This is a genomic window from Pseudomonas sp. TE12234 (assembly GCF_054061835.1).
Genome location: NZ_JBSSEP010000028.1, coordinates 1 through 45575, shown reverse-complemented (window position 1 = coordinate 45575; position 45575 = coordinate 1). Strand labels below are relative to the sequence as shown.

34 protein-coding genes are annotated in these 45575 nt (G+C 59.2%); 14 read left to right on the top strand and 20 right to left on the bottom strand.

Annotated elements, in window-relative coordinates; translation table 11 throughout:
* Positions 1–36: 36 nt before the first annotated feature.
* On the bottom strand, positions 37–585 hold the full coding sequence (locus tag ACVWYU_RS28960; RefSeq protein WP_457374328.1) for an LLM class flavin-dependent oxidoreductase: 549 nt from the start codon (positions 583–585) through the stop codon (positions 37–39).
* A gap of 273 nt (positions 586–858) precedes the next feature.
* Between ACVWYU_RS28960 and mrdA the strand changes: the two genes are divergently transcribed.
* The 5 genes from mrdA to qhpG all read left to right on the top strand — a co-directional run bounded on the left by mrdA (position 859) and on the right by qhpG (position 8542).
* Positions 859–2751: a penicillin-binding protein 2 gene (gene mrdA / locus ACVWYU_RS28955; RefSeq protein ID WP_247258166.1), complete on the top strand. Its 1893-nt coding sequence runs from the start codon at positions 859–861 to the stop codon at positions 2749–2751.
* 206 nt (positions 2752–2957) lie between these two features.
* Positions 2958–4862 (top strand): sigma-54-dependent Fis family transcriptional regulator, encoded by a 1905-nt coding sequence (locus ACVWYU_RS28950; RefSeq protein WP_457374327.1) that lies wholly within the window; start codon positions 2958–2960, stop codon positions 4860–4862.
* Positions 4862–6580 carry an ABC transporter ATP-binding protein gene (locus tag ACVWYU_RS28945; protein WP_457374326.1) on the top strand — a complete coding sequence of 573 codons (1719 nt, stop codon included), beginning with the start codon at positions 4862–4864 and terminating at the stop codon, positions 6578–6580. Before ACVWYU_RS28950 ends, ACVWYU_RS28945 begins: the two co-directional genes overlap by 1 nt.
* Complete coding sequence (qhpE, locus tag ACVWYU_RS28940) at positions 6570–7247, top strand: subtilisin-like serine protease QhpE (protein WP_457374325.1); 678 nt, start codon at positions 6570–6572, stop codon at positions 7245–7247. Before ACVWYU_RS28945 ends, qhpE begins: the two co-directional genes overlap by 11 nt.
* Positions 7244–8542 (top strand): flavin-dependent monooxygenase QhpG, encoded by a 1299-nt coding sequence (qhpG, locus tag ACVWYU_RS28935; RefSeq protein WP_457374324.1) that lies wholly within the window; start codon positions 7244–7246, stop codon positions 8540–8542. Before qhpE ends, qhpG begins: the two co-directional genes overlap by 4 nt.
* A gap of 134 nt (positions 8543–8676) precedes the next feature.
* Here qhpG and ACVWYU_RS28930 read toward each other — a convergent pair whose 3' ends face one another.
* Together ACVWYU_RS28930 and ACVWYU_RS28925 are read right to left on the bottom strand one after the other, a co-directional pair.
* The gene (locus ACVWYU_RS28930) at positions 8677–10167 is read right to left on the bottom strand and encodes an aldehyde dehydrogenase family protein (protein WP_090318424.1); all 1491 of its coding nucleotides are present in this window, start codon (positions 10165–10167) and stop codon (positions 8677–8679) included.
* A gap of 320 nt (positions 10168–10487) precedes the next feature.
* The gene (locus ACVWYU_RS28925; protein ID WP_457374323.1) at positions 10488–12188 is read right to left on the bottom strand and encodes an acid phosphatase; all 1701 of its coding nucleotides are present in this window, start codon (positions 12186–12188) and stop codon (positions 10488–10490) included.
* 577 nt (positions 12189–12765) lie between these two features.
* On the opposite strand from ACVWYU_RS28925, the gene peaA reads away from it, so the two are divergent.
* The 4 genes from peaA (at position 12766) to peaD (ending at position 17340) form a co-directional block, all read left to right on the top strand.
* Positions 12766–14346 carry a quinohemoprotein amine dehydrogenase subunit alpha gene (gene peaA / locus ACVWYU_RS28920; RefSeq protein ID WP_457374322.1) on the top strand — a complete coding sequence of 527 codons (1581 nt, stop codon included), beginning with the start codon at positions 12766–12768 and terminating at the stop codon, positions 14344–14346.
* 95 nt (positions 14347–14441) lie between these two features.
* The gene (gene peaB / locus ACVWYU_RS28915) at positions 14442–15872 is read left to right on the top strand and encodes a quinohemoprotein amine dehydrogenase maturation protein (RefSeq protein ID WP_090318434.1); all 1431 of its coding nucleotides are present in this window, start codon (positions 14442–14444) and stop codon (positions 15870–15872) included.
* A gap of 1 nt (position 15873) precedes the next feature.
* Entirely contained in the window at positions 15874–16197 is a 324-nt protein-coding gene (qhpC, locus tag ACVWYU_RS28910; RefSeq protein ID WP_007971075.1) for a quinohemoprotein amine dehydrogenase subunit gamma, read from the top strand.
* Between the two features lie 24 nt (positions 16198–16221).
* The gene (peaD, locus tag ACVWYU_RS28905; RefSeq protein WP_457374321.1) at positions 16222–17340 is read left to right on the top strand and encodes a quinohemoprotein amine dehydrogenase subunit beta; all 1119 of its coding nucleotides are present in this window, start codon (positions 16222–16224) and stop codon (positions 17338–17340) included.
* A gap of 140 nt (positions 17341–17480) precedes the next feature.
* On the opposite strand, the gene ACVWYU_RS28900 is transcribed toward peaD, so the two are convergent.
* Both ACVWYU_RS28900 and ACVWYU_RS28895 read right to left on the bottom strand, forming a co-directional pair.
* Positions 17481–17882, bottom strand: a complete 402-nt coding sequence (locus tag ACVWYU_RS28900; RefSeq protein WP_457374320.1) for a lysozyme inhibitor LprI family protein — start codon at positions 17880–17882, stop codon at positions 17481–17483.
* Positions 17883–17946: 64 nt separating this feature from the next.
* Positions 17947–18345, bottom strand: a complete 399-nt coding sequence (locus ACVWYU_RS28895) for a GFA family protein (protein ID WP_457374319.1) — start codon at positions 18343–18345, stop codon at positions 17947–17949.
* A gap of 202 nt (positions 18346–18547) precedes the next feature.
* Here ACVWYU_RS28895 and ACVWYU_RS28890 point away from each other — a divergent pair, with 202 nt between their 5' ends.
* Positions 18548–19030 carry an SRPBCC family protein gene (locus ACVWYU_RS28890; protein ID WP_090318446.1) on the top strand — a complete coding sequence of 161 codons (483 nt, stop codon included), beginning with the start codon at positions 18548–18550 and terminating at the stop codon, positions 19028–19030.
* A gap of 333 nt (positions 19031–19363) precedes the next feature.
* On the opposite strand, the gene inhA is transcribed toward ACVWYU_RS28890, so the two are convergent.
* Positions 19364–20050, bottom strand: a complete 687-nt coding sequence (gene inhA / locus ACVWYU_RS28885; protein WP_457374318.1) for an isonitrile hydratase — start codon at positions 20048–20050, stop codon at positions 19364–19366.
* Between the two features lie 90 nt (positions 20051–20140).
* Here inhA and ACVWYU_RS28880 point away from each other — a divergent pair, with 90 nt between their 5' ends.
* The gene (locus ACVWYU_RS28880; protein WP_457374317.1) at positions 20141–21121 is read left to right on the top strand and encodes a GlxA family transcriptional regulator; all 981 of its coding nucleotides are present in this window, start codon (positions 20141–20143) and stop codon (positions 21119–21121) included.
* Positions 21122–21153: 32 nt separating this feature from the next.
* Here the strand turns inward: ACVWYU_RS28880 and ACVWYU_RS28875 are convergent, their stop codons facing one another.
* Positions 21154–21549, bottom strand: a complete 396-nt coding sequence (locus tag ACVWYU_RS28875) for a hypothetical protein (protein WP_457374316.1) — start codon at positions 21547–21549, stop codon at positions 21154–21156.
* A 159-nt stretch (positions 21550–21708) separates the two neighbouring features.
* The gene (locus tag ACVWYU_RS28870) at positions 21709–23535 is read right to left on the bottom strand and encodes a glycoside hydrolase family 15 protein (protein ID WP_457374315.1); all 1827 of its coding nucleotides are present in this window, start codon (positions 23533–23535) and stop codon (positions 21709–21711) included.
* 163 nt (positions 23536–23698) lie between these two features.
* Between ACVWYU_RS28870 and ACVWYU_RS28865 the strand changes: the two genes are divergently transcribed.
* Complete coding sequence (locus ACVWYU_RS28865; protein WP_457374314.1) at positions 23699–24874, top strand: MFS transporter; 1176 nt, start codon at positions 23699–23701, stop codon at positions 24872–24874.
* A gap of 94 nt (positions 24875–24968) precedes the next feature.
* Here the strand turns inward: ACVWYU_RS28865 and ACVWYU_RS28860 are convergent, their stop codons facing one another.
* From ACVWYU_RS28860 to ACVWYU_RS28835, 6 genes are read right to left on the bottom strand one after another with little or no spacing between them, the layout of a single operon-like run.
* On the bottom strand, positions 24969–26420 hold the full coding sequence (locus ACVWYU_RS28860; protein WP_457374313.1) for a capsular polysaccharide export protein, LipB/KpsS family: 1452 nt from the start codon (positions 26418–26420) through the stop codon (positions 24969–24971).
* Between the two features lie 11 nt (positions 26421–26431).
* Entirely contained in the window at positions 26432–27043 is a 612-nt protein-coding gene (locus ACVWYU_RS28855; RefSeq protein ID WP_457374312.1) for a GNAT family N-acetyltransferase, read from the bottom strand.
* A complete protein-coding gene (locus tag ACVWYU_RS28850; protein WP_457374311.1) occupies positions 27036–28598 on the bottom strand; it encodes an LTA synthase family protein in 1563 nt (520 codons plus the stop codon). The genes ACVWYU_RS28855 and ACVWYU_RS28850 overlap by 8 nt, the downstream gene beginning before the upstream one ends.
* Positions 28591–29367: an SDR family NAD(P)-dependent oxidoreductase gene (locus ACVWYU_RS28845; protein ID WP_457374310.1), complete on the bottom strand. Its 777-nt coding sequence runs from the start codon at positions 29365–29367 to the stop codon at positions 28591–28593. The genes ACVWYU_RS28850 and ACVWYU_RS28845 overlap by 8 nt, the downstream gene beginning before the upstream one ends.
* The gene (locus ACVWYU_RS28840; protein WP_457374309.1) at positions 29364–30686 is read right to left on the bottom strand and encodes a capsule biosynthesis protein; all 1323 of its coding nucleotides are present in this window, start codon (positions 30684–30686) and stop codon (positions 29364–29366) included. Before ACVWYU_RS28840 ends, ACVWYU_RS28845 begins: the two co-directional genes overlap by 4 nt.
* Positions 30623–32653 (bottom strand): capsular polysaccharide biosynthesis protein, encoded by a 2031-nt coding sequence (locus ACVWYU_RS28835; protein WP_457374308.1) that lies wholly within the window; start codon positions 32651–32653, stop codon positions 30623–30625. The genes ACVWYU_RS28840 and ACVWYU_RS28835 overlap by 64 nt, the downstream gene beginning before the upstream one ends.
* A gap of 471 nt (positions 32654–33124) precedes the next feature.
* Here ACVWYU_RS28835 and ACVWYU_RS28830 point away from each other — a divergent pair, with 471 nt between their 5' ends.
* Both ACVWYU_RS28830 and ACVWYU_RS28825 read left to right on the top strand, forming a co-directional pair.
* Entirely contained in the window at positions 33125–34060 is a 936-nt protein-coding gene (locus tag ACVWYU_RS28830; RefSeq protein ID WP_282482100.1) for a KpsF/GutQ family sugar-phosphate isomerase, read from the top strand.
* A 323-nt stretch (positions 34061–34383) separates the two neighbouring features.
* Entirely contained in the window at positions 34384–36603 is a 2220-nt protein-coding gene (locus ACVWYU_RS28825) for a tetratricopeptide repeat protein (RefSeq protein WP_457374307.1), read from the top strand.
* A 66-nt stretch (positions 36604–36669) separates the two neighbouring features.
* Here the strand turns inward: ACVWYU_RS28825 and ACVWYU_RS28820 are convergent, their stop codons facing one another.
* The 6 genes from ACVWYU_RS28820 to ACVWYU_RS28795 all read right to left on the bottom strand — a co-directional run bounded on the left by ACVWYU_RS28820 (position 36670) and on the right by ACVWYU_RS28795 (position 45134).
* Entirely contained in the window at positions 36670–40146 is a 3477-nt protein-coding gene (locus ACVWYU_RS28820; protein ID WP_457374306.1) for an HAD family hydrolase, read from the bottom strand.
* A 217-nt stretch (positions 40147–40363) separates the two neighbouring features.
* Positions 40364–41446 carry a polysaccharide biosynthesis/export family protein gene (locus ACVWYU_RS28815; protein WP_457374305.1) on the bottom strand — a complete coding sequence of 361 codons (1083 nt, stop codon included), beginning with the start codon at positions 41444–41446 and terminating at the stop codon, positions 40364–40366.
* Positions 41447–41486: 40 nt separating this feature from the next.
* The gene (locus tag ACVWYU_RS28810; RefSeq protein ID WP_090318491.1) at positions 41487–42593 is read right to left on the bottom strand and encodes an ABC transporter permease; all 1107 of its coding nucleotides are present in this window, start codon (positions 42591–42593) and stop codon (positions 41487–41489) included.
* A gap of 48 nt (positions 42594–42641) precedes the next feature.
* The gene (locus tag ACVWYU_RS28805; protein WP_457374304.1) at positions 42642–43295 is read right to left on the bottom strand and encodes an ABC transporter ATP-binding protein; all 654 of its coding nucleotides are present in this window, start codon (positions 43293–43295) and stop codon (positions 42642–42644) included.
* 13 nt (positions 43296–43308) lie between these two features.
* On the bottom strand, positions 43309–44103 hold the full coding sequence (locus ACVWYU_RS28800) for an ABC transporter permease (protein WP_457374303.1): 795 nt from the start codon (positions 44101–44103) through the stop codon (positions 43309–43311).
* A gap of 239 nt (positions 44104–44342) precedes the next feature.
* Complete coding sequence (locus ACVWYU_RS28795; protein ID WP_457374302.1) at positions 44343–45134, bottom strand: CPBP family intramembrane glutamic endopeptidase; 792 nt, start codon at positions 45132–45134, stop codon at positions 44343–44345.
* Between the last annotated feature and the right edge of the window lie 441 nt (positions 45135–45575).

Sequence of the window (45575 nt, the reverse complement as noted above, 5' to 3'; positions counted from 1 at the left end):
AGAGTAGGTCATCGTCAAGATTAAATTCCGAAACCCCTATCTGCGTATGCAGGTAGGGGTTTTGTTTTTGCGCGCAGGAAAGTGCCGTGATGGGCGGAGAGCGCCTGACGGTTGTGCCAGATTCCCGAGGCATTGCATTAGAAGCCTGTTTCGTAACTCCATCGGGCGGTCACCACTGGCCACGCCCAGCAGCAGGCGCCCATCACTCAGCTCATCGACACTGTTAGCTGACTTCAACGTCAACCAAGGCTGACGCATTGGCAGTACAACCGCCGCCGTACCCAACATGATATTTTCGGTAATACCGGCCAGGTACCCGAGATAGGAAAAGGTTTCGAAAACCTGTGCCGCATCACCGAAATTCGGGTCATAAATCGGAACATCACGAACCCACAGTGCGTGAAAACCCGACTTGTCAGCCAGGCGTGCCATAGCTGCGTGCTGCTTCAGGTCCGGTACACCAAAAGGTCGACCTTCGGTCATCCGCAGCCCCTGACCGGCACTGGACCAGTCATTGTCGAGTGGCAACTCCAGTCCGATGGAGAACCCATTCGAACCCAATAGTCGTTGAAATCGTGGATGCATGGAAAAAACTCCCAAAAACCAGAATGGAATGACATGCACCCAGTATTCACGGGCTAATGAGCAAGAAAAATGCATGAATGGGATTATCAATCTTGTATGAAAAGCACGAATCCACCATCCCACCGAAAACCCTTTGCGACGCTCAAGGACCGTCCTTATAGGAAATCGCACTAAAGTGACCGGGTAGTTTTTGGTATGGTGCAGCTCGTTTTTTTAACGGACTGATTTCAAGCCCACGGATCGGCACTTCCTCTTCACAGAGTTGCTACAGAAATGCCCGAACCGATACCGATCAAGGATCACGAAAATGAGAAGCGCCTGGTCAACAAAAGACTGATCGCCTGCGCCTTGTTTGTCGTCGCCATTACCTGCGCGCTGGTGGTGCGCATGTATGTCCTGCAGGTAGTCGAATTCGACTATCACTCCACGATCTCCGAAAACAACCGTGTCCATGTCCTGCCAATCACACCTACTCGCGGGTTGATCTATGACCGCAATGGCGTGGTTCTGGCCGACAACCGGCCCAGCTACAACCTGACGATCACTCGCGAACGCGCTTCGGATGTCAAACAAGAGCTGGACGAAGTAGTCAACCTGCTGCACCTGCCTGCCGAAGACCGTGCGCTGTTCGACAAAGCGATGAAGCAGGCGCGGCATCCGTTCGTTCCGGTCACGCTGTTCTATGAGCTCAGCGAAGAACAGATCGCGGTGCTCGCGGTCAATGAGTTCCGTTTGCCGGGCATCGATGTCGAGCCGCAGTTCGTGCGCCACTATCCGTTCGCTGAACACTTCGCTCATTCAATCGGCTACGTCGGTCGTATCAACGAGAAAGAATCCAAGGCCCTGGACTCGGTCGAATACCGGGGCACCCAATCCATTGGCAAAACCGGGATCGAGAAATTCTACGAGTCGGAACTGCATGGCCATGTCGGATACGAAGAAGTCGAAACCAACGCTCAGGGGCGTGTGCTGCGTGTGCTCAAGCACACCGACCCGATTCCGGGTAAAAACATCGTCCTGAGTCTCGACGTCAAACTTCAGGAAGCCGCCGAGCAGGCCCTGGGTGACCGTCGCGGTTCGGTGGTTGCGCTCGATCCGTCGACGGGTGAAGTCCTGGCCATGGTCAGCAAACCCAGCTTCGACCCGAATCTGTTCGTGACCGGCATCAGCTTCAAGGAGTACGCGGCGCTGCACGATTCGATCGACCGGCCACTGTTCAACCGCGTGCTGCGCGGCCTCTATGCGCCGGGCTCGACCATTAAGCCGGAAGTCGCGATTGCCGGCCTCGACGCCGGTGTGGTCACGCCGCAGACCCGAGTCTTCGACCCTGGCTACTACCAGTTGCCGGACTTCGATCACAAGTACCGTAACTGGAACCATAGCGGTGATGGATGGGTAGACATGGACGCGGCGATCATGCGTTCCAACGACACCTATTTCTACGATCTGGCACACAAGCTGGGCATCGACCGCCTGCACGACTACATGGCGATGTTCGGTCTCGGTGAAAAGGTCTCGCTGGACATGTACGAAGAGTCTCCGGGACTGATGCCGTCCCAGGCCTGGAAGCGCGCCACGCGCCGCCAGCCGTGGTTCCCGGGTGAGACGGTAATCCTCGGCATTGGCCAGGGCTACATGCAAGTCACGCCGCTGCAACTGGCCCAGGCCACTGCGTTGATTGCCAACAAAGGGGTGTGGAACCGTCCGCACCTGGCCAAGACCGTGGACGGTGTCGCGCCAGTGGATGAGCACCCGATGCCGAATATCCTGCTCAAGGATCCCCGTGACTGGGAGCAGGTCAACCACGGCATGCAGATGGTGATGCACGATGCCCGCGGGATTGCCCGCGCGGCAGCGGTGGGCGCTCAGTACCGCATCGCCGGCAAGAGTGGTACCGCGCAAGTGGTGGCGATCAAGCAGGGTGAGCGCTACAACCGCGAAAAGACCCTTGAGCGCAACCGTGACAACGCCTTGTTTGTCGGTTTCGCACCGGCGGAACATCCCAAGATTGCCATTTCGGTGATGATCGAAAACGGCGAGGCCGGTGGCCGTGTTGCCGGTCCCGTGGTACGGCAGATCATGGACGCCTGGCTGCTCGATCAGGAAGGCCACCTGAAACCGCAATACGCCGCGCCGAGCAAACCGCCGGGTGATCCTCACGTCTGAAGGCCATCGCTGGCAAGCCAGGCTCCTGCGATCTATCGAGTTGAAGCTCACTGTAGGGCCAGGCTTGCCGACAATGAACGGGGTCACCATCCACCTGGCGAAACACAAACGCTCTACGGCTCTTGCCATAGCCCTTACGTTAACGTAAAGATTGCGGCAGGGCGCCGTTGTACAAAGGCGCAGGGCGGACCGACCCGGAGCGCTTGATGACACTTATAAAAACAAATTCCCCCAAATTGCACCGCGAAGCCCGGCTGGCTCGGGAAAAGCTGCATCTGGAAGGCGAAGTACCGGATGGCGTCCTGCGCGCCGAAATCGATGCCTCGTGGCGGCGCAGTCTCAGCCATGGCGTGCATTTCAATGCCCAGCATGAACTGGCGCTGGAATCGACGGCGAGCCTCGATGTATTGCTGGCAAGCAACCGTCTGCTGATTGACGCAGCCTTGCCGGCGATCGATTACCTGGCCGAACGCCAGGGCAAGGAAGGGCTGATCATTCTCGCCAACTCCGAGGCGACCATTCTGGCGGTCGAAGGACGCGCCGACCGACTCAAGGGCAGTGGCCTGCAAGACATCACCCTCGGTGCCTGCTGGAGCGAAGCCGTACGTGGCACCAACGCCCTCGGCACGGCACTGGTGGAAGCCCGGCCGACCCTGATCGATTGCGGCGAACATTATCTGGATCGCCTCAGTGATTTTTCCTGCACCTCGGTGCCGATCCATTGTCCCCAGGGCAATATTCTCGGCGTCCTGGACCTGACCCGCGAAGGTCCGCTCGGCCGCGCCCACGACAGCACCGCGTTGCTGGCCATGGCCGTCAGCCAGATCGAAAGCCGCGTCTTCAACACAAGCTATCCGGATGAAATTGTCCTGGCCTTCCACAGCCGTCGCCAGTACCTCGAATCCCCCTGGCAGGGCTTGTTGGCCGTAAGCCTCGGCGGGCAGATCCTCGCCGTCAGCGCCCAGGCCTGCCAGTTGCTGCATGCCGAGCGTTCGGCGCTGGTCGGTCGGCGGTGCGAAGAGTTTCTCGGCGTCGATGGCCTGCAACTGTTGGCGCGACTGCATCATGGCGGCGTTGGCAGCCTGCAGACCGCCAAAGGTGAATTTTTCTACAAAACCCTGCGTGCGCCGCAGCGTTCGATCAACGTCAGCAATCCGCCGCGCAGCGTTGCAAAACCCGCCAAGTCCCAGCCGGACCTCGAATCCCTGGCCGGCAGCAATGTGCGTTATGCCCGGGCCCTGCGCATGGCCCGCCAAGGCCTGGCCAACCAACTGCCGGTGTTGCTGTTGGGCGAAACCGGTACCGGCAAGGAAGTCATCGCCCGTGCCCTGCACATGGCGGGCAGCCGCGCTGACAAACCTTTCGTCGCGGTGAACTGTGCGGCCATTCCTGAAGGCCTGATCGAGTCCGAACTGTTCGGCTACCGCGAAGGCGCATTCACCGGTTCGCGGCGTGGCGGCATGATCGGTCGCTTGCAACAGGCCCATGGCGGCACGCTGTTCCTCGACGAAATCGGCGACATGCCGCTGGCACTGCAGGCGCGGTTGTTGCGCGTGTTGCAGGATCGCAAGGTCGCTCCGTTGGGCGCTGGCGAAGAGCAGGACATCGACGTCGCATTGATCTGTGCCACCCATCGCGACCTCAAGCGGCTGGTGGAAGAAAAACACTTTCGCGAAGACCTGTTCTACCGGGTCAACGGCATCAGCGTGATGCTCCCGGCCCTGCGCGAGCGTGAAGACTTCAGCGCGCTGGTCAGCCGTTTGCTGGCCAGACTCGATGCACCAACGGTGGTGCTGCATGACGACTTGAGCCGTTTGCTCGGCGGCTATCACTGGCCGGGCAACATCCGCCAACTGGAGATGGTCCTGCGCACTGCACTGGCCATGCGCGAGCCGGGGGAAACCGTCCTCACCCTCGATCACTTACCCGACAGCATGCTCGACGACCTGAGCTCAAGCGAACGTCCGCAGTCCGGGAGCATCCGCGAAAACGAACTGGAGATGATTCGTCAGTCCCTGGATAGCCATCAGGGCAACGTCTCGGCCGCCGCCGACGCCCTGGGCATCAGCCGCGCGACTCTGTATCGCAAGCTCAAACAGTTGCGCTCGTGATGCAGCGCCTGATCGTTCGGCTGATCGACAGCCAGAACCCCGAAGCCCTGCAATCGTCGTTGCGCTGGCTCTACAGTTTCGTGCGGCCTCATCGACTGGCGATCGCCGGGCTGCTGGGTTTGTCGGTCTGTGCTTCGGCATTGGTGCTGGTGCAACCGTGGCTGACCAAGCTGTTGATCGACGACGGGTTGCTCGCGCGCAATTTCCCGATGCTGGTGCTGATCGCCGGGCTGATGATCGTTGCCGGCTTGCTCGGCACGGCGTTGTCCGGGATTAACCGTTATCTGCACACGCGGCTGTCCGGGCGCATGCTGTTTGCCCTGCGCGATGACCTCTATCGGCATTTGCAGACCCTGTCCCCCAGCTTCTACGGTCAGCGGCGCATCGGTGACCTGATGTCGCGCCTCGATGGCGACGTGGCGGAGATCCAGCGTTTTGCCGTGGACTCGCTGTTTTCGGCGGTGTCCAGCGTGATTGGCCTGGTGGTTGCGCTGGCGATGCTGCTGACCCTGTCCTGGAAACTGTCGCTGCTGGCACTGGTGCTGATTCCCCTCGACGTGCTCTGGCTGCGCTGGATGCGGCGAAAGGTCGAGCGTGATGTGCGGCAGTTGCGCGAGCGCTCGGCAGACATGTCCTCGTTCATGGTCGAAACGCTGCCGGTGATGAAGTTCATCCAGTCCGCCGGCCAGCAGCAGCGCGAAGCGCGGCGCCTGGAAAACCTGGGGCAGGGCTACATGAGCCAGTTACTGCGCCTGCAAGTCACCGAGTTTTTCACCCAGGCCGTGCCGGGCACGCTGACCTCCCTGTCCCGCGCCTGCGCCTTTCTGATCGGTGGATACTGGGTGGTGCAGGGCACTTGGCAACTGGGCGCGCTGATCGCGTTTTCGACCTACCTGGGCATGGCCGTCGGGCCGGTGCAGAGCCTGCTCGGGCTCTATGTCGCCATTCAACGAATGACCGTCAGCCTCGGGCGTGTGATGGAACTGCGCGGCGAACAACCGACCGTACTCACACCCGCGACGCCACAGCCGCTGCCGGCCTCTGGCGATCTGCGTTTCGATGACGTGCACTTCAGCCATCCCGGCCGAACCACAACCCTGCGCGGCATCCAGGTATCCATACCCTACGGTTTGAAAGTCGCGTTGAGCGGCGGCTCCGGGGTTGGCAAATCGACCTTGATCGACCTGCTGCAACGCCACCACGACCCGCAATCCGGGCGGGTGTTGCTCGGTGAAGTGGACCTGCGCGAACTCGACCTGTTCCAGTTGCGTCGGCGCATCGCCGTGGTCAGTCAGGACATCGTGCTGTTTCGCGGCAGCCTGGCCGACAACCTGGCCTATGCGGTGCCAGATGCCAGCCGCGAAGCGGTAGCCGAAGTGGCACGGCTGGCCCAACTCGACAGCCTGATCGCCTCCTTGCCCGAAGGCCTCGACAGCCCGCTGGGTGAGCGTGGGCAGCAGTTGTCCGGCGGGCAAAAACAACGCATCGCGATCGCCCGTGCGCTGTTGCAAGACCCCTTGATTCTGGTGCTCGACGAAGCCACCTCGGCGGTGGACGAAGCCACCGAGCGCGAAGTGATCGAGGCCATCGACCGTCTGTTTGCCGGGCGTACGCGGATATTGATCAGCCATCGTCCTTCGACCCTGGCCGATGCCGATCTGCGTTTTGAATTGCTCGACGGCGTATTGATTTCCAAAGCGGTGCTGCATGAAGCCTGAATTGCGTATCGGCGTGGTGGACAGCGGTCACTCGGCGGCGCAACGGGTGCAAGTCATCGCCGGACGGCGCTTTGCGTTGGTGGAGGACGGACTCACCGAGAGCGATTTGCATGGCGATCCCCTGGGCCACGGCAGCGCGGTCATCGAAGCCATAGGTCGCCGTGCGCCATCGGCACTGTTCTGCGTGGCCCAGGTGTTCGACCAGCGCGGGGTGACCAGTGCCTTGCAGATAGCCACGGCGATCGACTGGCTGGTGGCTCAGGATGTGCGGCTGATCAATTTGAGTCTCGGCCTGCGTCAGGATCGCAGTCTGTTGCGTGACGCTTGCGCGGCGGCGGTGGCGAAGGGCGTATTACTGTGCGCGTCGAGCCCTGCCCAGGGCGAGGGTGTATACCCGGCGAATTATCCACAGGTGCTGCGGGTAACGGGCGATGCGCGCTGCGCCGAACTCGAATGGTCGTGGCTCGACACCACCCAGGCGGACTTTGCCGCGTGCGTGCACGGCACTTATCCAGGCCAGTCGGGCGCCAGTCTCGGCTGCGCCGCGTTGAGCGGACATATCGCGGCGTTCCTGGTGGCACACCCCGAGGCGAGCAACGAACAGGTGATCGACTATCTGCAGCACAACGCCCGCTATCGCGGTCCTGAACGGCGCCTCGGGCCATGACTGCGATTGTGGTGCTGGGGGCCGGCCCGGCAGGTGCGGCGGTGGCACTCGGGCTGCGGCGACTGGGGTATGCCGTCACGCTGGTCAGCGAGTGGCGCCGGTTTGCCGCGCTCGAAGGCGTATCCGTGCGCGTGCTGGAGGCCTTGCGCGGTGCAGGGCTGCATCACGCTTTGGAGGAGGCGGCGTTGCCATCGCAACGGCAGGTCAACTGGAACGGCCAGCAACACGCACAAAACATCGAATTCCTGCTGGATCGCCCGACTTTCGATCGCGGCCTGCGCCAAGACTTGCGCGCGGCTGGCGTGCTGTTGATCGAAGGCCGGGTGCTGGGCGTGCAGTCATTTTCCGATGGCCATCGCATCGACATCGAAGGACGCGAAAGCCTGAGCGCAGACTTTCTGGTCGAAGCCCGCGGGCGTCAGGCACCGGCGCTCGGCAAGGGCCTGCGCGGGCCGGAGACGGTCAGCCTGCTCAATCGCTGGCAAGGCAAGCCGGGCGACACCGCCAGCGCCGTGGAAAGCCTTGAGGACGGCTGGGCGTGGATGGCGCGGCGGGCCGACGGCCAGTGCTACTGGCAATGGACGGTGGACGTGGCCAGCGCCGGGTTACCGGGCAAGGCGCAGTTGCTGGAGTACTGTCGCCAGCGACGTCAGGATTCGGCCGTGGCTCGGGCATTCTTTGCCGGCGAAGCGGAGGTTGATCTGAACCTGCACGCCCGCAGCAGCACCGCCATCCTCAGCCCGCAGGTGTGTGGCGAACACTGGATACGGGTCGGCGATGCGGCGATGGCGGTCGACCCGCTGTCGGGCAATGGCATCTTTCAATCATTGTCGTCGGCATTACAGGCACCGACGGTGATCAACACCCTGTTGCGCAAACCCGAACGGGCGGCGCTGGCCCAGCGTTTTCACCAGCAACGGGTGGAACAGCTGTTTCTGCGGTTCGCGCGGATCGGTCGGGATTTCTATGCCGATGAACAACGCTGGTTGAACCAGCCTTTCTGGCAAGCGCGGCGACAGTGGCCGGATGCTGAGGTCGCCCATGCAGAAGCGGACTTCATTGGCCTGAGGATCGAGCGGGCTCCAGTGCTGAAGGATGGTTTTGTCGACGAGGCCGAGGTGGTGATCACCGCGGATCAGCCGTTGGGGATCTGGCATGTGCAGGGGGTTGAATTGGCGCCGTTGGTGCAGAGGTTAAAGCAGGGCGAGCCGGCGGGTTCGGTGTTGGCCGGGCTGACGGTGGAGCAGGGAAGGATAGTTCGCGGCTGGTTGTTGACTCAGGGATTCAAGCCCTGAGATTTGAGCTGTCTGAATCGGCCTCATCGCGGGCAAGCCCGCACAGTGATTTGTGTGAGGCCGAAGAATTCAGCAACACCACAAAACCTGTGGGAGCGGGCTTGCCCGCGATGGCGGCCGAAAGGGGCCCGCTATTACAGCTTGATCAACACCGACTTCAGCTCCGTGTAATGCTCAATCGCCGCATAGCCCATCTCGCGCCCGACCCCCGACATCTTGTACCCCCCGAACGGCAGCGCCGGGTCCAGCGCGCTGTGGCAGTTGACCCACACCGAACCGGACTTGATCCGCGGAATCATCCGGTGCACCGCTGCCAGGTCATTCGACCAGATACTCGCGCCTAACCCGTAAGGGCTGTCATTGGCCATGCGCAGCGCATCGGCTTCGTCATCGAACGGAATCGCCACCAGCACCGGGCCGAAGATTTCTTCCTGCACCAGTGAGTGCTTCTGATCGACGTCAACGATCACCGTCGGCTTGACGAAAAAGCCCGGCCCGAATTGCTCGCCGCCGCAGGCAATGGTCGCACCGCTTTCCCGGCCTTTTTCGATATAGCCATACACCCGCGCCTGCTGACGCGCAGAGATCAGCGGCCCCATCTCGACGCTCGGGTCCAGGCCGTTGCCGAGTTTCATGGCATTGGCGATGCCGGCGATGTCCGCCACCACATTGTCGAAATGCTTGCGTTGCACATACAGGCGCGAGCCGGCGCAGCACACCTGACCCTGATTGAAGAAAATCGCGCTGGCGGCCCCGGCGGCAGCGCTCGGCAGGTCGGCATCGGCCATGACGATGGTTGGCGATTTGCCGCCCAGTTCCAGGGTGACCCGGGTCATCGAGTCCATGGCGATCTTGCCGATCTGCTGGCCCACGGCGGTGGAGCCGGTAAAGGTCAGCTTGTCCACCAGGGGGTTGTGGGTCAGTGCGGAGCCGGCGGTGATGCCCGTGCCGGTCACCACGTTGAACACGCCTTCGGGATAACCGGCTTCCAGTACCAGCTCCGCCAGTTTCAGTGCGGTCAGTGGTGTTTCATCGGCGGGTTTGAGCACCACGGTGCAACCGGTAGCCAGGGCCGGGCCGAGTTTCCAGCAGGCCAGCAGCAACGGGAAGTTCCAGGCGACGATGGCGCCAACCACGCCCACCGCTTCGCGGCGGATGAAGCTGTGGAACTGATCATTGGGCATCAGCGGCAACGACACCTCGACACTGGAGCCTTCGATCTTGGTTGCCCAACCGGCCATGTAGCGCAGGAAGTCGATGGCCAGCTGCACGTCCATCACCTGTGCGACGGCGGCACTCTTGCCATTGTTCAGGCACTCCAGCTGCGCCAGCAGCTCGGCGTCGCGCTGCATCAGGTCGGCGAGTTTCCACAACAGGTTCTGCCGCTCCCGGGGGCGGGTACGGCTCCAGGCCGAGTCATCGAACGCCTGACGCGCGGCGAGCACCGCGCGGTCGACATCTTCCGGCGTGGCCCGTGGCACCACACAAAGCACTTCGCCGGTGGCCGGGTTGTGCAGGGGCATGGTCTGGCCGTCGGCGGCCTCGACCCAGTCTCCGCCGATAAGCATGCGCGGCGCGCGTTGGATAAAGGCCGAAGTGGCGGGAAGCAGATCAGGAAGCGACATGTTGAAACCTCGTCTTGTTCGTGTGCCGAGGTCTTTCGCAACGGTTGTGCCAGTTTGCCCAAAGGCCGTATTTAGCCGGGTTCGGTGCGGAGGGAGGGGCGCTGGAGGAGGCGGATTTGTCGCAACTTGAGACGCCAAATGAGACAAACATCACGCCCGCTGATCTGTAGAAGCTGGCTTGTCGGGTCGCCGCATCGCAGCGAAGGTCGTCAACGATGACGCGTACCGTCTGGATAACTACGTCGCTCCTGCAATCATCGTCGGCAACCTGGCTCCTTGTTTTCCCCGGGATTACGTGAAGAACCTTTTTTAAGGTTTATTCAGACCGGAAACTGCAAGGCGTTGGTCAGGTCGCCCATCGGCGCCTGGCCTCGGGCGATCATCGCTTCATCGCGCTGCTTCAGACCCTCGAGTTTTTCCAATTGGAACACCCGGGTAATCAGCCGCAGGATCGACGCGGTGTCATACACCGTGTGATCGACCGCGCCTTTGCGTGAAAACGGCGACACCACCAGGGCCGGCACCCGCGAGCCCGGGCCCCAGCGATCCCCCTTGGGTGGGGCGACGTGGTCCCACCAGCCACCGTTCTCGTCGATGGTCACCACCACCACCATGTTTTTCCACTGTGGGCTTTGTTGCAGCACTTTAAGCGCGCGAACGATATGTCGGTCACCCGACGCCACGTCGGCATAACCGGCGTGCATGTTCAGGTTGCCTTGGGGTTTGTAGAAAGTCACCGCCGGCAGCTTGCCCGCCTCGGCGTCGGCAAAGAACTTGTTCGTGCTGGATTCGTCCCCCAGGCCGCCATCGCGCAGGCGTTTTTTACGTTCCTCCGGGTTTTCCGGGCCTTGGCGTTTGAAATAGTTGAACGGCTGGTGGTGGTACTGAAAGTTCGGGATTTTCGGAATGCCTCCCGAATCCTTGTATTGCTCCAGCGTCGCCTGCCAGGCCCCCGCGTACCAGGCCCAGTCGATGTTCTTCTTCGACAGCTTGTCGCCGATGTGCTCGTGGGTCTGCGGAACCAGGACGTTCGGCAGATCAGGTTTGGAGTAGTCCGGATGGTCCGGGTCGCGGATCCACGTCGGCCAGTAGGGCGGGGCGAGGGTATTGACCCCGTAACCATCGGGCGTCAGCGCGCTGGGGCCGAACTGCGGCGGACCGGTCATGGCGCTGGCCGGCGAGGACTCCAGCGGTTTGAGGCGTGGGTCAGCCGGATCGTTGCTTTGCAGCACGGCTATTTGTGATTTGGCAACCGAATTGGCCGCGTCCGGATAAAACGGTGCGGTGGCGCTGATCAGGTATTGGTGGTTAAGAAATGAACCACCGAAGGCGCCCTGGAAGAAGTTGTCGCAGAGCACGAAATCCCGGGCAATGTCCCATAGGCGCAGGGAATATTGGCTCTGGGCATAGTGGCCCATGGTCAAGCCTCCGGAATCGGCCCAGGCGACAAAGCCGTCGTTCTTGCCGCCGTTGATCTGCATCTGGTTCTGGTAGAACACGTGCCACAGATCGCGGGTCACCAGACCGAACGGCAAGTCCTCCGCGTTCGGGCCTTTGAGGGCGAAGGGCGCGTTGGGCAGGTTTTCCTGAAACTGGACGGCGTTGGGATAAGTCACGCCGTCGAGGGTTTGCGGTCCGATCTGCAAGACACCGCCCCACACCGGCGGCAAGGTTTGCAACAGGCTTCCATCGCGGTCGCGCTGCTGATAATCGGCAGGCTGGAGCGCTGATAGCGGTTTCTCGACCCCGGGAAAATCGCCAAAGAGGTTATTGAAGCTGCGGTTTTCGGCGTAGATCACCACCACGGTTTTCACCTGGTCGTGCAGGGCTTTGTCGAGTTCTTCGGCCGATAGCGGACGATCAGGCGTCTCACCTGGCACATTGCCCTGATTGCCGTAAGCAGTGAGGGCTGCGCCGGCGCCGAGTACCGCGACGCCACCGAGAAAACGGCGGCGACTGGTGTCGATGGGGTGGTCGGATTCGGCTGAGGATGGGTTTATACCGTCTGTTTCGTCGCTCATATCGAATCCCCTGGCCTGGTCGAGTTGTTTCTACATGTTTCGGCCGGACGCTAGCAAGGGATTGTGACAGATGGGTGACGACTCACCGTTCAAAGGTGGGGACGAGCCTGCTCGCGAAAGCGGTACGTCAGCCACATTCATGGCGGATGTGCTGCCGTTTTCGCGGGCAAGCCCGCTCCCACAGGTTTGGTGTGATCTCTGTACATAGGCGCTGGCTTGTCGGGTCGCCGCATCGTAGCGAAGGTCGGCAACGATAACGCGAGCCCCCTGGATAACCACATCGTCCCTGCCCAAACGATCATTGGTCATCGCCCATCGACGTGGCTCACCTATGCTCGTCTCAGAGTGAAACAGTTGTCGCGAAATTAAACGTGTTGCCAGGTCGGTATCCTGGGAGAAACGCCCGACGATGTTGGCAAATCATTGATTCAACGAGGTTTTAACAAGCTGGCACGCTCCGTGTATTGCTCATCGCAGACGTTTCTACTGCCTCCGTCAGCGGCTTGCCGCCGGCGGCAGAAACCCAAAAAACGATAAGCCACAAAAATAAGAAAGCACCGTGCGAGGTTCGACGTTGATGAAGAGAAAACTCCGATCAGGCATGAGCGCCAGCCTGCTGGCCGTAGCCGCTTGTATAGCGCTGCATTCGCCTCACAGCCTGGCAGCCCGCGACGCCCAGACCATCCTCAAGGAAACCTGTCAGGGCTGTCATACCCCCGAAGCCGATAACGCTCTGAGCCGCATCAGCCACCAGCGCAAAACGCCGGAAGGCTGGTTGATGAGCATTGCCCGAATGCAGACCATGCACGGTTTGCAGATCAGCGATGAAGACCGCCGGACGCTGGTCAAGTACCTGGCCGACACCCAGGGCCTGGCGCCCAGCGAGACCGACGGCGTGCGCTATGCGCTGGAGCGCCGGCTCAACACCGTCGAAAAGTTCGACGAGCAGACCAGCCAGATGTGCGGTCGCTGCCACTCCGGTGCGCGGGTCGCCTTGCAACGGCGTCCGGCTCAGGAGTGGGAGCGCCTGGTGAATTTCCACCTCGGTCAGTGGCCGTCCCTGGAATACCAGGCCCTGGCCCGCGATCGCGACTGGTTCGATATCGCTCGCAAAGACATGGTGCCGCTGTTGGCCAAGCGCTATCCGCTGGACAACCCGGCCTGGAAGAAATGGCAGAGCGTGGCGCCGAAGTCCGACGCATTGGTAGGCGACTGGAGCTTCAGCGGCCACTTGCCGGGCAAGGGTGAGCTGTCGGGGGTGATGAGCGTCAGCGCTGACGGCAGCGACACCTTCAAGGTCAGCGTCAAAGGCCAATACGCCGACGGTACCCCGTTCAACGGCGACGGCAGCGCGATCCTTTACACCGGCTACGAATGGCGTGGCAACGTCACCATCGACGGCGTGACCATGCGTCAAGTGTTCGCCGCCCAGGGCAATGCGATGCAGGGCCGGATGTTTGAGGCCGAGCACGATGAGCGTGGCCTGGACTTCGTCGCCGCCAAACAGGGTTCCGCCCGTTTGCTGGCGGTGCAGCCGGGTTACCTGAAGGCCGGCAGCGAAAGCGAAGTCACCCTGATCGGCAGCGGTCTGAGTGGCAAGCCGAATTTCGGCAAAGGCGTGGAAGTGCTCGAAATCGTCGAGCAGAGCCCGCAGCAAATCAAGGTCAAACTCAAGGCCGCCGCCAATGCCCAGCCGGGTCTGCGTGCAGTCTCCGTCGGTACGCTGAAAGGCCCGAGCCTGTCGGTGTACAGCCAGATCGCCGAAGTCAAAGTCGTGCCTGAGTTCTCGGTGGCGCGGATCGGCGAGGGCGGCGGTTCGACGCCGAAAGTCCAGGGCCGTTTCGACGCCGAAGCCTGGGGCAAGGGCGCTGATGGCAAGCCGTATCGCATCGGCGTGTTCCCGGCGCAGTGGAAGGTCGAGGCCTTTGACGAGCGCGCCAAGGAAGACGAAGACGTCAAGTTCGCCGGCACCATGCAGGCTGACGCGGGCGTGTTCACACCGGGCGATGCAGGACCGAACCCGGCGCGCAAGATGTCCACCAACAATGCCGGCAACCTCAAGGTGATCGCCGCCGTCGACGACGCAGGGAAATCCCTGACCGGCGAAGGCCACATGATCGTGACCGTGCAACGCTGGAACAATCCACCCATTCCGTGAGGTTGAAACGTGAGCCTGGCTGCAGGCAAAGGCTTCAGACACTTTTCGGAATGACCGCAAGCCCCGCATAACGGGGCTTGCACAGGAGGTTTGCAATGGGCGCTATCTTGAATCTGGTCGAACGCAACCTGCACGAAGTGCACGTTGATGCCGACCGCATGCTGTTCCATATCCCCAGCAGTTCGCTGTTCGCCAGCGATGAACTGACGGGCACCATCATCGATACCTTGCGCGGTCCCGGCTGCTCGTCGGACGACCTGATCCAGCGGCTGTCCGCGCGTTTCAACGGTGAAGAAGTCACTGAAACCCTGCGCGAGCTGATGGCCCTGGAACTGGTCAGCGACGGTTCGCCGCTGACCCCGGACATCGCCACCAAGCGGGTCGAACGCACGGCGATCAACACCGTGGTGCTCAACGTCAACACCGGCTGCAACCTGAGCTGCACCTACTGCTACAAGGAAGACCTCGACAAGCCTTCGGCCGGCAAGAAAATGGACGTCGAGACGGCCATCGCTTCGGTGGAAATGCTGCTGCGGGAATCCCCGGATGAAGAGCGTTTCACCGTGGTGTTCTTCGGCGGAGAGCCGCTGAGCAATCGCAAGCTGATCGAGTACATGGTCGATTACTGTGAAAAGCGTTTTCGCGAAGCCGGCAAGTTCGTCGAGTTCGTGATGACCACCAACGCCACGCTGCTGACCGAAGAAACCGTGGACTACCTCAACGCCCACCGTTTCGGGCTTTCGGTAAGTATCGACGGGCCGAAAACCGTGCACGACCGCAACCGCATCACCGTGGGCGGGCAGGGCACCTACGACGTGGTGCGGCGCAAGGCTGAAATGCTGCTGTCGCGCTACAACAGTCGTCCGGTCGGCGCGCGGGTGACCCTGACCACCGGCGTCACCGACGTCGAAACGATCTGGGATCACCTGTTCAACGAACTGGGGTTTGCCGAAGTCGGGTTTGCCCCGGTCACCTCAGGCGACATCAGTACGTTCAACCTGACCAGCGATGAACTGATCGAAGTCTTCGCCAACATGAAGAAGCTCGGTCGACGTTACCTGGAAGCGGCGCTGGAGCACCGCAACATCGGTTTCTCCAACCTGCATCAGTTGATCACCGACATCCACGAAGGCCACAAAAAAGCCCTGCCTTGCGGCGCGGGCCTGAAGATGCTGGCGGTCGATCACAAGGGTGAATTGAACCTGTGCCACCGCTTTACCGGTTCGAGTCTGCCAACCTTCGGCAATGTGCACAGCGGCGTAAAACAGGTTGAGCTGAACGACTTCCTGTCCCAGCGCCTCGACCGTACCAACACCGGCTGCGAAGACTGCCAGATCCGCAACCTGTGCTCCGGCGGTTGCTACCACGAAAGCTACGCCCGCTACGGCGACCCGACCCATCCGACCTATCACTACTGCGAACTGATGCGTGACTGGGTCGACTTCGGCATCGAGGTCTACACCCGGATCATGGCTCACAACCCTGCGTTCATCAGCAGCTACATCACTCCGCGCAAGGCTCACTGATATGAAACATCTCAAGGCAATCAATAACAAAGCGTTGAAGCTGGATCAGGCCGCGGACGAAAACCGCATCGAAGAAGTGGTGGCGATGAGCTCCGTGGCGGGCTGCGCCTCGACCACCGACCCGGGTTGGGAGATCGACGCGTTTGGCGGTGTGTCGTCGCTGTGCCAGCCGATGGAAGCCGACCTGTATGGCTGCTCCGATCCGTGCTGGTGGCCGGCCCAGGTGCCCGACATGATGAGCACCTATCCGGACTGGAACAAGGATGCCCAGGCGTCCAACGAAAACTGGCGCAACCTCGGCACTGTCTTCCCCAAAGACAAGTGATCAGATAAGAAGAAGGATTCCAGCATGCACAGCATCAACGCCTGCGGCCTGGCCGCTTTCGCCCTTCTGAGCACCTGTTCGCTCAACGTGATGGCCGATGAAAACACCGCACTGCAAGACGGTCACGAGTACATGTTGACCACCAATTACCCGAACAACCTGAACGTGATCGACCTGGCCACCGACAGCCTGTACAAGACCTGCAAGATGCCCGACGCCTTTGGTCCCGGCACCGTGCAACTGTCGCCGGACCGCAAGACCGCCTATGTGCTGAACAACCACTATGCCGATGTCTACGGCGTCGAACTGGACAGCTGCAAGCAGGTGTTCCACGCCAGCATCACCCAGAAGCCGGGGGAGAAAGCGCGGTCGATGTTCGCCTTTACCCTCAGCCACGACGGTAAGGAACTGTTCACCGTCGCCAACCCGACGCTGATGCTCAACGACCGCTACGAAGTGCAGCAGCCACGGCTCGATGTGTACAAGACTGACGCCGGCATGGACGCCAAACCCGTGCGCAGCTTCCCGGCACCGCGACAGCTGACCATCATGCAGAGCGGTGACGACGGCACGCTGTACGTGGCGGGCGCGGACGTCTACAAGGTCAACGTGCAGACCGGCAAATTCGACGTGCTGATCCCGAGCCGCCACTGGAAGCGCCCGAACTACAGCGCCCCGGACGTGCTGTACGTGTGGAACCAGCAGACCTATCGCCATGACTTCTCGCTGCTCTACACCGCCGCGAAGTTCAAGGACAAGAAACAGGACCCGGCCACCGCCGAATACCTGTACGGCCTGTTCAGCGTCGACCTGAAAACCGGCAAGACCGAAACCACCGACTTCGGTCCCCTGACGGAAATCTACTTCAGTGGCATGCGCTCGCCCAAAGACCCGAACCTGATGTTTGGCGTGCTCAACCGCCTGGCCAAGTACGACATCAAGCAGAAGAAACTGCTCCAGTCCGCCACTTTGGATCATTCCTACTACTGCATTTCCTTCAACAAGGACGGCAGCAAAATCTACCTGGCCGGGACCTTCAACGATGTGGCGATCTTCGATGCTGACAGCCTGAAGCAGATCGGCAGCATCAAGATGCCGGGCGGGGATATGGCGATTACTACGGCGCAGGTGTTTGTGCGCTGATTCGCGGCGCCTGAGCTGCCTTCGCTGGCCAGCTCCTACAAGGATTTCAGTGGATCACACATTTGTGTACGCCGCTGAACCTTGTGGGAGCGAGCTTGCTCGCGATGGGGCCCCCACAAGCACAGCAAAAATAGCCAGAATCAAACCCCCGGCACCGGGCAGCTCAAATCACCTTCCTGACACTTCAGATAAGTCTTGAACGTCTCGACCCGCGCCTTGGTCAACGCTGTGATGCAATTGCCGTAGACCAGCGGATAGACACTCCCGCCTTCCACCCCTGACGCCGAAAACTTGCACTCGGCATCCCGAAACGCAATCCACGAACGCTGTGCGCTCACCAACAGTTTCTTGCTGTCGGGATTGGCCTTCAGCCGTGTGGTGATTTGCTGATAGAGCGCATTCAGCTCCTTGTCAGCCGCCGCGTGCTGTTGCGCCGCGCACTGGTTCATTGTCGCCTGGTCGGCCGCGTTGTCGCAGCCCACGGCATGGGCCAGGGTGGTGAACATCAAGGGTGTCAACGCCAGAAGAAAGCGTGAATGCATGTCAGAAGCTCGCTGTGACAGGGAAAAGAGCGGTGCAGTTTAGCGCAGTGCAATCTTCGGCCCTCTACGTCTGCCATTCAGGGTGTTTCTTGACCGCGTCACAGGCAAGCCAAGGCGCGTCGTGGGACGTCCAGATATGCGCCTGAGGCGTCATTTTCGGATCGTCATCCAGTGTGGCGACACGAACGATCACGTGGGGCTGGGCCAAACGTTCCGCCATCAGATGCGAGCCGCACACCGAACAGAAATGCCGCCACTTGCCCGGCGAGGACTCAAAGCTGCTGAGCCGGTCCTGGCCCTTGATCCAGCGAAAATGCTCGCGCATCACGCCGGCAGTCGACGCAAAAGCCGCCGCGTGCGCCTTGCGGCAGGTATGGCAGTGACAGTGGCTGATGGGCATGTCGAGGCCGTCCACTTGGTAATGGATGGTTTTGCATAGGCAGCTTCCCTGCAGTTTGTTCATGTTGCCTCCCGGTGGCATGGCTGGATTCTGCGTTGTGGTGGCCAACGTTAGCAGGTTCGATCGACGCCAACCGCCACCGTCAAAGCAGAACTTATCGTCACGAATACAGCCGAATACTTCGGGCAACGTTGATCGCCACACAACTTTAGGGTTGGACAAGTGGTCTTACAGGCCTACTGTTGTTCAGTACAGGAGGTGACTTATGAACCCAGCATCAGATCGCATCGAAAGGAAGATCCTGCTCAAGGCGCCGCGTTCACAGGTCTGGCGCGTCATAGCCCATGCCGAGGAGTTCGGGAAATGGTTTGGCGTGGCGCTGGACGGAAGGCGTTTTGTCGCCGGCGAGTGGACCCAGGGGCAGGTTACGTACCCAGGTTATGAACATGTGTTGTGGAACGTGTTGGTCGAACGGGTCGAGCCGGAGCGACTGTTTTCGTTTCGCTGGCATCCGTACGCCGTGGAATCGGGCTTCGATTACTCCCAGGAACCCACCACCCTGGTGAAATTCGAGCTCGAAGACATGGACAAGGGCACGTTGCTGAAGGTGTCCGAGTCGGGATTCGACCACATTCCCCAAACTCGCCGGCTCAAAGCGTTCCGCATGGACAGCCGTGGTTGGGATGAGCAAATGAGCAACATCGAGCAGTTTCTTATTGCCAAGGCTCACGAACGCCAGGTGGAATGATCACACCCGCAAAGCTGCAAGTCAGCCGCAGGTCGCGTCATTCGCGGCCTTCGCGCTCGAAGTCCGACATGTCCAAGGGACTTCGGAAGGGCAGCTATAGCGAATGTCCTACAAGTGTTAGTAGATATGTCCTCTATTGCAGATTGGATCCCATGCGTATTCTGGCCCCATCCACTGAAGCACAGGGAGTGCTCAGGATCATGGATGATCGGCCTGCATGGAATGCTGACGACAGGGAGTCGTACTGGTCTGGGAAGAACCCGCTTCGGCGGGTTTTTTTATGGGCGCAAGAAAAGTATTGGCTGCGGGAGCCGGGTTCCCGCAGCCGCTCTTTTAGCGTCGATCCAGTTTCGCTGCGGCACGTTCGGTGATTTCTGCACGCAGCTTCAATGAACCGGCAGCGCGCTTGCGGGCTTCTTCCAATACGCTGGCTGGCGCCGTTTCCGGGCTGCCCGCGGTGAACGGCGGCGCCGGGGCGTATTCGAGCTGCAATTGCACCAACTGCGCGGTGTCCTTATCGAACAGTTCGGCGGCCAGGGTCAGGGCGAAATCGATGCCCGCGGTGATCCCGCCACCGGTCAGCAGGTTACCGTCGCGCACCACCCGGTCTTTCACCGCAATCGCCCCCAGCGGTGCCAGCAGTTCGTGATAGGCCCAGTGGGTGGTCGCACGCTTGCCCTTGAGCAGGCCCGCGGCGCCGAGTACCAGAGCACCGGTGCAGACCGAGGTGACATAACGCGCGTTGGCGGCTTGAGACTTGATAAAGGCCAGGGTCCGGTCATCTTCCATCAACGCACCGACGCCGCTGCCGCCCGGAATACAGATCACATCCAGTGCAGGGCAGTCGTCAAAAGTGACGGTCGGTTTCAACATCAGGCCGGTGCTGGCGGTGATGGGCATCAGGTCCTTCCAGATCAAATGCACCTTCACATCCGGCAGCGAGGCCAACAGGTCGTAAGGGCCGGTCAGGTCGAGTTGCTGAACCTGTGGAAACAACAGAAAACCGATCTGCAAGGTCATGGTGTTTTTCTCATGAAGTGGGTGGACGGCTTTACTGTAGGCTCGTAGGATTTGGCGTATACGCCAATAACCCCACGAATTACGCCAATCATGCCCAAGACCATTCACGTGCTTGCGTTTCCCAACGTGCAACTGCTCGATGTCACCGGGCCGTTGCAGGTGTTTGCTTCGGCCAACGACATCGCCCGCCATCAAGGTTTGCCGCCGCCCTACGCGCCGTCGGTGATCGCCAGCGGCGGCGGGGCGGTGCTGTCATCGGCGGGACTGGCGTTATTGGCCGAACCGTTGCCGAAGCAGGGCAGCGACACCTTGATCATCGCCGGCGGCTGGGGTGTGTACGCGGCGGCTGAAGACCTGCCGTTGGTGGCGTGGGTGCGCGAGCATGCAGCAGGGTGCCGGCGGGTTTCATCGGTGTGCACCGGGGCGTTTTTGCTCGCGGCCAGTGGCTGGCTCGATGGTCGGCGCGTGGTGACCCACTGGACCCGTTGCGAGCAATTGGCGCAGCAGCACCCGCAATTGCGGGTCGAGCCGAATCCGATCTTCATCAACGATGGCCCGGTCTGGACCTCGGCCGGAGTCACCGCCGGCATCGATCTCGCGCTGGCCATGGTCGAGCAAGACCTCGGCCGCGCCATGGCCCTGGAAGTGGCGCGGCAGCTGGTGGTGTTCCTCAAGCGGCCCGGCGGTCAGTCGCAATTCAGCGTGACCCTGTCCTTGCAGAAAGAAGGCAACCGGTTCGACGAACTTCATGCCTGGATCAGCGAAAACCTTACCAAGGACCTCGGCGTTCCCACCCTGGCCCTGCAGGCCGGCATGAGCGAACGCAGCTTCGTGCGCCACTACCGCGCCGACACCGGCCAGACCCCGGCCCGTGCCATCGAACAGATCCGCGTCGAAACCGCGCGACGGTTGCTCAGCGACACCGGCGTGCCGATCAAACGGGTCGCCGTGCAATGCGGATTCGGCAGCGAGGAAACCCTGCGCCGCAGCTTTCTGCGCGCCATGGGCGTGACGCCACAAGCCTATCGTGAGCGGTTTTCTGTCAGCGCCGCAGATCCCGTGCTGCCTTGAACGCGGGGGACGTCAGTCGATGCGCAGCGCTTTTACTCAGCCGCCTCGACTTCCGTCACCTGATTGAAGTACTTCGCCCGATCCGGTGTAAACGTCACCACCATCCGCGTGCGTGAACAGGTCAATGCCCGCTCTTCACTCAAATCCACATCCAGGTCCTCGCCGCGCAAGCCCTGCCACTGGGCGAGGTATTTGAGGGAACCGTATTTTTCGAGTTTTTTCAGGCTGCGGCTGACACCACCCTTCCAGCCCAGCACCGGCAGTTCACCGGCCAGGCACCGTTGCGCGAGGTCCGGGAAGCGGATGGCACGCTGGCGGCCGATCTCCCAGCATTTGATCAGGCCCCTGTCGTGGGCCTCCCACAGTTCGTCGCGGGTCAGGCCCGAGCGTAAGGGCGATTTGATGCTGCGATGGATGCGTTGGGTCATTCTGGTTCCTTGAATTCGGGGTGGTTGGACAGCTCCGCTGTGCCCGTTGATCGGGGATGTTAGGTGGGGATGTAACGGCTGGCAACAGAGTATTTCTGCATGTTTTGTTTAAGAAATGTAGGACATCCACCTGGGGTGAACAGGTGACAGGCGCTGGCTTCAAGGCTGCCAGACACTCTTCTCCCCACTCAACTTCCGATCCAGAAAACACGCCGCACTGATCAACGCCAGGTGCGTCAGCGCTTGCGGCGTGTTGCCCATGTGCCGCGCGTGACTGTCGAATTCTTCCGCGTACAACCCCAAGGGGTTGGCATAGCGCAGCAGTTGTTCGAACTCCAGATGAGCCTTTTCCAGGCGACCGGCCCGGGCCAGGCATTCGACGTACCAGAACGAGCACGCGGCGAACGCGCCTTCGGTGCCGGGCAGGCCGTCGATGTGTTTGTCGTCATTGTGGTAGCGATACACCATGCCATCGCGCACCAGATTCTTTGCGATGGCGTCGAGGGTCGCCAGCCAGCGTGGGTCCTTGGCGCTGACGAAACGCACCAGCGGCATCAGCAGCATCGAGCCGTCGAGGGCAGTGCCGCCGATGTGCTGGACGAAATGCCCGTGTTCCTCGTTCCAGAAGTTTTCCCAGATGTCCGAGTAGATGGCCTGACGGGTCTGGTCCCAACGGGCGAACGGGGCGGGCAGGGAGCGTTTCGAGGCGAGGCGGATCGCCCGGTCCAGCGCCACCCAGCACATCAGGCGCGAGTGCAGGAAATGGTGCTGCTCGCCGCGCATTTCCCAGATACCGACATCTTCCTGCTGCCAGGTTTCGCAGACCTGATCGACCACTTCCACCGTGTGCTTCCAGCCCTCGTGGGAAATGGCTTCGCCGTACTTGTTGACCAGGTACACCGCGTCCATCAGCTCGCCGAAGATATCCAGCTGGACCTGCGTATACGCCAGATTGCCGATGCGCACCGGGGTCGCACCACCATGGCCGGACAGGTGCGTGAGTTCGACTTCCGGCAGTTCCTGGCGACCGTCGATGCCGTACAGGATATTGATTTTCATCGCGTGGCCCCGACAGTCGCTGACCCGTCCGCGCAACCAGCGCATGTAGGCGTTGGCCTCGTCGACGAACCCCAGGCGCATGAAGGCATAGACCGTGAAGGAGGCGTCGCGGATCCAGGTATAGCGGTAGTCCCAGTTGCGTTCGCCGCCAACGCTTTCCGGCAGGCCGAAGGTCGCGGCGGCGAGGATGGCGCCGTGTTTACGCGAGGTCAGCAACTTCATCGCCAGTGCCGAGCGGTTGACCATTTCCCGCCAGCGCCCACGGTAGCTGGACTGCCTGATCCAGTCGCGCCAGAACTTCAGGGTGCGTTCCAGGCACAAGTCGGCGGCACCTTCCTTGAAGCGGGGATCGTCGACGGCGCCGAGCAGGCATTGCGCGGTCTGGTCCTGTTCGAGGGAGAATTCGGCCACCGCCGCGTTGCCGTCGATCCTTAGGGGCTGATCCGTGGACAGCCGCAACGACGGTTGACCGGCGGCAGCGAACATCACGTCCTTGCCGTCCAGGCGGGCGAGGGTGGTGGCACGGGCGTAGTCATGGCGCACCGCGCAGCGCAGGCGAAAGGTCGCCCGGCCACTGACCACGCGCACCCGACGCATCAGCATCGGCAGGTCATCTTCGGTGTCGCCGATGGGCAGCAGGTCGGTGATTTCGACCACGGCGCGATCACTGAGCCAACGGGTTTGCAGCACGTTGGTGTCGGGCAGGTAAATCTGCTCGCGACGCGCATCGGGCAAGTCCGGGGACAGCTGGAAAATGCCGGCCTCGGGGGTGTCCAGCAGCGAACAGAAAATCGACGGGCTATCGAACTCCGGCCAGCAGAAAAAATCCACGCTGCCCTTGTCATTGACCAGCGCCGCGCTGCGCATGTCGCCGATGATGCCGTGGGCGTCGATGGGGCTTTGTCGTTCCGGGTGATGATCAGGCATTACCGTGACGCTCCGGGAATTAAGGTCCTATGCAGCTGACTGATTGGGGTGGCCTGGAGTTCATTTGCCCGCGATGGGGCCTTCACATTCAACCAACAAATTGCCGCTTCCCCCTCATTCCAGCGTTGTGGCAACGTGCAGGCCCTGATCGAGGCCGGCCCCCATGGCAAACCCCTACCGCGAACTGTTCAACGCCCCTGGCAGCCGTGCCTTCGTGCTCGCGGGAATGATCGCGCGCATGCCGATCTCCATGACCGGTATCGGTCTGATCACCATGCTCTCGCAGTTGCAGGGCGGCTATGGGTTGGCCGGGGCGGTGGCGGCGACATTTGCCCTGGCCACGGCGTTTTGTGCGCCCCAGGTGTCGCGGCTGGTGGACCGTTTTGGCCAGCGGCGGGTCCTGCCGGTATCGGCGCTGATCGGAGGCGGGGCGCTGCTGATGGTGTTGCTCTGCACCCGTTTGCAGGCGCCGCACTGGACATTGTTCGTGTTCGCCGCGCTCGCCGGCTGCATGCCGAGCATGTCGGCGATGGTGCGGGCGCGCTGGACCGAGGTCTACCGTGGTCAGCCGCAACTGCAAACGGCCTATGCCCTGGAGTCGGTGCTGGACGAAGTCTGCTTCATTGTCGGGCCACCCTTGTCGGTGGGCTTGTGCGTGGTGGCGTTCCCCGAGGCCGGGCCATTGGCGGCAGCGTTGATGCTGGCGATCGGCGTGACCGCGTTTGTGTTGCAGCGCGACACCGAGCCGGCGGTGCATCCCCATGAAGAACACCACCAGGGTTCGATCATTCGTTCGGTGGACATCCAGTTGCTGATGCTGTTGATGGTCGCCATGGGCACCATCGTCGGCGTCGTGGACGTGGTCAGCGTGGCCTTCGCCCAGCAGCAGGGGCAACCGGCGGCGGCGAGCATCGTGTTGTCGGTGTATGCCATCGGTTCTTGCCTGGCCGGGCTGGCGTTCGGCGCATTGCGCTCGAAAGTGCCGCTGCCGCGCCTGTTCCTGTACGGCGGGGTGGCGACGGCGGTGACCACCTTGCCGCTGCTGCTGGCGGTGAACATTCTCGGGTTATCCCTGGCAGTGTTCGTCGCCGGGCTGTTTTTTGCGCCGACGCTGATCGTCGCCATGGCCCTGGTGGAGAAGATCGTGCCACCGGCCAAACTCACCGAAGGCCTGACCTGGCTGGTCACCGGGTTGAGCATCGGCGTGGCGATGGGGGCCGCCAGTTCAGGCTGGCTGGTGGACGCGTTCGGTGCGCGCAGCGGATTCTGGGTGGCGATTGCGGCGGGGGCGGTGGTGCTGGGGGCGGCGGTGCAAAGCCATCGTCATTTGAAAGGATGATTCACCCGTGGCAGCGAGCCTGCTCGAGATGACGATGCATCAGGCGCTTTGATGCCGACATCCTTCATCGCAAGCGAGCTCGCTCCTACAGAGGCTAGAGCGCGAGCATGCCTTTGAGGTAGCGGCGAACCTGTCGATAGCGCGGGCACTGTTCGAGCAGGCCCGGGGTGTTTCGTGTGCGATGTTCCAGTGCCTGCTGTGGGCTGCAGGGCATGCCCCGGACCTGTACCAGTTGTTGCTCTTCGCCGTCGTTACGCTTGAGGATCAAGCTGGCGGTTGCATTGCCTGGGCTGAGGCGCCATAGCGGAAGGTCCTGCGCTGCAGCCTGTGCCGACTGGTCATGGGGTTCGTCGGCACTCCACACCAGCAGCTTGTCGTTTTCCCGCGCCAGGGTGCTCATCAGGTCGGCCTTGTATTGGCTGAACTGCACACGACCCCAACGGCTGTCGAGCAAGCTGCGGATCGTCGATTGCTGGCGCCGGGGCGCGCCGAGTACGGTCAATGTACCGGCGAACTGGCTGTCCTGTTGTTTCTGCCGGGCCAGTTGCCGGGCCACGGTCATCACATCACAGCGCTGGTCGGTCAATGGGTCCACGTAGCGGCAGTAACGAATGTAGGCGGCAGCCACCAATTGCTCCAGCGTTGGCCGGGCCTGGCGGCGCGGGATCGGCAAGCGATCATCGGTCAAGCCCCAGCCGGCATAGAAGGGCAGGCCGAAACACGTCACCGGTGTTCCCTGGATCAAGGCTTCCAGCCCGGCCTGGCTGGTGCCGACATACACCCGTCGGGCCCGGCACGCCAGGGAGGCCCAGGACACGTGACGGTTCTCCAGCGTTACCCCGCGTGCCTGGGCAGCATTGAGCAGGCAGCTTTTCTTGTGGCCGTTGATGCAGTCGGGGTGAATCCGCACCCGCACATCCGCATCGGGGTTTTCCGCGAGCGCCGCATCGAGCATGCGGATGAAGTCTGCTTCGCACAGGCCGCCGCCCGGAATGGAGAAGTCGCCGTAAGTCTGGTCCACCACCAGAACCAGTGGCTTGTCGCGCCCCAGGGGGTCGTCCTCGCTCAAGTCCGGGGCGTTGTTGTATTTGCCGATGCCACTGCTGCGCATCAATGCAATCAATGCCTTTGCGGTTGCCAGTTCCGCAGCGGTCAGGGTGTGCGGGGTTTGCAGCATGTTTTCCAGCAGTGATGGGCGATCAGCCAGATAGTGGATACCAATGGGATCGACCACCATCGACATCGGCGTATCGCCCTCGACCCCCAGTGAAGAAGAACGCAGAAAGCCGTCCTCCAGCGCCACGTAGGGAATGCCCCAGCGTTTGCATAACACGCGGGCATGGTCGGAGGAGCTTTTGTAGCCGATCCCGGAAATGGCCTTCAAACCTGCGGGGCGTTTCTGGCCGCGCCGCCACAGCCAGTGGGGCGGTCCTTCAGGGTCGAGGAACTCACTCAGGTGAAAGACTTTCCACATCACCCACTGCGACATGATGCCCACCCAGCCGGGGCCTTCCACCAGTGATTCAAGGGGGACTGATCGACTCATCTCTTCGCGGCTCATGGGTTGGATTTCAGCGTGCGGCGCATATTGATGACCGAGGGAAAGGGCAGAAAGCGGCCAAGCCAGTTCAGCGGCGTGGTTCGCACCCGGATGAATCCCAACTGCTCGTAGAGCCGCCGGGCCCGCTGATTCTTCACCTGGACTTCCAGTTCGACCCGGTCATAACCGGCCCGACCGGCCTGATCGAACGTTGCGCTCAATAGCGCACGGGCGATGCCTTGGTGACGGGCGTGCTTGATCACATGCAGCCCATAGAGATAGAAACCGTAGTACCACTCCCGACCTTCAGTCAGCGCAAACAACAGGTAACGCGCTGCGCCGCGCAAGCGACCGAATTCCCGCAGAAAAGGCCCGGCGCCGGGCGAGAAAGGCCCGCGCCAGTGGTGCTTGAAGGCGGCGTAGCCCAGGGGCGTGCAGTCACGGTAGGCGATCAGAATCCGGTCCCAGTTGATTGACGCGGCCAGCAGCCGATAGCGGCAGGCCTCATCGCCGAGAAAGAAGGCCAGCGAACTGCGTCCCGAAGTGATCATCCGCGCGATCGATTCATCAGGTTCCGGCAAGCTGGAGCCGAGGGCGATCCGCAAGGGCGCTAGGGCGATGTCAGTCATGGGTTGCCGTCTGTGCCCGGCTGGCTTTTTTGACCGGTGTGTGGCTGTTGCTCATCTGCTCAACGAAGGTCTTGGCCAACTGTTCAACACCGAGGGTCCGCGGCAGGCTGGAAGAAGGCGTCTGATTGGACCAGATGAAGTAATCGGTATCGCCATCCGGTGCGCCGAGGGCGGCATACACATCCGGGAGAATCGGCACGTGATCGCCAAAGAAACACAGCCCGGTCGAGGTCGGACTGACCAGCAGGTACTCACGTAACTTGCCGAGCATCCGGTCGGCATTGCTCAGGTGACGCAGGTAAGGCGCCAGGTCGCGCATGCCGTCGAGCAGCGGTCGATCGAACCAGTTGGGCAACTCTGCCGCGTCGACCTGCTCCAGGTGCAGCGGCCCGTGGTTTTCCATCGTGACGGCATGGATGTACAGGGGCTGGGTGCGAGCGCTGTCGTCGAGCAGTTCGATGATCTTGTCTGCCACCGCACAATCACCAATGAAGGGGCCGGCCTTTTGCTCCTCGTTGAAGCTGCGCACGTCGATGAACTCATCGAAGCCCAGCGCTGGCAGCACGCGATCACGACCGTAGAAACTGCCCGCATAAGGGTGAATGCACACGGTGCGATAACCGCGGCGTTTCATGTCGGCGGCGATGCTGGGCAAGCCCAGGCGGGCCAGGTGGCGATAAGGATTGAAGCGATGTACGCCGAGCCGGTCGCCGGCGATCCCGGTCAGGAAGGCGAACTCGGTGCGCACGGTGTTCGCGCCCCAGGCTGCGACTTGCAGGCGACCATGGGCCCTGGCTTCGCCGCGTAGCACATCGTACTGGCTCAGCACCTGCTCGCGGATTCCGGGCCACAAGGTGCGTATATCGAAAAACGACTCGCTCTGCACCGAAACCAGGTCAGGCAGGGCCGCATCGCAAGGGGGGCGAATCGCTGGGGCATCGGTCGCAAAAGGCGAGTGCAGGGCGTCGATGGACACCTTGCGCCGGGCGGCACAAAAGTACGTCCATAAACTGGCGGCCAATCCCCAGCGGCGCAAATCCAGGCTGGCGTCGTAGCTGGGTTGCAGCGGCTTCAGCGCGCCGATGAGCAGCAACAGCGAGGCACCGGCCAGCGCTACGGCAGCGGTGGACAGCGCATCGCTGGCGGTGGCCTCGAAATACAACCCGCAGGCCAGATAGGCGATAAACGCCAGCGCCAGCACAATCGTCTTGCCGATGCCGAAGAAGGGCAGGTACAAGCGCGGAAAGCGCACGGCGTCGCTGAAGTACTCGAAATCCGCACACACAAAGGGCTCGCGCAACGAGTGATACTTCGAGTTGCTCACCAGCACGATCAGCAGCCACAGCGCCAGCACATTCACCGCACTGAAATACGCGCGCCCGGTCAGCCCATAAAGCAGGGCCACCGCGAACAGCCATGCACCGGCATGCAACAGCCAGCTACGCAGTGGTCGGCGCAAGGTGGGCCTGGGGATCAGCAGCGCTTCGATGCCGCAGGAAAGCAAAAAGCCGCCGAGGATCACCCAGGCGAAAGAACTGTTCAGAAAGTCAGGCACCGTAGTCCAGCCATCGCAAAATCACCGAGGACATCCGCGGGGGAATCACGCCCAGGGCCCAGCATCCGAGGTTCAAGGGAAAGGGGAAACTGATTCGCGCCTGATTGGCGGCCAGGCCACGACGAATTCGTTGTGCGGCTTTGTTCGGGTTCCACAGCAGTGGTTTCGGCCCCGGCATTTCAAAGCACATTTTCGATTCGACATAACCGGGCATGATCACATTGATCCGTACGCCGTCAGCTGCGACCAGGTCGCGCATGGACTCGCCGTACGCCTTGATCGCCGCCTTGCTGGCGCTGTAACTGGGTGTGGCCGGCAACCCGCGCCAGCCGGCGAGGGAACTGAACAGTGCGATTTGCCCGTGCTTGCGTGAGCGCATTGCCGGCAATGCCGCCTGCACGGTGGCAATGGCGGCCATGACGTTGACCTCGATCACCGCCTGGGACAATTCCCACTCCTCATCCTCGGCATTCGGCCCGGTCGCGGTATTGAGCCCGGCGCCGACGATGATCAGGTCCGGTTGCTCGGTTGCGCTGATCCGGGTGATCCATTCGCGCACCGCTTCCAGGTCCTGCACGTCGAGCGCGTGGAGGATGACCCGTGCACCGGCGGCGCGGCATTGTTCGGCCATTTCTTCCAGACGCTCGGTACGTCGGCCCTGCAGGATCAGGGTCACACCCGGCGCCGCATAAGCGGGTGCCAACGCACCGCCGATACCACCTGTGGCGCCGGTGATCAGAATGCAGCGTGGTTTTTTGTGCAGCGTCATAAGTAGCGTTCAATCCTGGAGGTCTTGGCCAGCAGCACTTCCAGCGAGTTGTTCACGGCCATGTCGATACCGCAGCGGGTATAAAAGCCGCCATTGACCTGGGTGGTATGAATCACCGTGCTGCGAAAGCGCTGAAACAACGTGGAGTCAGGCGGTTCCGGCGTGTGCCAGAAGTCATCGAGGCTGCCCTGGTGGGTGAGCCCCTTGAGGTTGTAGATCGGATCGCTCAGGGCAATGGTCGGCACGTTGTGCATCAGCGACGAACCGCCGACGGTGCTGTTGACCGTGATCACGCCCGCGACGTGGGACAGCAGCGTCGGCATGTGGCCGCTTTCGAGGAAGTCCACGCGGTCGGCGATGCCGAGTTTGTGGGCGATTCGCCGGGTGATTCGGTGATAGTTGACGATGCCCGGGGTCAGGGGATGGTTCTTCACCACCAGGCGCGTGTCACTGCCGGCATGGCGGGCGAACGAACCCATGACATGCTTCAACACATCCTTCATGTGTTTGAACGGTGAGTGATCGCGGATCTGCGCATCGCTGTCCAGTTGCAGTGGCAACAGGAAGGTGCGATGGCGATTGCGCGCCACTTCACTGATGACTTCGGAGTCGCGGCCCTTGGCGTTGACCAGGCGAAGGCCCTGGCGAATGTAGCCGGCATATTCCACCGCTGCGTTGAACGGCGCGTGGGTTTTGTAATGGGGGAACACCACTTTGTTCAGCGCGCCACCGACGTGGTACATCACATCGTGGAAGGCCCGGGAGGCAAAGGACAGGCGGAACGAATCGCCATTGTGATAACGCGGGATGTACTTGCCGACTTCCCGGTACCACTCCGGATCACGGGGCAGCAACGAGTGGTTGTTCACGCCATTGCGCTCAAGGGTGATCCAGTAGGGGCGGAAGTAACCCTCTTCGAACACGTGCACGCGAATGCCCAGCGACCTGGCCAGCTCCACCGCCGGCTGGTGCACCGGCCGGCAGTCACCGAACAACACCACGTCGGTAATGTGGTCCGCGCGGAAGCACTGGCTGTAGAAGTCCATCAACTGCTCGGGCCGCGAGGAATAAAACACTCGCGCGCCGCTGCCATAGAGCGTGTCGCCCATGTTGAAGTTGACCGACTTCACCAATTGCCCTTCGGCCCGAAGTGCGCGCACCAGGCGTGCGAAAAACGGCGAACTGACGCCCTGCAGAAACAGGAACGAATTTCGCGGTTTCACCGACACCGGACGTTGGGAGCGATCGACCGGCACTAGGAGTTTCTTGGGCGTGGCTTCAAAGCGCTGAGGACCAAGTGTTGAATCATCTCTCGCCATGTCGTAGGCCTTCCTTGGGTAGGTACTTCATCCCAGTTTTGAATCTCTATTAACGTGCGTTCGGGGGTGGTGAATTTTCGGGTGATGCGGCTGACATAGGTCGGGTAGCGGATCAGCGTCGCCGCCACCAACTCGTCCAGGCTCAGGCGACGAGTGCGGCGCGCCTGGACCTCAGGGCTCATGCCCAGATCCCGGGTCAGCCCCCAGCCGGCATAGAACGGCTGGCCATAGGTGGTCACCGGCACGCCGCGCAACAAGGCTTCAAAGCCCGATTGCGAGGTCAGTACGTGCACCTCATCCACCTCGGATAACAGTTGGTGGAAGGGCACATCGCCCACCACCTGATTGCACCAGTTACTGGTGCGCTCTTCGCCGTCGCCGGCTTCGCGGGTGCCGGCCAATACCTCAGGGTGCGGCTTGTACAACAGCCACGCTAACGGGTGGCGCTCGCGCACCGCCTTGAGCAAATCAAGGTTGCGCCGGATCCGGTGCGCGCCGTAGCGAATCGAAGCGTCGGACTCGACCTGACCCGGGACCAGAATCACCTTGGCGACACCCGCCGGGCGTTTCCACGCGGTGCCGGGCAAGTTGTATTTGGTCACACCGGCGGCACAGATCGCTTCACGCAAGGCCGCAGCCCGTTGCAGCAAACCTGAAGTCCAGGGTTCGTTTTGCAAGAGGTGTTCCAGGCGCGAGGGACGGGTGGCGTCGTAGTAAATCCCCAGGTCATCGAACACCCACGACAGTGGGCGGGTTTTCTTCGCGCCCAGGCCGACGGAGCGCAGGAAGCCGTCTTCGACGCGGCCGAGGTGTTTGCCCACTTTCTTTGTCAATGGCGTGTCGTGTTGACAACCCCATGTGATGACCGGTGTGGCGGGACGACGACGGGAGAAACGGCCAAGGAAACGAATGGATGATCCGTTGAAAAAATCCAGTACCAACGGCTGCTTCCACTTGCTGAAACCGACCATTTGCAAGTCATGGGGCAAGCGACTGCGCATTCTGCGCTGCAGTCCCAGCCACGCCAGCACGGTCTCCGGTTCGCAAGGCGCGCCCGTTTCCGGGTCGACGTAGCGCGGGTACTCCACCAGCGCGGCATGCAGCAACTGTTCAAGACTCACCGGTTGGCGCCGCGCAGGGGCGGGCAGGGCATCGAGGGTCAACCCCCAACCGGCATAGAACGGCATGCCAAAGGTGTGCACGGGCACGTCCCACAACAGTGCATCGAAGCCCAGTTGCGAGGTCATCACGTAGACAGCCTGGACGTTCGGCATCAGCTCGGCCGGGTGGCGGTTATCGCTGATCAAATGGATGCGGGGATGCTTGCGCAGCTTCGCCAGGTCGAAGTGACCGTGCTTGCGCCCGGCCACCACGTCCGGATGCACCTTGACCACGACGGTGCTGTGCGGATGTTCCGTCAGCGCGGCCTCGAGCATTCGCTCGAAATCGGCGGCGGTGGCGCCTTGCAGTGAAGCATCGCCACAGGTCTGATCGGCCACCAGCACACAGGGCTGAGGCAGCTCGCAGGCGTCGATGCGGGCGCCGTTGTACTTGGACACGCGCTCCTCGCACCAACGGGCCTGCAAGGCACGGGCACGCAGGCTCTGCGCTTGCGTCAGCGGGACGGGAATCAGTTGTTCCAGGCGAGAAGGCGCGGTGGCGTCGTGATAGATGCCCACGGGATCGACAATCAGCGACAGCGGCGGTTCTTCCGCCCCCAGCCCCACAGAGCGCAGAAAACCGTCTTCAACGGTGAGCAGCGGCAAACCGGCTTCTTCAGCTACGGCCTGCGCGCGCAAAGCGCTGGGCTTGCGCCCCCACGCGAGCACATCATCGGCCTGGGCAATGTCGCGCACGGTCCCACACAGCAGCCGATATTCAGGCAGCAAAGAGGGGAGCGTCGAGATCTGTTGCGCGCCTTTGGACAGAATCAGCAAAGAGCGACGCGGTGGAGCGGCATTGTCCATAAAAAACAGCGGATATCCATAACGAGCGCAGTCTTGTGTCAGACACAATCAGTCGTGTCTGAAAAATGCTTAATCAAAATTTGGCGCGAATGATAATACAAACGGACAGCTGCCATTCAGGAAAGCGCGAGATTTTTTACGGATTTTTCACAAGTTCCGTGATTTTTTTAAACATGACAGGTGCAGGGAATTGAAATGTCCGATAAACGGTCAAAACACGCCGCCTGGCGCGCTTGACGACATGAAAAATCAGGTGGGGGCGCACTCCCTTGTGGGCGCTGGCTTGCCAGCGATGAGGCCCTGCCAGTCAACATCCACCCCTTAGGTTGTCCGTGGGTTCCCAAGGTCACAACCATCCACATCTCGAGCGATTCAGGAAAATTCCTACAGAAGGAGGGAGATCCGCGTTTCCTCCCTGACTTTGAGCCGCTACCATACGCGCCTTCAAAATCAAGGAACGATAGGGCCCTCATGAATCACCTTCCAATTGCCAAAGAAGCACTCTGCGCCCAGGCGCAAGCCATCGGTCAACTCGCAGAACGCCTGGATGGCGAGTTTCAACGTGCCGTTGAACTGATTCTGGGTTGCAAAGGTCGTGCAGCGGTATGCGGCATGGGCAAATCCGGTTTGATCGGCCAGAAAATGGTCGCCACCTTCGCCTCTACCGGCACTCCAAGTCTGTTCCTGCATCCGGCCGAAGCCTTCCACGGCGACCTCGGCATGCTCAAGCCAATTGATGTACTGATCCTGATTTCCTACAGCGGTGAAACAGAAGAAGTCATCAAGCTGATCCCGAGCCTGAAGTCCTTCGGCAACAAGATCATCGCCATGACCGGCAACGGCCAATCCACCCTGGCCAAACACGCCGACATCTGGCTCGACATCTCCGTCGAGCGCGAGGTGTGCCCGAACAACCTGGCACCCACCACCTCGACCCTGGCCACCATGGCCATGGGCGACGCCCTCGCTGTCGCCCTGATCAGCGCCCTCGACTTCAAACCGATGGACTTCGCCCGCTACCACCCCGGCGGCAGCCTCGGCCGCAAACTGCTGACCCGCGTCAGCGACGTGATGCACACCAACCTCCCCAAAGTTACCCGAGAAACCTCATTCCACGACTGTCTGCTGGTCATGACCTCCAGCCGTCTGGGACTGGCACTGGTGATGGACAACGACAAACTGGTCGGCATCGTCACCGACGGCGACCTGCGCCGCGCACTGCTGGGCAATCCGGGTGTGGTCAACGAGCGCGTCGCCAGCTTCATGACCGCCAGCCCGCACACCGTGAAAGCGAATGCGCAGTTAAGTGAGGCAGAGGCTTATATGCTGGATCACAAGATTCGTGCGCTGCTGGTGACGGCAGAGGGGAGTGATGAGGTGGTGGGGGTTGTGGAGATTTTTGACTGAAGACCTTGCGCCTGCCGGGTATTGGAATGAGTAGTTTGTTTTATGGGGCCATGTCGTTTGCGAACTCGTGGAGCACTAGAGTTTGAGGGCGTAAGCGATGGACCTGTGTGGCTTTTGGCAAGAAATATGGAAGTTTCGAGTGGGACTTGCTAGCGCATTTATCCGACTTTTCAGGCGCTGGGTTAGGGGAGTTACCTCCAGTATTTGTCAATACGAATCCGAAGATTCAAGCTCGCTGTTGCATCAAGCGGTTCGCAGGAAAATCAGAGAAATGTCATTCGATATTAGGGTATTATCGCGCGATCTTCTAACACGACATTGACATGATTCTAAGTATGCAAAATAAAAGTCAAGCTGTAGTCGCTGAATCATCATTTCTAAAAATAGTTAATGACGACAGTGTGAAGCGCACATACGTCATATTTTCATCTATAGATATTGAGCCTGGAAAGTTTATGTTCTGGCGGGTGATGGATTCGATAGCCGGTTCAAAAATATTTCTCAATGATGAAAAAAATGGTTGGTATGTGCATGGCATTCCGACGCTCGGTGATAACGTACCGGATGCCGCTGTTGCTTTACTTAATTTAATTAAAAGTACAAATCCTGAAGAGGTTGTTTTCATTGGGCCATCCATGGGGGCATATGGCGCAATGCTGTACGGGTCGATTTTAAAGCCGGAACTCTCAGGGGTTACAGTTCGTTGTCTTTCCTTTGGGGGGGAGTTTTTACTGTACGGAAGAGAGACTCGTAGTAAGGCATTCACAAAAAAAGAACATAATCTTAACTACGCTGATTTGCGCGGAATACTAAAAGATTCAGGTCTTGCGGTTACGCACGTATACGGTGATACGGATATTAATGATATCTACCAGTCTACTCTGGTAGAAGACAATATTAACGTCGTAAGGATTGCCATTAAAAGCGCGCCTCATGCGGTGTCCACCTATATTGGGCAGGAGGTCGGGCTGATTGAGTTTGTCAGGGAGTTTGGAGAATCAGGTGTTTTTCCAGAATTTCAATCATCTGCGATCACACAGATTGGCGGTTTTGGTAGTAGCTTGTTTAAAGGGCATCTGGCACTTATCGATGGAGAGATAGAAAGTGCGCTGCATGAGTTAGGTGTCGCAGTAAGCTTGTGTCAGGACCACGCAGTTGCACGCCACAAATACGGGATTGCGCTTTTTCAGAATGGAAAATTAGAGGAAGCGTTTCTAGAGCAAAGTGAAGCTGTGCGCTTAAATCCAAGCCTCGATAATGCCCATTATCACTTGGGTGTTTTGCTTCGTGAGCGCGGAGAGCTTGCCGAGGCAAATTTGGCTTTCAGAGAATGCCGGAATATTAATCCCCTTCATGTGGTGTCCAGGTTCGCGCTTGCAAATGATGCTGTTGAACGTAATGACTTCGATGAAGCAACTGAGTTCCTTGGGGAGATTTTAAAGGCGGACGCAAGAAACGTGCGAGCTCAAGAGATGCTCCTTCGCATAGAACGTGACGTAACGGAAAGAGCTAAGCTTTCTGAGATTTTTATTAGCTCTAATGTTTTTGCATCAAAGCCAATTGATTCAAAACCGCAGCTGAATAAAAGGTTTGTCGGGCGCGATTTTCTGATTCCACTGATGGCGCTAAAAACATTTGAAATGGAAATGGGGGGGGGCTCCCAAGATGAATGCGAGCAGTTGATTAAAAGGGCTACTGAGCATCGCGATTGGATTACGGTTGTTGGGGTTGGTCGTCTGATGGTAAAGAAGTGGCCGATGAAATACAGAGGGTATTTGGCTCAGTTTGATGGCCTTCTTAACTTGGAGTTGCGTTACGATGCAATTCAAATACTTGCTTTGGCGGTTAGTGAAATTGGTAGTGCGCCATTAATCGCTCATCGGCAAATGCGTCTATTCAATTATTCAGCCCGGTGGGATTTGACGCTTCAAGCGTTTCGTTCAGATGCCAGTGTCCAAACAGATGGAAAATGTATTCGGGAGGCATTTCTGGCAGCCCTGCAGATGAAAGACTTTGATCTTGCTGATTCAATAGTTGAGTCGTCGAAATTTTCAGAGGAGCTTCATAAAAGTCTTGCTGTTGAGTTGGCTCGAAATAAGAATGAGTGTGCGGAAGAGTTGTTGGGGGTAACTCAGTGCATGGGTAGGGGGCAAAGATTTGTTGTCGCGGAGGCGGTGGCTTCCGGGAATAGTAAAGTAGTAGAGCTCGCTTGCTGGAAGATGTATCGAGATGGAGTTCGTGATGAGTTTTTTTTCGATGTTGCTTGTCGAACGCTAGCTCATGAGGATGTAAGTAGTCGGAGATCTTTTTTCTTTCAGTATGCTGCTAATTCAGCGCATCCGCAGAATGTTAGTTATTTAATGTTGTTGGCCAGTTCTTGTCTTGCCTGGCGACTATTCGAGGAGGCTCGTATTTTTTTAAATGGTCTTTCGAATATGAAGGGAGAAATGGTAGCTGTGGGGCGGAAATTCGCTGAGCTGAATCAGGCTATTTGTAGAATTCAATCTCAATTTGAATCCGTGGGCTATGGGATTGACTACTAGAATTGAATTTTTGATGACTTGCCCTTTCACTTGCGTGAACGGGCAAGTTTGCGTGTTGATGAGAGCTTAGTTATTTGTCCTTCGCATGTAGATTGATCCTAGAAGTCTCACATGAGCGGACTTCGAATCTGCAAAGAAGGTTTCAGGCGTTAGTTCGAATTTTCGTACTTTCTTTTCGTTGGATGTCTTTTTTACTATCCAGCGAATGAAGCGCTGTTCCAGATATGCCTTTTTCTTCGTGTGCTGCGTGGGTGCGGTAACTGGCGCTGGTTTGGTTTTTCCTAGCGCTGATTTAGCGTGTGCGGGTTTTATGTTGTTAGTGGTAGGTTGTTCCGCTTTTTTCAGAGCGTTCACGCCGACTTTCCAGACGCAATTAGCTTCCAGATTGTTCTCTTCAGGAAGAACTATCTTCAAGCCAGCGCCACCATATGCATCCTCAAAAACTAGGCCCGCGAACATCTTGGCGTCTACCGGGTGCGGATCACTGAAGAACTTTTCAAGCACACGTAACGATTTGACAGGTTCGATATCCAGGTTTTTCAAGCGACTACCAAAGATACGCGCTGTTTCTTCAATGAAGCTGAGCGCACCCTTATGGATTCGATGAACTACCTCCTCTCGCTTCGCCTCGGCTGCGAAGCGGTCCATGAAGATAGGTGTAAGGCGGCCATTCCAGTCTCGGTCCATGCGCACGAAGGACGTGTCCACACTGCTGAACAATGTCTCGTAGAGTGGAACGTTGCGACAGAATGGATGGTGGGTATCGTGACGATCCACGAATTCACCCAGGTACCCTCTAATCGGCATACCGTAAGCATCTACGCGCTTCAAAGCCTGGCGGAAGGTCATTAGGTAATAACCGCCGAACAGTTTCTTGCGATCAGTGAGCAGATACAGGGATTCCTGCATGGTGCCGGCATACCCTATATCCACCAAGGCAACTTCACCTGAGTCCAGTAGGCCTGTTCCTTCAAGGTATTCGAGATAATTCGCCCGCTCTTTGCTGGCGGCACTGACGATGAGTGGAAGCAGGTCAAGGAAAAACGGTTTGAGCATTTCCTGGTGTTTATTGGTGACAATAGTCTCAAGAGTAAGATCGTGTTTTGAGAGGATCTCAGTCGGGACGTTTGCCGGGTAAACACCAAAACGAGACGAGAGAAGATGCTGGATGGTGGTGCGTGCAAAGTCCACCTGCAGCAGGTCCATCACCCCATGTTCATCTCGTACTTTGGCCAGGTTTACGGCTCTGCGTGAGCAGAGCAAATAGTGGCTGCTCGGGGCATCTGGATAATTCTGGGCAATACGGTCGTAAGCTTCCTTCATGATCAAGCCGTCGCGAGACAGGAAGTAAAGTCGCTTTACGCCGTCGCGAATGGCTTTCTCAATCAGCCACTTGGAGTAGCCGAGCAGCATAGGTCCTTGACCGTAGTAACCAAGGCGCCAAGGATCGCCACAGAATAGTGTTCCGCGTCTATGCGGCAGATACGGGTTGTCATGGAATCGGTTGCCCGCAACAGCAAGAATCATCTTCCAGTCGAGGGAGTGGCGCTCTTCATCGCGGGACCAGGGGGTTTTGAAGCTGTCGCATTCCGCGAATACTTCAGACGCCTTTACCAGGTGGAACGGTTTGATGCCGCGTTCTTTAGCTCGCACCACGTCGGCGGCAACGTTGTCTCCAACGTGGAGAATTGTCTTTGGATCGACGTTCAGATCTTCGAGAACGTGGTCGAAGAGTCTTCCGTTGTGTTTCTTGACACGGGCTTCGGACGATACGTAAAAGCGCTCATAACCCTCATAACCATTCTTTTTAAGGATGGCTTCTAGGAAGTCGCGAGGAAGATACATGTCGGAAATGATGATGATTCGTTTGCCCAGGCTGCGAGCTTCATTGAAGGCTTTGAAGCCAGACAGCCTTGGATAAAGAATGTCCATTTCCATCTGCATTTCGAGTTGTTGAACGCGCTCTGCCAGTTCTTGACCCACTCCAGTTTGTTCTGCAAATGCCTGGTAAATTTCATCAATCCGAGTCTCGCCGTCACCACGTGCAATGGCGTCCTCGAAAGCAGCTTTTTCTGCGGCGCGTCGCGCGGCGCGGAAATCGAGGGAGGGAAGATTGCAAATTTGACGCACTTCATCCGACATGAATTCGAACATGTCTGAAGGAGATTTGAATGGTCGGTACAGAAGCGTATCGAATACGTCGAACGAAATAATTGGATGCCGCTGAATCTGCTGTGAAAGCTCACGGCAATGATCCATTGAAGACTCTTCCCGTACCAGGTTGAAGTAGCCGAGTTGCTTCAGGTATTCGGGCTCGCGTCGAAGATCCAATAGTGTTTTGGCGACTGGTTCTTCGTCCGTCCAGCATGGAAAATCCCCGGCAGGGCGGGAAATGACCTCTCGAAGCCAGGCTGCATAGCCTTTGCCATCTTGTTCAAGCATTTGAGTAGGGAGATGTTTAGAGCTGATCGTTGAAATAATCAGTTCATCCCGTACGATCGGATCGCCCGAAGCTACTTGGGTAAAGAACTCATTCCAGTCGTTGGTGGTTGCAAATGGTGTGATGTGGCTGGCACCGAGGGTCAGCAAAGGCTTTTGCCAGAAGGCTGCCTGATAGCCAAGGGAAGATGAGATGGTGATAACGCCATCCATCTCAGGAACCAGCAACTGTGATACCGAAGGGATCTTGTCGAAATTTTCGAAGTAGGCAAAATTCGCAAAACGCGAGCGCAAGTAACTGATGTTCTGCTCGGTCAGGACTGCACTTCGCGTTTGGCCGGACCAATAATTTGTTACTACCAGAGCTTGGTTTTCCGGTATCCGACCCATGATTTCGACCAGTGCGTCGAACTGGCTACGACGTCCCAATACGGAGTCGATCATGAAGTAACCATCAATCTGCAATGGCAACAGAATCACGCTGCGGAACCGTTGCTTTAGGTCGTTGATTGCTACTTGTGTTGGAGCAATTGAACTCAGGAATCGAGCTTCGTGATCTCTCAGGCTTTCGAGTGCTTCGATTTCCGTCACGCTTACAGAGCGATTGGCGGGGGAAGTACTATCGCCGAGGAGTCCTGTGTCAAAAGCAACAAGGTTGGCAAACGGCGCACGAGAGAAAAAGCCGGGCATTTGATATATGACGCGTGCCTTGGGAAATATTTCTCCAAGGAGCGACATAGGTGATTCCCATACGATAATGATGTCGGGTTCAAACCCTTCCGGAATACCAGATCTGAGCAATTCGCCAAGGCGCTTGTGCTCGCCATCCTTATAGTTTTTGGCTTGATGTCTTAGCGAGCGCTCAAGTGTATTCTCGCCTTCGGTCCAGTTCAGCGGGTCAATGGTAGACATGGAACCGATTGCTGCGACGTGACCGTCGCGCAATGCTCGCTCAGCAATGACCTGGCTAACGATGCAGTGCACGCTAACGCCGGCATCACGCAATGCAGTAACTTGCGGCACGATTGAGCTGCGAAGTGTAGCGTAGCGAAATTCAGGGTTGCCCAACTCAATGGCGGGCTCCAGATAGAAAAGGACGTTCATTCAAGTTCCTTGAAATCTGCTGGAGTGTTCTTTCAGGGGCAATCCTTGAGTCAGCTTATAGAAAGTCCAGTATGTGACATCCCTGTCTTTTAACTTGTTAGCGCTGTCCAAAATTCACTGGCCCAACAAACACTCCACTCGTAGGTGAATATCGGTTTGGATTGCTGCCATCAGATGGTCGATGGCAGCAGACACGTTAGTGCGTTCTGTTTTTTGCTTAGTTCGGGCTCACGCCAACCGCACGTCCAAGTACGAGAGTCTGCACAATTGGCCCAATAATTTTTTGCCACTCATACACAGCCGCGTTGGTGACATAAATCGTGTCATCCGGTTTCAGCATGACTTGGCGGGCGTAAAAAATGGCAGCTGGGTCGCGCATGTCGATACGCATGACGATGGGTTTGGCTGCTTGCGTTGGGGTGGATTCCCCCATTCGGAAAACGAATACACCCTGTGGGTTTGCATTGGCTTCTTTTAGCCCACCCACCGAGCCCAATGCATCCAGAAGGCTGGCGTTTTGCGCTGGCAAATCATGCAGACCTGGTTCACCAACAGCACCCATCGCCACAAAGCGTTGACGCGCGCGGTCCAGAACCACTTCCGAATTAGGCTTCAGCACGAAGTTGTTGCCGGCCAGGATATCTTCGTAGTTGTACGTATTGGCTTGAGAACCGTTGCGCACGGTGACATTGACCAAATGCGGTTCCATCACCGGGCCACCCGCCTGGTTAACAGCATCGAGCAAGGTCAGCGGGCCTTGCAGGGTGGAGAAGCGGCCAGGGGATTTCACGGCGCCTGCTACCAGCACCGAGCCCGACAGATCGCCAACCAGATCAACGTGCACCTGCACGTCGGTGGTCACGCCCTTGAGCTTCTGCCGAATCATGTCTTCGACCTGAATCAGGGTCATGCCCGCGACGAACTGATGGCCAACGTATGGCAAGGAGATCATGCCTTTGTCGTCGATGCGCACCTTCAACTGGGTGCCGCCCGTCGAGAGTGGGGCAAACAGGCCGCTGCCTTCAGGCGCGTTGTCGGTAATCAGCACGTTGATTACGTCACCACCCATCAGGCGTACGGTCTGCGCCATTGGGCTGGTGATTTTGGCTTTGGCCGGTTTGCTGACCGGGCGCATGAACGGTGCGATGGTATTGGCGTTGATGTCCACCAGGTCATACGCAGTGCTTTGGCTCTTGCTCTCGATATCGCCTTTGTAAGGGCCGGCACCCGACATCACGCCGCTGCAACCGGACAAAGTCAGAGTCACCAGCATCAAACCCGCAACAGCGCTGTTTCGCATGCTCAAGTTCAGGGGGCGAAGGGGCAGGCTGGAAATGGATTTAATCACGATGATCCTCGATCGATGCAATAAGGAAGCGGGCAATGCCGTAGAGCAACAGCAGGGCCAGGAAGATGGTTGCCAGGTTGTAGAGGCGCTCCGGGTACAGCGCCATCTGCGGCGTGTTCGGGCTGACCACGGTGACCAGGGTGCGGATCTTCTTGCTGGCTTCGATGCGCGCGTTGTCCAGCGCGGCAACGGCGGTCTTGTAGGTTTCTTCGGCGATACCGGCGTCGAGGGTCAGTTGCTGGAAGCGCGAGGCCACCACGTTGAGCTGGTCGCCATCCGGGGCGGATACCAGCAAGCGTTTTTCGGCATTCAGTTGTTCACGGATGGCGTTCACGCGTTGCTGCTGTTGCTTGACCTGAGGGGAGTCCGGGTGAAGCTTGTAGAGCATCTGGGTGAGCACGGCGCGTTCTTTGGAGTGCTCGCCTTCGAGGGTGTCGATGATGCTGGCGCGGCCCTGGGCCGAGCTCTTGCCGTCCAGTACCTTGTTGCGATTCTGGAAGCTCAGCAGTTCTTCCTTGCGCTTGGTGTAGTGCTTCTTCGCGCCTTCCAGTTCGACCTGGGCGAAGCGCATCTGCTCGCGGGCGATGCCGTGTGAGACTTCGTTCACGAAGCGCTCGCTGGCTTCCAGAATGGTCTTGACCATCTGTTCTGCCAGTTCCGGGCTGAAAGCTTGTACTTCAACGCGCAGCAGGCCGGTGGTTTCGTCATAGTGGGCGGAGACCATGCGCTGGTAGTACTTGAGCAGGTCTTCGCGCTCGGTGTCCTTGTCCAGCCAGAAGAACGGGTCGTTGCGTTGCTTGCTGTACTGCTCGACCCAGTGCAGGCGGTCTTCCAGCAGTTGCATCATGTCCATCGAGACGATGTATTCGCGCAGGTACAGGGTTTCTTCCCGGGAGGCGGGGTTGGTGCCGTTCAGCAGCATGCTCAGCCCTGGTAGCTGTGCGCCAGGGTTGTTGCCGTCCTGACGCACCACCACTTGGGCGGAGCTGACAAAACGATCCACGGCAAAAAAGCTGTAGTAGACGATGGCCAGTACCATGGGTACTACGATCAGCCCCAGTGTCAGGCGCCAGCCCTTGAATTTACCCGTACTGCTCATATGCACTTGCATCCTTGAAATAAAACAATCTCGCCGCGGTCCGGGCGATCAGGTGTTGTAGGCCTTGATGCCTTCATCGACATCGTCATAGATCTGCACCCCGCCATCGCGTACCAGCAGCACGACGTCACAGAGCTTTTTGATTTCCGGCATGCTGTGGGAGACCAGGACAACCTTGGATTTTTGCAGGCGTTCCTCGAACACCTCAGCGCATTTGCGCTTGAAGTGGGCGTCACCCACCGACATCACTTCGTCGATCAGGTAGTAATCGAAGTCGAAGGCCATGCTCAGGCCGAAGGCCAGGCGCGAACGCATGCCGGAGGAGTAGGTCTTGACCGGTTCGTCGATCCAGCTGCCGATTTCGGCGAAGTCTTCGACGTAGGCGATCTTCTGGCGCATGGCCTCACCCACCGCGCCGTAGACGCGGCTGACGAACTTGATGTTTTCGCGTCCTGTCATGGTGCCCTGGAAGCCGCCGGACAGGCCCACGGGCCAGGAGATGCTTTTGTCGGTGGCAACGGTGCCGGAGTCGGGCACGTCGGCACCGCCCAGCAGGCGCATCAAGGTCGATTTGCCCGAGCCGTTGCGGCCGATCAGGCCGATGTTCTTGCCTGCAGGGATCTTCAGCGACAGGTCACGGAACACGTGGCGACGACCCTTGGGGGTCAGGTACGACTTGGTGATATTTCTGAGCTCGAACACGGGAAGCCTGCGGTTAGCCGTTCTTGGTGGAGATCAAATGCAGTCGACGAACCCGATAGGTACCCAGGGAGACGAACAGCAAAACCAGGGTGGAAGCGATCACGTAATGCAGCGAAACGCCGTCGACCGGTACGTAGTGCGGGAAAATTTCGGCGCGGATCAGTTCCAGCAGGTGCAGGAACGGATTGAGCAGCAGCAGCGGCAGCATGGCTTGAGGCAGGTAGGCGGCGGGAATAAGAACGCCCGAGATGAAATACAGCGGGAAGAACATCATCCGCAGAAACAGCGCGCTGCTGGGCATGGCGTGGGCAATCAGCGACAACAGCATGCCCAGGCCAAAGGAGAACAATACTCCGAGCAGGATGATCAGCATCCACTCGATGGGCGCCTTGATGGCCATGTCGAAGCCGAACCAGGCGAAGCCGAACACCAGAATGGCGTACGCGCTTGCCGAGATGCAGAACTCCACCAGCACGCGGGCCACGTAGGTGTCGAGGGGCTTGATCTGTTTATAGGCAAATAGCGCGCGGTTTTCCTTGGGGCTGTTCATCAGCCGCATGGAGATGTTGCGAAACAGCAGGAAGGGCGCGAGGCCGACCAATACAAAGACCGGGAAGTCGATACCGATCACGGTGCGGCCGCGAATCAGAGAAAACAGCACGCTGAAAATCAGCAGGTGGCAAATCGGCTCGATCAGCGTCCAGCTGGCGCCCATGCGCCGATCACCGAAACGCGAACGCGCTTCACGCAGCACCAGGGCAAAAATGACGGATTTTTTGATTTGCAGGGGGGAGCGAGGCTTGAGCATTTTTTACCGCACAGCACAACAGCGCGATAAACGCGCTGCTTGAATTCATTTTCAGAGCACTAATCAGTCGGTGTATGACAGATTGCTTCCATTCGTGGGGCGCGAGGTTAAACGTTGCGGCGGACAGGAGTCAAGCCGCTTAGTTCCCTATCGATAATCGGGTGATTTCGCCAAAACTCAGGGTGAATTGAGGGGGGATTCGGCCTGTCCGGCACCCTGTAGGTCTGGCTATAAGTGGCTCAGCCCGCCAGCATCGGGTAGGTAAACAGACCGAAATGCAGCAGATTCAAGCCGAAGTGAGTAGCAATGGCTGCGGCCAATCCGCCGTATCGATAGGCCAGCCCATAACCAATGCCTGCCAGACTCGCCAATACGACCCATTCCCAGCCAGCACCGGAATGTGCCAGCCCGAACAGGAGTGAGGCGATCAGCAGGGCAAGGTGTTCACCGTAGGGCCGATGCTTGAAACATCGGCTCAGACCGCCTTGTATGTAGCCGCGAAACAAAGCCTCTTCTACGACGGTGACGAGCAAGAGGTTGTTGTTTATCCACAGCCAGGCCTGATCCGGCCATTTGGGTGACCATTCGATGATCCCCAGCAGCCAGGCGGCTCCTAACGTTACAGATGCTGTGACGCACAAGGCAGCAGCGCATGCTTTCAGCGTCGGAAGAAATGGCTGGCGGGCGACGGTCCACGGGCACACCAGTAACAGCCAGAAGCCAATCAGCGGTTTGTCCAGGTTGAGGTTCATCGAAAACGGGACAGCGTTTTCGGTAAAGCGCGCCTGGTCGATCATCTTGGCGTTGTAGAACCCGGGCCACCCATGCACGGCCAATGCGAATGCCAACAGGACGAACAGGGCGTGGCCGAGATAACGCACCTGGCGGTAGTCGGCTTGCCGGGCGGCAAAGCCGGCGAGGATCAGCAGGATGATTGCCAAGCCCGCCAGGACTGTCAGTTGTCCGTAGGTGAGTGCCAGGACGTAGCCGGCGCAAAGCAGTGTCAGGTACGGCCAGGGCAGTACGAGCATGGGCAGGATCCTGGATTTGAATGAAGCTTGCCTTTAGGTGGGGCATTTAGGCAGATATGACCACCTGTCGGCAATTGTGGTGCTCGGTTTTAGTGCGTAGATCGGATCCTGTGACTATGTTTAAACGTGCCTGACATTAACGTGAAGGGCGCTCTGCCAGATTTTCCTGAACCAGGCGATGTGCATGATGACTTGGCCTGTCGTTGCTTTGACGTTGTTGATACTGGCGCCGCTGATGGTTGTTTCAACGTCACTCAGTGGCTGGGTCGAGCATTTCAGGATTGAAGGGGATAGCGAGTACTAGTTTCGGTTGTCCGAGGATTCGGCAAACACAGGTACCGCAGTGCCTGTAGATACTCTGTTCCCGGTCAAGCTTTCAGCAGGTGCTTATCGCTGAAAAGCTTGGCCGTGTCGAAATCCTCTCCCGAGCGCATGCACGCC

Excerpts from the sequence above, each read along its gene's own strand:
- ACVWYU_RS28875 (WP_457374316.1), bottom strand. The coding sequence starts at position 21,549 with ATGACCCAACGCATCCATCGCAGCATCAAATCGCCCTTACGCTCGGGC.
- inhA (WP_457374318.1), bottom strand. The coding sequence starts at position 20,050 with ATGACCTTGCAGATCGGTTTTCTGTTGTTTCCACAGGTTCAGCAACTC.
- qhpG (WP_457374324.1), top strand. The coding sequence starts at position 7,244 with ATGACTGCGATTGTGGTGCTGGGGGCCGGCCCGGCAGGTGCGGCGGTG.
- peaA (WP_457374322.1), top strand. The coding sequence starts at position 12,766 with ATGAAGAGAAAACTCCGATCAGGCATGAGCGCCAGCCTGCTGGCCGTA.
- ACVWYU_RS28930 (WP_090318424.1), bottom strand. The coding sequence starts at position 10,167 with ATGTCGCTTCCTGATCTGCTTCCCGCCACTTCGGCCTTTATCCAACGC.
- peaB (WP_090318434.1), top strand. The coding sequence starts at position 14,442 with ATGGGCGCTATCTTGAATCTGGTCGAACGCAACCTGCACGAAGTGCAC.
- ACVWYU_RS28840 (WP_457374309.1), bottom strand. The coding sequence starts at position 30,686 with ATGGCGAGAGATGATTCAACACTTGGTCCTCAGCGCTTTGAAGCCACG.
- ACVWYU_RS28855 (WP_457374312.1), bottom strand. The coding sequence starts at position 27,043 with ATGACTGACATCGCCCTAGCGCCCTTGCGGATCGCCCTCGGCTCCAGC.
- mrdA (WP_247258166.1), top strand. The coding sequence starts at position 859 with ATGCCCGAACCGATACCGATCAAGGATCACGAAAATGAGAAGCGCCTG.
- ACVWYU_RS28815 (WP_457374305.1), bottom strand. The coding sequence starts at position 41,446 with ATGCGAAACAGCGCTGTTGCGGGTTTGATGCTGGTGACTCTGACTTTG.
- ACVWYU_RS28860 (WP_457374313.1), bottom strand. The coding sequence starts at position 26,420 with ATGAGTCGATCAGTCCCCCTTGAATCACTGGTGGAAGGCCCCGGCTGG.
- ACVWYU_RS28890 (WP_090318446.1), top strand. The coding sequence starts at position 18,548 with ATGAACCCAGCATCAGATCGCATCGAAAGGAAGATCCTGCTCAAGGCG.
- peaD (WP_457374321.1), top strand. The coding sequence starts at position 16,222 with ATGCACAGCATCAACGCCTGCGGCCTGGCCGCTTTCGCCCTTCTGAGC.
- ACVWYU_RS28820 (WP_457374306.1), bottom strand. The coding sequence starts at position 40,146 with ATGAACGTCCTTTTCTATCTGGAGCCCGCCATTGAGTTGGGCAACCCT.
- ACVWYU_RS28835 (WP_457374308.1), bottom strand. The coding sequence starts at position 32,653 with ATGGACAATGCCGCTCCACCGCGTCGCTCTTTGCTGATTCTGTCCAAA.
- ACVWYU_RS28810 (WP_090318491.1), bottom strand. The coding sequence starts at position 42,593 with ATGAGCAGTACGGGTAAATTCAAGGGCTGGCGCCTGACACTGGGGCTG.
- ACVWYU_RS28950 (WP_457374327.1), top strand. The coding sequence starts at position 2,958 with ATGACACTTATAAAAACAAATTCCCCCAAATTGCACCGCGAAGCCCGG.
- qhpE (WP_457374325.1), top strand. The coding sequence starts at position 6,570 with ATGAAGCCTGAATTGCGTATCGGCGTGGTGGACAGCGGTCACTCGGCG.
- ACVWYU_RS28895 (WP_457374319.1), bottom strand. The coding sequence starts at position 18,345 with ATGAACAAACTGCAGGGAAGCTGCCTATGCAAAACCATCCATTACCAA.
- ACVWYU_RS28925 (WP_457374323.1), bottom strand. The coding sequence starts at position 12,188 with ATGAGCGACGAAACAGACGGTATAAACCCATCCTCAGCCGAATCCGAC.
- ACVWYU_RS28870 (WP_457374315.1), bottom strand. The coding sequence starts at position 23,535 with ATGCCTGATCATCACCCGGAACGACAAAGCCCCATCGACGCCCACGGC.
- ACVWYU_RS28830 (WP_282482100.1), top strand. The coding sequence starts at position 33,125 with ATGAATCACCTTCCAATTGCCAAAGAAGCACTCTGCGCCCAGGCGCAA.
- ACVWYU_RS28945 (WP_457374326.1), top strand. The coding sequence starts at position 4,862 with ATGCAGCGCCTGATCGTTCGGCTGATCGACAGCCAGAACCCCGAAGCC.
- ACVWYU_RS28795 (WP_457374302.1), bottom strand. The coding sequence starts at position 45,134 with ATGCTCGTACTGCCCTGGCCGTACCTGACACTGCTTTGCGCCGGCTAC.
- ACVWYU_RS28825 (WP_457374307.1), top strand. The coding sequence starts at position 34,384 with ATGATTCTAAGTATGCAAAATAAAAGTCAAGCTGTAGTCGCTGAATCA.
- ACVWYU_RS28845 (WP_457374310.1), bottom strand. The coding sequence starts at position 29,367 with ATGACGCTGCACAAAAAACCACGCTGCATTCTGATCACCGGCGCCACA.
- ACVWYU_RS28880 (WP_457374317.1), top strand. The coding sequence starts at position 20,141 with ATGCCCAAGACCATTCACGTGCTTGCGTTTCCCAACGTGCAACTGCTC.
- ACVWYU_RS28865 (WP_457374314.1), top strand. The coding sequence starts at position 23,699 with ATGGCAAACCCCTACCGCGAACTGTTCAACGCCCCTGGCAGCCGTGCC.
- ACVWYU_RS28800 (WP_457374303.1), bottom strand. The coding sequence starts at position 44,103 with ATGCTCAAGCCTCGCTCCCCCCTGCAAATCAAAAAATCCGTCATTTTT.
- ACVWYU_RS28960 (WP_457374328.1), bottom strand. The coding sequence starts at position 585 with ATGCATCCACGATTTCAACGACTATTGGGTTCGAATGGGTTCTCCATC.
- ACVWYU_RS28900 (WP_457374320.1), bottom strand. The coding sequence starts at position 17,882 with ATGCATTCACGCTTTCTTCTGGCGTTGACACCCTTGATGTTCACCACC.
- qhpC (WP_007971075.1), top strand. The coding sequence starts at position 15,874 with ATGAAACATCTCAAGGCAATCAATAACAAAGCGTTGAAGCTGGATCAG.